The sequence below is a fragment of the Hymenobacter citatus genome (assembly GCF_014333615.1).
GTDB classification, from domain to species: Bacteria; Bacteroidota; Bacteroidia; order Cytophagales; family Hymenobacteraceae; genus Hymenobacter; species Hymenobacter citatus.
In genome coordinates this window covers 57,023-114,121 of record NZ_JACSCY010000007.1, presented here as the reverse complement: position 1 = coordinate 114,121, position 57,099 = coordinate 57,023, and the positions used below count along the sequence as shown (strand labels likewise).

Annotated in this window: 50 protein-coding genes and 1 pseudogene (2 of these 51 only partly in view); 23 read left to right on the top strand and 28 right to left on the bottom strand. The window is 59.1% G+C overall.

Annotated features, from left to right (window positions below):
* A protein-coding gene (locus H8B15_RS11065; protein ID WP_187319751.1) for an SDR family oxidoreductase crosses the window boundary here: on the top strand, positions 1-172 show its end. 689 nt of this gene lie to the left of the window's left edge; only the last 172 of its 861 coding nucleotides appear in the window; the start codon falls outside the window, past its left edge; its stop codon occupies positions 170-172.
* Between the two features lie 59 nt (positions 173-231).
* Here the strand turns inward: H8B15_RS11065 and H8B15_RS11060 are convergent, their stop codons facing one another.
* Genes H8B15_RS11060 through H8B15_RS11050 form a run of 3 tightly spaced genes read right to left on the bottom strand, consistent with a single transcriptional unit; the run spans position 232 to position 3,988 of the window.
* The gene (locus tag H8B15_RS11060) at positions 232-2,457 is read right to left on the bottom strand and encodes a xanthine dehydrogenase family protein molybdopterin-binding subunit (protein WP_187319750.1); all 2,226 of its coding nucleotides are present in this window, start codon (positions 2,455-2,457) and stop codon (positions 232-234) included.
* Complete coding sequence (locus H8B15_RS11055; protein WP_187319749.1) at positions 2,458-3,450, bottom strand: FAD binding domain-containing protein; 993 nt, start codon at positions 3,448-3,450, stop codon at positions 2,458-2,460.
* Positions 3,451-3,457: 7 nt separating this feature from the next.
* On the bottom strand, positions 3,458-3,988 hold the full coding sequence (locus H8B15_RS11050; RefSeq protein ID WP_187319748.1) for a (2Fe-2S)-binding protein: 531 nt from the start codon (positions 3,986-3,988) through the stop codon (positions 3,458-3,460).
* A 520-nt stretch (positions 3,989-4,508) separates the two neighbouring features.
* On the opposite strand from H8B15_RS11050, the gene H8B15_RS11045 reads away from it, so the two are divergent.
* Together H8B15_RS11045 and H8B15_RS11040 are read left to right on the top strand one after the other, a co-directional pair.
* The gene (locus H8B15_RS11045) at positions 4,509-6,239 is read left to right on the top strand and encodes a GH39 family glycosyl hydrolase (protein ID WP_187319747.1); all 1,731 of its coding nucleotides are present in this window, start codon (positions 4,509-4,511) and stop codon (positions 6,237-6,239) included.
* 93 nt (positions 6,240-6,332) lie between these two features.
* On the top strand, positions 6,333-8,309 hold the full coding sequence (locus H8B15_RS11040; protein ID WP_187319746.1) for an AAA domain-containing protein: 1,977 nt from the start codon (positions 6,333-6,335) through the stop codon (positions 8,307-8,309).
* 63 nt (positions 8,310-8,372) lie between these two features.
* On the opposite strand, the gene H8B15_RS11035 is transcribed toward H8B15_RS11040, so the two are convergent.
* The 3 genes from H8B15_RS11035 to H8B15_RS11025 form a co-directional block, all read right to left on the bottom strand.
* Entirely contained in the window at positions 8,373-9,902 is a 1,530-nt protein-coding gene (locus tag H8B15_RS11035) for an ArnT family glycosyltransferase (RefSeq protein WP_187319745.1), read from the bottom strand.
* A 380-nt stretch (positions 9,903-10,282) separates the two neighbouring features.
* A complete protein-coding gene (locus tag H8B15_RS11030; RefSeq protein ID WP_187319744.1) occupies positions 10,283-11,893 on the bottom strand; it encodes a catalase in 1,611 nt (536 codons plus the stop codon).
* Between the two features lie 200 nt (positions 11,894-12,093).
* Positions 12,094-13,254, bottom strand: coding sequence for an SMP-30/gluconolactonase/LRE family protein (locus tag H8B15_RS11025; RefSeq protein WP_187319743.1), 1,161 nt, complete (start codon positions 13,252-13,254; stop codon positions 12,094-12,096).
* A 239-nt stretch (positions 13,255-13,493) separates the two neighbouring features.
* Between H8B15_RS11025 and H8B15_RS11020 the strand changes: the two genes are divergently transcribed.
* Positions 13,494-14,009: an FKBP-type peptidyl-prolyl cis-trans isomerase gene (locus H8B15_RS11020; RefSeq protein ID WP_187319742.1), complete on the top strand. Its 516-nt coding sequence runs from the start codon at positions 13,494-13,496 to the stop codon at positions 14,007-14,009.
* Between the two features lie 190 nt (positions 14,010-14,199).
* Positions 14,200-14,613, top strand: a complete 414-nt coding sequence (locus H8B15_RS11015) for a hypothetical protein (protein WP_187319741.1) — start codon at positions 14,200-14,202, stop codon at positions 14,611-14,613.
* Positions 14,614-14,711: 98 nt separating this feature from the next.
* Here H8B15_RS11015 and H8B15_RS11010 read toward each other — a convergent pair whose 3' ends face one another.
* Complete coding sequence (locus tag H8B15_RS11010) at positions 14,712-15,296, bottom strand: acyl carrier protein phosphodiesterase (RefSeq protein ID WP_187319740.1); 585 nt, start codon at positions 15,294-15,296, stop codon at positions 14,712-14,714.
* 144 nt (positions 15,297-15,440) lie between these two features.
* Between H8B15_RS11010 and H8B15_RS11005 the strand changes: the two genes are divergently transcribed.
* From H8B15_RS11005 to leuS, 3 genes are all read left to right on the top strand, one after another.
* Positions 15,441-15,956 carry a pyridoxamine 5'-phosphate oxidase family protein gene (locus H8B15_RS11005; RefSeq protein ID WP_187319739.1) on the top strand — a complete coding sequence of 172 codons (516 nt, stop codon included), beginning with the start codon at positions 15,441-15,443 and terminating at the stop codon, positions 15,954-15,956.
* A gap of 262 nt (positions 15,957-16,218) precedes the next feature.
* The gene (locus H8B15_RS11000; protein ID WP_246455398.1) at positions 16,219-16,908 is read left to right on the top strand and encodes a spheroidene monooxygenase; all 690 of its coding nucleotides are present in this window, start codon (positions 16,219-16,221) and stop codon (positions 16,906-16,908) included.
* Positions 16,909-17,176: 268 nt separating this feature from the next.
* Positions 17,177-19,957, top strand: coding sequence for a leucine--tRNA ligase (leuS, locus tag H8B15_RS10995; protein WP_187319738.1), 2,781 nt, complete (start codon positions 17,177-17,179; stop codon positions 19,955-19,957).
* A 104-nt stretch (positions 19,958-20,061) separates the two neighbouring features.
* On the opposite strand, the gene H8B15_RS10990 is transcribed toward leuS, so the two are convergent.
* Positions 20,062-20,394 carry a type II toxin-antitoxin system RelE/ParE family toxin gene (locus tag H8B15_RS10990; RefSeq protein ID WP_187319737.1) on the bottom strand — a complete coding sequence of 111 codons (333 nt, stop codon included), beginning with the start codon at positions 20,392-20,394 and terminating at the stop codon, positions 20,062-20,064.
* Positions 20,366-20,617, bottom strand: coding sequence for a hypothetical protein (locus H8B15_RS10985; RefSeq protein ID WP_187319736.1), 252 nt, complete (start codon positions 20,615-20,617; stop codon positions 20,366-20,368). The genes H8B15_RS10990 and H8B15_RS10985 overlap by 29 nt, the downstream gene beginning before the upstream one ends.
* Before the next feature lie 183 nt (positions 20,618-20,800).
* On the opposite strand from H8B15_RS10985, the gene H8B15_RS10980 reads away from it, so the two are divergent.
* Both H8B15_RS10980 and H8B15_RS10975 read left to right on the top strand, forming a co-directional pair.
* Positions 20,801-22,852: a HelD family protein gene (locus H8B15_RS10980; protein WP_187319735.1), complete on the top strand. Its 2,052-nt coding sequence runs from the start codon at positions 20,801-20,803 to the stop codon at positions 22,850-22,852.
* A gap of 256 nt (positions 22,853-23,108) precedes the next feature.
* Positions 23,109-24,011, top strand: coding sequence for an NAD-dependent epimerase/dehydratase family protein (locus tag H8B15_RS10975; RefSeq protein ID WP_187319734.1), 903 nt, complete (start codon positions 23,109-23,111; stop codon positions 24,009-24,011).
* Between the two features lie 165 nt (positions 24,012-24,176).
* Here H8B15_RS10975 and H8B15_RS10970 read toward each other — a convergent pair whose 3' ends face one another.
* Both H8B15_RS10970 and H8B15_RS10965 read right to left on the bottom strand, forming a co-directional pair.
* On the bottom strand, positions 24,177-24,926 hold the full coding sequence (locus H8B15_RS10970) for a LytR/AlgR family response regulator transcription factor (protein ID WP_187319733.1): 750 nt from the start codon (positions 24,924-24,926) through the stop codon (positions 24,177-24,179).
* Complete coding sequence (locus tag H8B15_RS10965; RefSeq protein ID WP_187319732.1) at positions 24,923-25,942, bottom strand: sensor histidine kinase; 1,020 nt, start codon at positions 25,940-25,942, stop codon at positions 24,923-24,925. The genes H8B15_RS10970 and H8B15_RS10965 overlap by 4 nt, the downstream gene beginning before the upstream one ends.
* Before the next feature lie 251 nt (positions 25,943-26,193).
* On the opposite strand from H8B15_RS10965, the gene H8B15_RS10960 reads away from it, so the two are divergent.
* From H8B15_RS10960 to H8B15_RS10950, 3 genes are all read left to right on the top strand, one after another.
* Positions 26,194-27,156 carry a radical SAM protein gene (locus H8B15_RS10960; protein WP_187319731.1) on the top strand — a complete coding sequence of 321 codons (963 nt, stop codon included), beginning with the start codon at positions 26,194-26,196 and terminating at the stop codon, positions 27,154-27,156.
* A 5-nt stretch (positions 27,157-27,161) separates the two neighbouring features.
* Positions 27,162-27,908: a glycosyltransferase gene (locus H8B15_RS10955; RefSeq protein ID WP_187319730.1), complete on the top strand. Its 747-nt coding sequence runs from the start codon at positions 27,162-27,164 to the stop codon at positions 27,906-27,908.
* Between the two features lie 74 nt (positions 27,909-27,982).
* Positions 27,983-32,389, top strand: a complete 4,407-nt coding sequence (locus tag H8B15_RS10950; RefSeq protein WP_187319729.1) for a DUF2339 domain-containing protein — start codon at positions 27,983-27,985, stop codon at positions 32,387-32,389.
* 169 nt (positions 32,390-32,558) lie between these two features.
* Here the strand turns inward: H8B15_RS10950 and H8B15_RS10945 are convergent, their stop codons facing one another.
* Entirely contained in the window at positions 32,559-34,172 is a 1,614-nt protein-coding gene (locus tag H8B15_RS10945) for a vWA domain-containing protein (RefSeq protein WP_187319728.1), read from the bottom strand.
* Positions 34,173-34,639: 467 nt separating this feature from the next.
* On the opposite strand from H8B15_RS10945, the gene H8B15_RS10940 reads away from it, so the two are divergent.
* From H8B15_RS10940 to H8B15_RS10930, 3 genes are all read left to right on the top strand, one after another.
* Positions 34,640-36,277 (top strand): L-tyrosine/L-tryptophan isonitrile synthase family protein, encoded by a 1,638-nt coding sequence (locus H8B15_RS10940; protein ID WP_187319727.1) that lies wholly within the window; start codon positions 34,640-34,642, stop codon positions 36,275-36,277.
* Positions 36,278-36,362: 85 nt separating this feature from the next.
* Complete coding sequence (locus H8B15_RS10935; RefSeq protein WP_187319726.1) at positions 36,363-38,141, top strand: TauD/TfdA family dioxygenase; 1,779 nt, start codon at positions 36,363-36,365, stop codon at positions 38,139-38,141.
* A gap of 33 nt (positions 38,142-38,174) precedes the next feature.
* Positions 38,175-39,356, top strand: coding sequence for an NAD(P)/FAD-dependent oxidoreductase (locus tag H8B15_RS10930; protein WP_187319725.1), 1,182 nt, complete (start codon positions 38,175-38,177; stop codon positions 39,354-39,356).
* 43 nt (positions 39,357-39,399) lie between these two features.
* Here the strand turns inward: H8B15_RS10930 and H8B15_RS10925 are convergent, their stop codons facing one another.
* The 4 genes from H8B15_RS10925 to H8B15_RS10910 are packed head-to-tail and all read right to left on the bottom strand — an operon-like array spanning position 39,400 to position 41,995.
* Positions 39,400-40,368 (bottom strand): SRPBCC family protein, encoded by a 969-nt coding sequence (locus H8B15_RS10925; protein WP_187319724.1) that lies wholly within the window; start codon positions 40,366-40,368, stop codon positions 39,400-39,402.
* A complete protein-coding gene (locus H8B15_RS10920; protein ID WP_187319723.1) occupies positions 40,365-41,099 on the bottom strand; it encodes a metallophosphoesterase in 735 nt (244 codons plus the stop codon). Before H8B15_RS10920 ends, H8B15_RS10925 begins: the two co-directional genes overlap by 4 nt.
* Complete coding sequence (locus tag H8B15_RS10915) at positions 41,077-41,607, bottom strand: hypothetical protein (protein ID WP_187319722.1); 531 nt, start codon at positions 41,605-41,607, stop codon at positions 41,077-41,079. The genes H8B15_RS10920 and H8B15_RS10915 overlap by 23 nt, the downstream gene beginning before the upstream one ends.
* 4 nt (positions 41,608-41,611) lie before the next feature.
* Positions 41,612-41,995, bottom strand: a complete 384-nt coding sequence (locus H8B15_RS10910) for a hypothetical protein (RefSeq protein ID WP_246455396.1) — start codon at positions 41,993-41,995, stop codon at positions 41,612-41,614.
* Positions 41,996-42,679: 684 nt separating this feature from the next.
* On the opposite strand from H8B15_RS10910, the pseudogene H8B15_RS21390 reads away from it, so the two are divergent.
* Positions 42,680-42,847: pseudogene (locus tag H8B15_RS21390) on the top strand (IS701 family transposase); the annotation flags it as partial.
* A gap of 38 nt (positions 42,848-42,885) precedes the next feature.
* On the opposite strand, the gene H8B15_RS10905 reads toward H8B15_RS21390, so the two are convergent.
* Both H8B15_RS10905 and H8B15_RS10900 read right to left on the bottom strand, forming a co-directional pair.
* Positions 42,886-43,251: an MmcQ/YjbR family DNA-binding protein gene (locus tag H8B15_RS10905; RefSeq protein WP_187319721.1), complete on the bottom strand. Its 366-nt coding sequence runs from the start codon at positions 43,249-43,251 to the stop codon at positions 42,886-42,888.
* Between the two features lie 122 nt (positions 43,252-43,373).
* Positions 43,374-43,550: a DUF6728 family protein gene (locus H8B15_RS10900; protein WP_187319720.1), complete on the bottom strand. Its 177-nt coding sequence runs from the start codon at positions 43,548-43,550 to the stop codon at positions 43,374-43,376.
* Between the two features lie 90 nt (positions 43,551-43,640).
* On the opposite strand from H8B15_RS10900, the gene H8B15_RS10895 reads away from it, so the two are divergent.
* Complete coding sequence (locus tag H8B15_RS10895; RefSeq protein ID WP_187319719.1) at positions 43,641-44,105, top strand: Cif family virulence factor; 465 nt, start codon at positions 43,641-43,643, stop codon at positions 44,103-44,105.
* 94 nt (positions 44,106-44,199) lie between these two features.
* On the opposite strand, the gene H8B15_RS10890 is transcribed toward H8B15_RS10895, so the two are convergent.
* Positions 44,200-44,862, bottom strand: coding sequence for a Rossmann-fold NAD(P)-binding domain-containing protein (locus H8B15_RS10890; RefSeq protein ID WP_187319718.1), 663 nt, complete (start codon positions 44,860-44,862; stop codon positions 44,200-44,202).
* Positions 44,863-45,447: 585 nt separating this feature from the next.
* Between H8B15_RS10890 and H8B15_RS10885 the strand changes: the two genes are divergently transcribed.
* Positions 45,448-45,624 carry a hypothetical protein gene (locus H8B15_RS10885; protein WP_187319717.1) on the top strand — a complete coding sequence of 59 codons (177 nt, stop codon included), beginning with the start codon at positions 45,448-45,450 and terminating at the stop codon, positions 45,622-45,624.
* A gap of 3 nt (positions 45,625-45,627) precedes the next feature.
* Positions 45,628-45,975 carry a protein kinase family protein gene (locus H8B15_RS10880; protein WP_187319716.1) on the top strand — a complete coding sequence of 116 codons (348 nt, stop codon included), beginning with the start codon at positions 45,628-45,630 and terminating at the stop codon, positions 45,973-45,975.
* A 12-nt stretch (positions 45,976-45,987) separates the two neighbouring features.
* On the opposite strand, the gene H8B15_RS10875 is transcribed toward H8B15_RS10880, so the two are convergent.
* Both H8B15_RS10875 and ispG read right to left on the bottom strand, forming a co-directional pair.
* Positions 45,988-46,437, bottom strand: coding sequence for an SMI1/KNR4 family protein (locus tag H8B15_RS10875; protein ID WP_187319715.1), 450 nt, complete (start codon positions 46,435-46,437; stop codon positions 45,988-45,990).
* An 11-nt stretch (positions 46,438-46,448) separates the two neighbouring features.
* Complete coding sequence (gene ispG / locus H8B15_RS10870; protein WP_187319714.1) at positions 46,449-48,497, bottom strand: (E)-4-hydroxy-3-methylbut-2-enyl-diphosphate synthase; 2,049 nt, start codon at positions 48,495-48,497, stop codon at positions 46,449-46,451.
* A gap of 379 nt (positions 48,498-48,876) precedes the next feature.
* On the opposite strand from ispG, the gene H8B15_RS10865 reads away from it, so the two are divergent.
* A complete protein-coding gene (locus tag H8B15_RS10865) occupies positions 48,877-49,362 on the top strand; it encodes a TlpA family protein disulfide reductase (RefSeq protein WP_187319713.1) in 486 nt (161 codons plus the stop codon).
* A 149-nt stretch (positions 49,363-49,511) separates the two neighbouring features.
* Here H8B15_RS10865 and H8B15_RS10860 read toward each other — a convergent pair whose 3' ends face one another.
* The 3 genes from H8B15_RS10860 to H8B15_RS10850 form a co-directional block, all read right to left on the bottom strand.
* Positions 49,512-50,168 (bottom strand): NAD-dependent epimerase/dehydratase family protein, encoded by a 657-nt coding sequence (locus H8B15_RS10860; protein WP_187319712.1) that lies wholly within the window; start codon positions 50,166-50,168, stop codon positions 49,512-49,514.
* Between the two features lie 146 nt (positions 50,169-50,314).
* On the bottom strand, positions 50,315-50,566 hold the full coding sequence (locus tag H8B15_RS10855; protein WP_187319711.1) for a hypothetical protein: 252 nt from the start codon (positions 50,564-50,566) through the stop codon (positions 50,315-50,317).
* Positions 50,567-50,629: 63 nt separating this feature from the next.
* The gene (locus tag H8B15_RS10850) at positions 50,630-50,857 is read right to left on the bottom strand and encodes a hypothetical protein (RefSeq protein WP_187319710.1); all 228 of its coding nucleotides are present in this window, start codon (positions 50,855-50,857) and stop codon (positions 50,630-50,632) included.
* Positions 50,858-50,974: 117 nt separating this feature from the next.
* Between H8B15_RS10850 and H8B15_RS10845 the strand changes: the two genes are divergently transcribed.
* Positions 50,975-52,156 carry a lactonase family protein gene (locus H8B15_RS10845; RefSeq protein WP_187319709.1) on the top strand — a complete coding sequence of 394 codons (1,182 nt, stop codon included), beginning with the start codon at positions 50,975-50,977 and terminating at the stop codon, positions 52,154-52,156.
* A 159-nt stretch (positions 52,157-52,315) separates the two neighbouring features.
* Here H8B15_RS10845 and H8B15_RS10840 read toward each other — a convergent pair whose 3' ends face one another.
* From H8B15_RS10840 to H8B15_RS10825, 4 genes are all read right to left on the bottom strand, one after another.
* Positions 52,316-54,460 carry a glycoside hydrolase family 97 protein gene (locus H8B15_RS10840; protein WP_187319708.1) on the bottom strand — a complete coding sequence of 715 codons (2,145 nt, stop codon included), beginning with the start codon at positions 54,458-54,460 and terminating at the stop codon, positions 52,316-52,318.
* Between the two features lie 37 nt (positions 54,461-54,497).
* Entirely contained in the window at positions 54,498-55,472 is a 975-nt protein-coding gene (locus H8B15_RS10835; RefSeq protein ID WP_187319707.1) for an NAD(P)H-quinone oxidoreductase, read from the bottom strand.
* A 128-nt stretch (positions 55,473-55,600) separates the two neighbouring features.
* Positions 55,601-56,497, bottom strand: coding sequence for a PAS domain-containing protein (locus tag H8B15_RS10830; protein WP_187319706.1), 897 nt, complete (start codon positions 56,495-56,497; stop codon positions 55,601-55,603).
* A gap of 43 nt (positions 56,498-56,540) precedes the next feature.
* Positions 56,541-56,900, bottom strand: coding sequence for a hypothetical protein (locus H8B15_RS10825; protein WP_187319705.1), 360 nt, complete (start codon positions 56,898-56,900; stop codon positions 56,541-56,543).
* Positions 56,901-57,002: 102 nt separating this feature from the next.
* Between H8B15_RS10825 and H8B15_RS10820 the strand changes: the two genes are divergently transcribed.
* Positions 57,003-57,099, top strand: partial view of a hypothetical protein gene (locus H8B15_RS10820; RefSeq protein ID WP_187319704.1) — the beginning only. Its footprint extends 437 nt past the window's final position; the window shows 97 of its 534 coding nt (coding positions 1-97); its start codon is at positions 57,003-57,005; the stop codon falls past the right edge of the window.

The window sequence follows — 57,099 nt, the reverse complement described above, 5'->3', positions numbered from 1 at the left end:
AGCGAACATGAAGGCCCGCAACGTGCCCGAAAGCGTTACGCGATTTGTCCTCGGCTTCATGACAGATATCAAGCACGGTCAGGAATCAGTAGTCAGTGATGAGTTGCAACAGGTGCTCGGCCGCAAGCCAGCTTCTCTGCAAGAAGGACTAAAAACGTTGTTTGCTCTGTAAAAAGAAAGCCCCAGAACCATATGGTCCTGGGGCTTTCTTCAACAATAAAATCAACTGAATTACAGCAGCTTGTCCAGTGTAATAGGCAGCTCGCGCACGCGCTTGCCGGTGGCATGGTATACGGCGTTGCCAATGGCAGCGGCTACCCCCACAATCCCGATTTCGCCCAGTCCTTTGGCGCCCAACGGGTTCACAATGTCGTCGTGCTCTTCTACAAAAATCACGTCGATGTCGTGGATGTCGGCGTTGACGGCTACGTGGTACTCAGCCAGGTTGTGGTTCATGAAGCGGCCGAAGTGGTGGTCGAGCACGCTTTCTTCTTCCAGGGCCATGCTAATGCCCCATACCACACCACCCAAGATCTGGCTGCGGGCTGTTTTGGGGCTGATAACGCGGCCGCCGGCAATAGCGCTTACCACGCGGCGCACGCAGATTTGGCCAAGGTCCTCATCCACTTCTACTTCCACAAACACCGCCGAGTGCGTGTTGCGGGCGTACTGCATCTGCTTGAGCATGTTGGGCATGGTGGTGGTTTCTTCTTCGATGAAGTTTACCTCGCCAGCACGCATGGCCTCTACGATGGAAACACCCGAGGAATAGTCGCCTTTCAGCTGCACCTTGCCTTCCACAAACTCTACCTCGTCAAAGCTGGCGCCCGACAGCGGCGAGTCTTTCACGTCTTTGGCCATCTTGAAAACCTTCTTGGCCACGGCTTCGCAGGCCTCTTTCACAGCCGAGCCTACAGAAGCTACCGTCCAGGAGCCGCCTTCCAGCGGTGCTACGGGTAGGGTCGTATCGCCTAGCTTGAAGGTTACGGCATCGAGGGGTAGGCCCAGGGTTTCGGCGGCAATCATGGTCATGGCCGTGTAGGTGCCCGTGCCGATATCGGCCGTAGAGCTACCTACCACCAGCTTCCCATCTACCGACAAATTGGCCTTGGCAGCCGATTTCTGCTGCTGCGCATCCCACATACCGGTGGCTACGCCCCAGCCAATGAGCTTGGTACCCTCGCGCATGGAGCGGGGTTGTGCGGGCCGCTTAGCCCAGCCAAATCTGGCGGCACCCTGGGCATAACAAGCGCGTAGCTCCTTGCTGGAGAATGGCTTGCCTTCAAACTCGTTTTTCTCAGCGTAGTTCTTCAAACGCAGTTCCAGCGGGTCGATGCCTACCTTGTATGATAGCTCGTCGATAGCCGTTTCGAAGGCGGCGATACCAGTTACAGAACCCGGCGCGCGCATATCCAGCGGCGTGTAGGTGTCGAGATTGCGCAGATAGTAGCCCAGCTCCACGTTGTCGCAGTGGTAGAGCATGCCGGCCCAGTTCACCACTACCTCCGTGTACTCCTCGAAGCGCGAGGTTTCGCCCAGGGCTTCGTGCTTGATGGCTTGTAGCAACCCATCTTTGGTAGCACCCAACGACACGGTTTGCAGCGTGGCCGGGCGGTGCCCAAAGGAAAACATCTGCTCGCGGGTAAGCACCACGCGCACCGAGCGGTTCAGCTCGCGTGCCGCCATCACAGCCAGATAGAGCTGGTATTGCGGGCGCAGGCCCGAACCGAAACCGCCCCCCATGTAGGGGTTAATCACGCGGGCTTCTTCCTTACTCAGGCCGAAGATGTTGGTCACATAGGTTTGGCTGTTCGCCACGCCCTGCGTCTTATCATAGATTTTCAGCTTGCCATCTTCTTCTACAATCACCGTGGAGGCAAACATCTCCATGGGGTTGTGGTGCTCGGGCATGTGGTAGTATTCGGCCTCAAACTGCACCTCAGCGTTTTTGTACGCTTTGGCAGCGTTGCCGCGGCTTTTGGGCGGCGTAAAGCCGGTTTTGCCGGTAGGCGCTTTGTGGCCTTTGGGCTTCTTGCGCAGGTTGGTTTCCGGCGTTTCGGCCTTGTATTCCACTTTCACCAGCGAGGCGGCGTAGCGGGCCACCTCAAACGAGTCGGCTACCACCAAGCCAATCGGCTGCATGCTGAACTGAATTTCGGCGCTGTAGAGCGGCTTAAACTTTTCGCCCACCGGCGAGTCGTCGTCCTTGAACTTGCGGTCGAAGTAGGCCGGGCGTGGCGCGTTTTCGTGGGTGAACACCTGCAACACGCCGGGTAGGCTGAGCGCGTCGGAGGCGTCAATTTTGGTGATTTTGCCCTTTGCGATGTCGCTGGAAATCACGTAGCCGTAGGTCAGGCCGGGGGTGTTGAACTCGGCGGCGTACTTCGCCTCGCCGGTTACTTTGGCGCGGCCGTCTACGCGGCGGGTAGAGCGGCCAATATGGGTAGTAGCTGCCATTTAGTGTTGTCCGTTAACGGCCATCGTCAGCGCCCGTACGATGGCGCGCTTAGCCAGTTCAATTTTGAATGTATTGGAGCCGAATCCTTTCGCGCCTTCTAGCAGCGAAGCGGCTACCCGCTCGAAGTTTTCCTTCGTGGCTTTCTGGCCTTTCAGCAGGTCCTCGGCCTCGGGCTTGCGCCAGGGCTTGTGGGCCACGCCGCCCAGGGCCACGCGAGCTTCTTTAATGGTGTCGCCATCAAGATCCAGCGCTGCCGCTACTGACACCAGCGCGAAGGCGTAAGAGGCCCGGTCGCGCAGTTTGAGGTAGGTGAAGTTTTTGGCAAATCGCTCACCATCGGCCGGTAGGTCGATGCTGGTCACAATTTCGCCGGGCTTCAGGTTGTTGTCGCGCTCGGGCTCATTGCCAGGCAGACGGTGGAAGTCGGCAAACTCAACGGTGCGTTCTCCCTCAGTGCCCGTCACGTTCACGGTGGCCTTCAGGGCTGCCAAGGCTACGCACATGTCGCTGGGGTGGGTAGCAATGCAGCTCTCGGAGGTGCCCAAGATGCCGCACACGCGGTTGTAGCCGTTGATGGCCGAGCAGCCCGAGCCGGGCTCGCGCTTGTTACAAGGCGTGGCCGTATCGTAGAAATAGTAGCAGCGGGTGCGCTGAAACAGGTTACCACCGTCGGTAGCCATGTTGCGCAGCTGCGCCGAAGCGCCGGCCAGAATAGCCTTGCTCAGCAACGGGTAGCGCTCTTCCACGCGCTCATCGTAGGCGGTGGTAGCGTTGGTAGCGAGGGCGCCCAGGCGCAGGCCCTTGTCGGTGTCCTCAATCTCTTTTAGTGGCAAACGTGTGAGGTCCACGAGACGAGTCGGGCGCTCCACGTTGTATTTCATCAGGTCCAGAATGTTGGTACCTCCAGCAACGAACTGAGCCGTCTGGTTATTCGAGACTTCGCGGGAAGCCGTTTCAACGGCGTCGGCGCGGGTGTAGGAAAAGCTGTTCATCGCAGGATTACTGGTTGGGTTGGCACTTGTGCAGGGCTTGCTCTACAGCGGCCACAATGCCCACGTAGGCACCGCAACGGCAGATGTTGCCGCTCATCAGCTCGCGGATATCATCAGCAGTTTTGGCCTTGCCTTCGTTGATGAGGCCCACGGCCGAGCAGATCTGGCCCGGCGTACAGTAGCCGCACTGAAAACCGTCGTGCTCAATGAAAGCTTCCTGCACCGGGTGCAGCTCGTCGCCCTTGGCTAGGCCTTCAATGGTTGTAATTTCATTGCCATCCTGCATCACGGCTAGCGAGAGGCAGGAGTTGATACGCGTGCCGTTTACGAGTACCGTGCAGGCGCCACACTGGCCGTGGTCGCAGCCTTTCTTGGTGCCCGTGAGGTCGAGGTACTCGCGCAGCAGGTCCAGGAGCGAGGTCCAGGGGGCTACTTGCAGACGTTTCTGCGTGCCGTTGATGGTCAGGGTGATGGTTTCCAGCGGCGGTAGCGCCACTGCCACATCCCCGAGGGGTTGTTGGGTTACGTTTGTGCTCATCGAGCAATAGGTTTTAGGTGAGTGGACGAATACGAGGGCCCGGTGCGGGACCGCGCAGGCAAGCGGTGCGTACGGTGGGCTTCCTACCCTACCTGCTACCTATACGCGCCTCCTGACGAGCGTAGCAAGGCGTGCCGTACTACCCAAAACCGCGCGCCAGCCAGGCCCTTGGTTTTCGGCTTTATTCCTACGCCAGTCTTTTTGGCTTAGTTAACTAGATTCATTCTAGGAAGAGCAGCGTATCTCACTACTAAGGCGTTATATACTTTGTCACACAACGCTCCTATCCTCTTTATTATATTTATTAATTATCTGTATATAAAATAGTTATGCAACACACAAGCTCAGCTTTAGGGGCGAGGGGCACCTGGTTTTCGCCTACCCATGGCACAGCGGTGGGTAAAAGACGAGCCAAGATTATTTTCGGCATTATCGCAAACACGCTGTCTGCTTAGTCCTGTACTGCCCGCAACTTTCTATCTTCCCGTTGTCTGCTACTTTCTCCTACCCCTGCCCAGCTATGCCCTTCTCTACCCTTTCTCCTGCTCCATGGTACAATCGTCTTGCCGAAACCGGGCTACTGACCGGTCTACTTCTGCGGGCAGCTGCTCCTGCCGTGGCCCAGCAGCCTGCGGTGCCTGTTACCATCACCGTAGACGTGGCCAAGTCCCTGGCACCTATGCAGCCTATGTGGGCCTACTTTGGCTACGACGAGCCCAACTACACCACCATGAAGGACGGGCAGAAGCTACTCACCGAGCTGGCTGCCCTCAGCCCTACCCCCGTGTACGTGCGCACCCACAACCTGCTAACGACCGGCGACGGCACGGCGGCCCTAAAGTGGGGCTCGACCAACGCCTACACCGAGGATAAAAAAGGCCGGCCGGTGTACGACTGGAAGATTGTAGACGGGATTTTTGATTCGTATATCAGTCGCGGCATGAAGCCCATTGCCCAGATTGGCTTCATGCCTGAAGCACTCTCGACGCACCCGGTTCCCTACCGGCACCACTGGAAGCCCGGCGACAACTACAACGACATCTACACGGGTTGGGCCTACCCTCCCAAGGACTACGCGAAGTGGGGGGAGCTGGTGTATCAGTGGGTGAAGCACTGCGTGGCACGCTACGGCGAGACGGAAGTGCAGTCGTGGCCCTGGGAGCTGTGGAATGAGCCCAACATCGGCTACTGGAAAGGCACGCCCGAGGAGTACCAAAAGCTGTTCGACTACACCGAGCAGGCCGTACACCGCGCCTGCCCTGCAGCCCAGCTGGGTGGTCCCGAAACCACCGATCCGCGCGACCCCAAAGCCGCTGCTTTCCTGCGCAACTTCCTCACGCACTGCGTGAGCGGCACCAACTATGCCACCGGCAAAACCGGCACCCGCCTCGATTTCATCACCTTCCACGCCAAGGGCCGCCCCCAGGTGGTAGACGGCCACGTGCGCATGAATATGGGCGTGCAGCTGCGCAACGCTGTGGAGGGCTTCAAGGTGGTGGCCGAATTTCCTACCCTAAAAAACCTGCCCATTATCATTGGCGAGAACGACCCTGAGGGCTGCGCGGCCTGCTCCGTGGAGCTGAGCCCCCAGAACGCCTACCGCAACGGCACCATGTACTCCAGCTACACGGCCGCTTCCTACGCCCATCTCTACGCGCTGGCTGCCCAGTACCAGGTAAACCTGCGCGGGGCCGTGAGCTGGTCGTTCGAGTTTGAGAATCAGCCCTGGTTTGCGGGCTTCCGCGACCTGGCCACCAACGGCGTGGACAAGCCCGTGCTGAACGTGTTCCGGATGCTGGGGCTGATGGGCACCGGGCACCGCGTGCAGGTAACCAGCCCTACTGCCCTACCCCTCGCCGAAACCGCCAACCCCGACCGTAGCCCCCAGCCCGACATTAGCGCCCTGGCCGCCACCGACGCCCGCTCGGCCAGCGTACTGGTTTGGAACTACCACAACGACGACCTACCCGCCCCGCCCGCCGAGGTGGAGGTAGTGCTGCGTGGTCTCACTGTCCCGCAGGCCCTGCTCCAGCACTACCGCATCGACCAGGACCACAGCAACGCCTACGCCGCCTGGCAGCGCATGGGCTCTCCACAAAACGTGTCGGCGGAGCAGCGTGCTACCCTGGAGCAAGCAGGTCAGCTAGCTCTACTGACCTCGCCGAGTTGGGTGAGCAGCAAGAACGGAGAAACCGTGTTGCACTTCACCCTACCCCGCCAAGGCGTTTCGCTGCTGCGGCTGAGCTGGTAAGCACCCGCCCAGCAATCCAACATTGTGGCTACTTTTCGCCACTATTTCCCCGATTTCGTTGTTAGCAACGAAATACTTAATTCTCTACCCCGTTTGGCTGAACAACCTACTTATACCGATCCGTACGTTATTGAAAAAGAACTGCGCCACACCCAGGCTTTGCTGAAGCTGGAGCAGCAGGAAGACCTGGAGCAGTTCAAGATCAAGAGCGCCAAAACCACCATTGCCGAGCGCCAACAGCGCGGCCTGACGTGGTACCCCGTCAAAATCACGCAGGAAGACATTGGCTTCGGCGGCAAGCTGGTGCTGGAGTTGGAGCGCCCGGCGGGTCAGCAAGGCCTGCATTTATTTCAGGTAGGCAAGAACGCCGCGCTATTCGGCAACATTCCCAACCGCTCGGGCTCCGACCGTCCTACCCTCAATGGGGTTATTACCAGCGTAAAGCGTAACAAAATCACGCTTGCCACCACCAAGGAAGACCTACCCGACTGGGTGGACGACGGCAAGCTGGGCGTAGACCTGACCTTCGACGAGGTAAGCTACCGCGAGATGGAGTACGCCCTGGGCAAGGTGATGGGCGCCTACGAATCGCGACTCGCTGAGTTACGCGACGTGCTGCTGGGTGCCCGCCCCGCCCGTTTCCGTCCCGATAGCGAGGTGCAGCCCTACTACCCTTCGCCCCTCAACGACTCCCAGCTCGCGGCCGTGCGCCACGTGCTGGCGGCCCAGGATGTGGCTATCATTCACGGTCCGCCCGGTACTGGCAAAACCACCACACTAGTGCAGGCCATTCTGGAAACCATCCGGCGCGAGCGGCGCGTGCTAGTGTGCGCACCCAGCAACACGGCCGTGGACCTCTTAACCGAAAAGCTGGCTGAGCGCGGCGTGAACGTGATTCGGATGGGTAACCCCTCGCGGGTGTCGGACTTGCTGTTGCAGCACACCTTGGATGCGCAGATTATGGCCCACAAAAGCTACGCCGAGCTGCGCTCGATGCGGCAGACAGCGGAGCAGTATCGCGCCGAGGCCAGCAAGTTTAAGCGGCATTTTGGCTGGGAGGAGCGCGAGCAGCGCCGCCACCTCAAGCAGCAGGCCCACGATTTATTGCAGGAGTCGGACCAGCTGGAGCGCTACATCACGGAGGATTTGCTGGAGCAGGTGCAGGTAATTACCTGCACGCTGGTGGGCGCCAGCAACCGCGCCATCCGCCACCTCACCTACGAAACGGTGTTTATTGATGAGGCCGCGCAGGCCCTGGAGCCGGGCTGCTGGATTCCGATTGGCAAGGCCAACCGCGTGGTGCTGGCCGGCGACCATCAACAGCTACCGCCTACCGTGAAAAGCGAAAAGGCCACCGCCCTGCGCGAAACGCTGTTCGAAAAGTGCATCAAGCGCCAGCCCGATACGGCCCGCATGCTGCAAGTGCAGTACCGCATGCACGAGTTGATTATGGAATTCAGCTCGGAGCAGTTTTACGACGGCAAGCTGATTGCCCACGACACCGTGGCCCACGCCGACCTTTCGGCTTACGACCTGCGCTTTGCGCCCGACGTGGCCGTGGAGTTTCTGGATACAGCTGGCTTTGGCTTTCTGGAGCTAGGTATAGCCGAGAGCCGCTCGGTGGCTAACCCCGAAGAGGCTAACTTGTTGCTGAAACGCCTGGCCGAGTTGCTAGCTGTGTACGCGCCCGAGGAGCACCAGGAGGACCTGCTGACGGTAGGCGTAATTGCCCCCTACCGCGCCCAGATCAATTACCTCAAAGACGCGGTGGAAGACCTGCCCGAGCTGGCCGAGATGCTCACGCACCGCCTGCTCAGCATCGGCACCGTCGATTCGTTTCAGGGCCAGGAGCGCGACATCATCTGCATCACCATGACGCGCAGCAACAGCCAGGGCGACATCGGTTTCCTCTCCGACATCCGCCGCATGAACGTGGGCATGACCCGCGCCCGCAAGAAACTGCTCATCGTGGGCGACTCCAGCACGCTGGGGTCGCATCCGTTCTACAAGGCCTTTCTGGACTACACAGAACTGATTGGAGCGTATCGCACGGCGTGGGAAATGCAGTAAGTAGCAGCAGAAAGCGCCCCTTTTCTCATAGAAAAGGGGCGCTTTCTCTTTATAGATTATAGATTAGCGCTGTTTTTTCAGCAGTACTGTAGTGCAAGAGGTTGAGTCTAATAACGATTGGGTTTCAAATCTCACGTTGATAGCCGCTTTATCCTGGTCGCCACATACCACAACAACATCTCCTACTTTCATCTCTTCCAACTGCGAACCAAGCACTGAGGTCATTGTGTGACCATACCGCCTTTGGGCCGCCATCTTATAAAACAAGATGGCAGCGTGGTAATTGGAGGAAGTATATACTTTGTAATTCGTAATCTGTGGTAGACGCTCGGCCATGTGTCTGATTTGAAGCCCATGCGCATGAAACGCATCCTTCTGTTTGTATTCTTGTCGCATTTTGATCTTAGCACGCGTCAGGCTTACCGGGGCAGCAAAAACAGCCAGCATAAATAAAGCACCCACAAATACAGCACCTACAGTTCCTTCTTTCTGCTGCTGTACCGCCATCAAATTCTCAGCCAAGCGCCCTATGCTCAGCCCAACTAGCATGGCGGCTACGGGGTACACAGGCATATCATACCACAGTAGTTTTGTGCTGGAACTGCTGATAATCACCAAGTGCACTAGCACTAGTAAAGCCACGTAGAGAGCAAAGCGCTTATGCTTACTTTTGCCCTCCTGGCGCCAGATGTGGAGAAAAATAAGTGGAAATACGAGTACCCAGGGCCAGAACTTCTCATCGTACATGTTGCTCAGGTGCCAGTACCAAGGGCGCAGATGCCCCTCTAAGGTGGTTAGCATCCGTCCTCCCAATTCATTTTCCGATACCGCTTTCAGATAGCCTGGATTGTAGTGCTCGCGCGCCAGATAGTAGCTTGTGACTACCATAATAGCCACTATTGCGCCCCCATACACCTCCGGCCGACGGAGCAGCCACAGGAAACGCTTCTGCGTGACGGCATACAAAGCGAAGGCGGGTAGCCAGAACAGGCCGGCTACGCCTTTCGTCAGTACGGCTAGCGTCAGGGCAATGCTGGTCCAGATGAAAGAAGACCGTTTGCCTTCTTCTATGTAGCGGAAAAAGTTTAGCGCTGCAACGGTTACCCAAAGCGTCAGCAGCGTATCGTAATCGCCTGTGCGGGCTCCATGTATATCGTTGTAGCCAATGGTGGTCATCAGCAACAGGACCGCACATATTCCTGCCCAAATACTGTTCAATTGCCGCCAACAGAAGGTATAGATAACCCCAACGGTGCCCACCGCGGCTAGCATAGTAGGCAGCCGAAACGCGGTTTCGGAATAGCCCAAGAAGCGAAGCGACAGCACCTCCAGCCAGATAAGCAGGGGCGGCTTTGTGTTCCACATATCAGGCTGCCCCGAGAAATACGTCACCAGCCAATGGCCATTGTGCTCCATTTCGGCCGCATTTACGGCTAGGCGCCCCTCATCCCATACATAAATAGGCAAAGACCCTACCCTATCGATGAGCAACAGATAGACCAGGGGTAGCAAGGCTACCCCAACCACATAGGGCAACCAAGTAGGTTGGCGTGTCTTGATGGTGGATGGAGTAGGGATAGTTGGCAAAGGCATTATATAACTACTTGATGTACAAACTATTCAATAGATTATGTAGCACCTGTGCTACCTATTCATATCAGCCAAATAGGCATTGCAAACGCATAAACGATTACGAAGCTACTACTCACTAGCATTTGTTACCTGCATTAGGTCCAGAAAAAGCGGTAACGGCTACATATGCCAGCCGACGAAAAAGGAAAGCGTACTTGGTCTAATTGGCTGGATTGAATGCGCCGATAGTATTTCTAGTTAGTATGAGAGAAATCAACTTCTTAACTTAAAAAAGAGCCCCTACCTCAGTCCTGAAGTAGGGGCTCTTTTTAGATCTAGTTTCCCTCTCCCGAAGGATTCCGCGCATCAAGCGGCGAGGGCAGGGCTAGGGGGTGGGGTGTTTATTCCGCGCCGTGGGGCATCTTATCCACTGGCTTTGGCGGGGCATATTTAGCATGAAGCGGCTTCATTTGGCCGTTCAGTTCGTGGCCTTCCACTTGCACACCCAGGCCGGCCGATACACCTTTGCCGAGTTTCTCATCCACCTTGAACCACAGCTTCAGCTGGCGCTCGATGATTTCCTTGCGCTTGGGGCCCTCGATGCCGTCCATGTGGGCCACGATGTTCTTGATGGTGTCGTCCTGGGCTTTTTCCGTCATCAGGCGGAACAGGTCGCCGGGCTGGGTGTAGTGGTCGTCGTCGCCGGGGGCGTTGCGGTCGTAGCGGCGCACCTCGGTGGCTTCTACGGGGTAGGCAAACTCCTGCACGCTCTTGTCCTCAGTGGGGCCGTTGAAGGAGTTGGGGAAGTAGTTGGGGCCCGAGCCACCGTTGTTGCCCAGAGCCATGGCGCCGTCGCGGTGGTAGTTGTTGTGGCTGGCCGCTTTGGGCGCGTTGGCGGGCAGAAATTCGTAGTTCACACCGACGCGGTAGCGGTGCGCGTCGGCGTAGCTCAACAGGCGGGTTTGCAGCATCTTATCCGGCGAGAAGCCAATGCCATCTACCACGTTGGAAGGCGAGTAGGCGGCTTGCTCTACAAAGGCGTGGTAGTTTTCGGGCATGCGGTTCAGCTCGAAAATCCCTACCTCCTGCAACGGGAAATCGGCGTGGGGCCACACTTTGGTCACGTCAAACGAGTTCCACTTATAGGTAGCGGCCTGCTCGTCGGGCATGGTCTGGATAAACATCTTCCACTTCGGAAAGTCGCCGCGCGTGATGGCGTCGTTCAGGTCGTTGGCCGAGAAATCGGGGTCGAGGCCCGCCATTTCGATGGCTTCAGCATCCGTAAAGTTCTTGATGCCCTGCTGGGTCAGGAAGTGGAATTTCACCCACGTGCGCACGTTATCGGCATTAAACATGGAGAACGTGTGCGACGAGTAGCCGTGCATGTGGCGGATGCCATAGGGCGTGCCCCGGTCGCTCATCAAAATGAGAACCTGGTGCAGGCTTTCGGGCATCAGGCTCCAGAAATCCCACATCATGGTTTTGCTGCGCATATTGGTGCGCGGGTCGCGTTTCTGCGAGTGGATGAAGTCGGGAAACTTCAGGCCGTCCTTCACGAAGAACACCGGTGTGTTGTTGCCTACCAGGTCCCAGTTGCCGCCTTCGGTGTAAAACTTCAGCGCAAAGCCCCGTGGGTCGCGGTTGGTATCGGCCGAGCCCCGCTCGCCGGCCACCGTGCTGAAGCGCGTGAGCATCTCGCAGGTGTTACCCACTTTGCTGAACAGCTTGGCGCGGGTGTACTTCGTGATGTCGTGCGTGACGGTGAAGGTCCCGAAGGCCCCTACCCCCTTGGCGTGCACCACGCGCTCGGGAATCCGCTCGCGGTTGAAGTGGGCCAGGCGCTCGAACGCAATGTAGTCTTCCTGCAATACCGGCCCGCGCCGGCCCGCCGTGATGGAATTTTCAATGTCGCTGACGGGGCGGCCGGCGTCGGTGGTGATGTGCTGGCCGTTGCTCAAATCGGCGGGATGGGGCGAGTTGGGCGTGTCGAACTTTGGTGGGCTTTTGGCCATGGTGTGGAAAAGAAGTAGGTAAACGAAGAATCAATTGACAGGCTTTCACCCGACTCACACCTGCAGCCAGTAGGCTTCTGGTTGAGCTTGCTTACCCATCAACGGCATTGCCGACAGTTCGTTTCTTCTAATTTCCTTAAAAAAGAAAACGTCCCCTACCCGAGCGGGCAGAGGACGCAGCCTTATCGACTCCTACTATGCTAGGGCAGATCGATATACGACTCCGTGTGCGGGGCGTCGGACTTGGTATTCACGAAGTGCTTCACGGGGTTGTCGTAGTTGGAAATATACAGGCGGTTGCCTTTGAGCAGCACTTCGGCGGGTTGGTCTATTTTGCCGCCGGCACCGTCGGTGTCGGGGTTTTGGGCCAGCGTGGTCACCTTATTCGTCTTCAAATCAACGACGAAAATGGCGTTTTGGCGGGCGCCGGTGATGTAGGCTTTATCCGTCTTGCGGTCAATAATAAAGCCGTCGATGCAGGTGATTTTGTCGCCCGTGAGAGGTAGGGCTTCCTGCTTGGCCAGTGTACCATCGGGCTTCGTAGTCATCTTGTAGAACGTGCCGTCGCCGAAAGAGCCGGTGTAGATATTGCCCTGGCTGTCGTAGTCGATGCCGTCGGCGCCGTTGTCTACGCCGGTTTCGTTCACGGTGGTTGTGAACATGGCCAGCACGTGCGGGTCCTTGGTTTTGGGTTTGAGGTGAATCAATCCTTTTTTCAACTCGTTGAGGGTGAACATCATCACGGCACTACCCTTGTCGTTATCGGGCATGTCCCACTGGCTATCGGTCACGTAGAGCGTGTTGCCTTTCCAAACCACCCCATTCGCCAGCCGGAAGCTGTCGACGGCCGTTTCGATGGTGCCGGGCCGGCCGTTTTTCATGTTGATGCGCATCAACCGCGACACGTACTTTTTGCTGTTTTCGTACTGATTTTCTGCGTAGTACACGTTGCCATCGGGGCCGTACGCCAGGTCCATCGGCGCGGCTTTTTTGGTGGTTGGCTCCACAGGCAGGTTGGTGGCGAATGGCTTATAGGCATTGCCGGTAATTTCGAGAATAGTAGCCGGGTAGCTGTTGTTGGCCAGGTTGGGCACCGACAGCAGCAGCGTGCGCCCATCGGGGCTCAGGGCCAGGCCGTCGGGCGTGTTGTGCTCGTTGGGTAGCGTAAACAGCAACTGCGGGTTGCCCACCGTAGGAATGGTGCCGGCGGGCACGCCCATTGTATCGGCGGTAGAGGTAGCGGCCGTGGCGGTAGAGTCGGCAGCCGTAGTGGCGGTGGTTTCGGTAGAGGTGGTGCTGGGCTGGCAGGCGGCCAACCAGGCGCCGCCCAGAAGCAGCGCCGAAAGCGTAGTCGGTTTCATACGGGAGGAGGGGAAGAAGTTAAGATTATGGGAGCGGACGCGCTGGCAACGCCAGAAAACCGGGTTGGCCGAAGCCGCCGCAAATGTGTTGCTTAACGCAAGGCGCAAGAGGCTGTTAGGGCAATGCCAAAATCTTACGCTTCTGTTGGCGACTCCGGGTATTTGGGAGGAATCACCGACGTTTTCGGGGTATTTCCGTAACTAGCATGAGTAACCCTTCTCTCCCAACCCCACTTGCTATGACCCAGATCAGCCCCCAAAAAGTTGTTTCTATTACTTATAATCTCAGCGTAACCGACGAAAACGGCGAAAAGCGCCTGGTAGAATCGGCCGAGGCCGACGCGCCCATGGTGTTTCTGTTCGGTATGAGCGGCCTACCCGAAGAATTCGAAAATCAGCTCAGCGGCAAGCAGGCCGGCGACTCGTTCAGCTTCTCGCTCACCCCCGAGCAGGCCTACGGCGACTACGACCAGCAGGCCGTGGTCGAAATCCCGAAACAGGTATTCGAAATCGACGGGCAGATTGACGCCGACATGTTGCAAGAAGGCAACTACCTCCCCATGGCCGACAACGAAGGCAACCACATGCAAGGCAAAGTGGTGAACATCGGCGACGAGGTAGTGCAAATGGACTTCAACCACCCCCTCGCCGGCATGGTGATGCACTTCGACGGCAACGTAGCCGACGTACGCGACGCTACCCCCGAAGAAATGGACCACGGCCACGTGCACGGCGACGGTGGACACGACCACTAAGGTTTTTTTGCTGTTTATTGAAAATGAGAACGGGGCCGTATGGCCCCGTTTTTTCGTAAAATTTAAAAAATAGGTAATGAATATGTTATTCTAAATATAGAAAATGCAGTTATCAAAATTCTTTTGGTTTATTACAGTTTTTATACTGTATAGTAACTTCTCATTTAGTCAATGCTTAACGCCAAACGACATGACAATTTTATTGCAAAGCAATAAGATAAGTGAGAGACAATTTATGCAGAAAAAAGGCTTTAAGTTGATTAAGGAAGCACAAGACAGAGGCTATAAGTGGCGTACTCCGAATGACAGGGCCTTATCTATTGACCGTAGTGCTAATGGCAATGTAAGCAGTGTCAATTACAGTTTAACAGAAAATTGCTTCTATTCATTTAAAAAACAGATTATCTCTAAGGGGCTAAAATCAGAAGGTCAACGCATAAAAACCAATTCACTAACCTACTACTATTCTAATGCGAAATATGGTGCAATTTTGCAACGAATGACTGTTCCAACCGCCGGCAATGAAATGTATTATTATATATTCTTTATGAGAAAAGAAGAATATATAAGAGAAAAAATACGCAAGCAGAATATTTCTTATTAATCTTCAATAGCGCCGCTTCGGTGACGAGAATCGTTTGCATCCTTCGCATACATTGCGCAAACAAATTAAACGGCCGCGTCGCAGACGCGCGCCGGCTTTTACATTTCCACACCCGCCACGTACGCCCGCACCTGCAGCCAGAACTCCCGAAAATCCGCCTCGTACGCCGCGTAGTTGCGCTGCAACTCGGCCACGGCGGTTTCCATGCCGGAGCCGGGGGACGCGCGGCGACTGAGGCCCCGGAGTGACTGCCCTACCCCTTCGAAATCGGCGTAGCGCAGGAGCCAGTTGTCGCGCACAAGGTAGGGTAGGAACTGCTGCACGCGAGCGGGCATTTCGGTTTGGCGCTGCGTGAGGAGGGTGAAAACGCGCTGGGTGAAGTCTAGCAGCGGTTCGGCGGAAAACTCGGAGAAATTTCGGGCTAGGAAATGGTCGAAGAATACGTCGGAGATGACGCCAGCGTATTTGCCGTAGCCGGCCGCGCGCAGACGGGCGGTAGTACGGCGCACCACGGGGTGCTGGTCGGTGTAGGTGTCGATGAGGCGGTGCAGGCGAATGCCGCGCTGCACGCCGGGGGGGTAGGCTTCGAGCTGGCGGCCGGGCACTGAGTCGGCAATGAAGTTGCCGAGGAGCAGGTCATTGTCGGCGGGGTCGGAGAGGTAGAGGTGGGCCAGGAAGTTCATAAGAGCAGAACAAGGTACGGCCAAAAGTGGCAGCCGCGGCGCCGGGCACAACCCACACCGAAGCCGGGCCGTATCTGAAGGGGCGCCCCGACCAACTGGCCACGGTGGCGCACCATTCTTTCAAGACACCTAAACTCCCCTACCATGTCGCACGAAACGCACGTTCTGCACGACGTTCAGAAGCTACTCGATAAGATTAAAGACGTAAATATTGCCATGCTCACGACCACTTCCGAGGAAGATCAGTCGTTGCGCAGCCGCCCCATGGGCACCCTCAAGTCGGACCCCGACGGCTCGTTGTACTTCTTCACCGATAAAGACGACGCCAAGGTATACGAGGTCAAAAAAGACAGTCACGTAAACCTGAGCTACGCCTCTCCCGAAAGTGACGTTTACGTGTCTATCTCGGGCCGCGCCAACGCTTACCGCGACCAAGCCAAAATTGATGAGTTGTGGTCGGAGCATTTGAAAGCCTGGTTCCCAGAGGGTAAAGACGATCCAAACATCATGATCCTGAAAGTGACCATCGATAAAGGTGAATACTGGGATACGCCCAGTGGCCTACTCTCCCGCGCCTACGCCTACGTACGAGCTGTAGTAGCCGGCAAGAAAAACGACTCCGACGACGTGAATGAGCACGCCAAGGTAGACGTGAAATAGTCTAGCGCTGCTGACTTTTGCTGAAAGGCCGGAAGCAATTCCGGCCTTTTTTTGTTGGTTTACTTGACCACGGATTCGCTCGGATTTGACGAATTACACGGATTTTGTAGCTCCGTTCCGTTCTATTGAAATTGGCAAACTCGGCATGACCGCCTATGGTTGCACTTTTTGACTTTTCAAACAGCATAATTGCGTATTAATCATTCACAAAATCCGCGTTATTCGTTTAATCCGAGCGAATCCGTGGTTCAGACTTATTTCCTTGTCCCTCACTACTTTCTCCGTCATCACCCTGCAACCTGGCACTGCTCGCTGGGGCCTAGCCCAGATGGGTACCGCGCAGGCGTCCTTGAAGCGAGCAGCAGGTCTGCGCTTTTATAAGTTGGCCGGCACGGGCGCCGATGGTGGCTTTGGAGTCTGGCCCAACCTACAACGCTACGTGTTGATGGCTGCGTGGGACTCGGCCGAAGCTGCTGAGGTTTTCTTCGCTACCCACCCGCAATGGCAAGCCTATCAGGAGCGCAGCACCGAAACCTGGACCGCCCGCCTGCAACCATTAAAAGCGCATGGCCTGTGGGATGGGGTGCAACCCTTTGACGTAGCCGCCACCGAAGCGCCCGACCCGGATGGCCCTGTGGCGGTGCTCACGCGGGCTTCTATCCGCCTGCGTAAAACGCCGCGCTTCTGGCGCTATGTGGCTCCTACCAGTGCGGCCGTGGCCCACGCGCCCGGCGTGGTGGCGTCTATCGGGTTGGGCGAACTGCCCATTGTGCGGCAGGCCACGTTCAGCGTGTGGGAGTCGGCCAGGGCCATGCAGCAGTACGCCTACCGCGACGCGACGCATAAGGAGGTGATCCGGCGGACGCGGCAGGAGCAGTGGTACGGCGAGGAACTGTTTGCGCGGTTTCGGGTGCTGGGCAGCGAGGGCACCTGGGACGGCCGCCCGGTGTAGGGGCGCGTTGCACGCGCCTGTCGTTGACACTACAGAACTTAATTGAGAGAGACCGTCATGCTGAGCTTGTCGAAGCATCTCGCGTGCTGACGACAGATAGTATCCTGCATCAGCACGCGAGATGCTTCGGCAGGCTCAGCATGACGGTCTTTATTAGTAGAGTGGGACACAACGGCGCGACTGTGTCAACGACGGGCGCGTGCGACGCGCCCCTACAGCCAAATTCTGTAATTTCGCCCCTCAGTACTCAGCAGCAACCCAACCTACCATGCCCGGCTATCATCCCCAGGACATTGAACAAAAGTGGCAGAATTTCTGGCACAACCACCATACGTTTCAGGCTGACAATCAGTCAAAAAAGCCGCACTACTACGTGCTGGACATGTTTCCCTACCCCTCGGGGGCGGGGCTGCACGTGGGGCACCCGCTGGGCTACATTGCCTCCGATATCGTGTCGCGCTACAAGCGGTTGCAGGGCTTCAACGTGCTGCATCCCATGGGCTTCGACTCGTTTGGCCTACCCGCCGAGCAGTACGCCATCCAGACGGGCCAGCACCCGGCCCTGACCACGGAGAAGAACATCGACACCTACATCCGGCAGCTCAACTCCCTGGGTTTCAGCTACGACTGGAGCCGCGAGGTGCGCACCTCCGACCCCAGCTACTACAAGTGGACGCAGTGGATTTTCATTCAGCTGTTCAATAGCTGGTACAACCTGGCCGCCGACCGCGCCGAATCCATTGACACGCTGATTGCGCAGTTCGAGCAAAACGGCACTACCGGCATTCAGGCGGCCGGCGACGACGAAGAGCGTCCGAGCTTTACGGCTGAGCAGTGGCAGGCCAAGTCCGAAGCCGAGCGCATGGCGGCCCTTCTACCCTACCGCTTGGCGTATCAGTCGGATACCTATGTAAACTGGTGCGCGCAACTGGGAACGGTGCTCAGCAACGACGAGGTGAAGGATGGCCTCTCGGAGCGCGGCGGCTACCCCGTGGAGCGCCGCCTGATGCCGCAGTGGAACCTGCGCATCACCGCCTACGCCGACCGCCTGCTCCAGGGCCTCGACACCATCGACTGGCCCGAGCCCATCAAGGAGATGCAGCGCAACTGGATAGGCCGCTCCATTGGGGCCGAGGTAGCGTTTCCGCTGGCCACCGCGCAAGACCAGACCATTAAGGTCTACACGACCCGCGTGGATACGATTTATGGCGTGACGTTCTTGGTGCTAGCGCCTGAGCACGAGCTGGTTGCCCAACTCACTACCCCCGAGCAACAGCAGGCCGTGCAGGACTACATCGACGCGGCCAAGCGCCGCTCGGAGCGCGACCGGATGGCCGATGTGAAGACGGTTTCGGGCGTGTTTACGGGTAGCTACTGCCTCAATCCCATCAACGGCGAGCCGGTGCCCATCTGGCTGGCCGACTACGTGCTGGCCGGCTACGGCACCGGCGCCGTGATGGCCGTGCCCAGCGGCGACCAGCGCGACTACCTGTTCGCCAAGCACTTCAACCTGCCCATCGTGCCCGTGCTCGACACGCAGCAGATTGACCAGGAAGCCGATAACACCAAGGAAGGCCACTACATCAATTCCGAATTGATCAACGGCCTCACGTATAAGGATGCTACCACCAAGCTCATCGCCGCCCTCGAAGAAAAAGGCCTGGGCAAAGGCAAGGTGAACTACCGCATCCGCGACGCTATTTTTGGTCGCCAGCGCTACTGGGGCGAGCCGATTCCGATTTACTATAAGGACGGCACCGCCTACCCCCTGCCCGAGTCGGAGCTGCCCTTGGTGCTCCCCGAAATCGACGAGTACAAGCCCACCGAAACCGGCGAGCCGCCTCTGGGCCGTGCCAAAGACTGGAAATACGAGGGCAAGTACGAGTACGAGCTTAGCACGATGCCCGGCTGGGCCGGCTCCTCGTGGTACTACCTCCGCTACATGGACCCCACCAACGACGGCCGTTTTGTGGGCAAGGAAGCCGAGGCCTACTGGCACAACGTGGACCTCTACATGGGCGGCGCCGAACACGCCACCGGCCACCTGCTCTACTCCCGTTTCTGGTACCTGTTTCTGAAGGATTTAGGGCTGGTTTCGGCCGGCGAGCCGTTCCAGAAGCTGATTAATCAGGGGATGATTCTGGGGCGGTCGAATTTTGTGTATCGCATCAACGGTACCAATACGTTCGTTACACTTGGCAAACGTAAAGAGCATGAGACGACAGCCCTTCACGTTGACGTAAGCATCGTTGATAACGATGTGCTCGACATGGAAGCCTTTAAAAAATGGCGTCCTGATTATGCAAACGCTGAATTTATTCCCGAAGACGATGGCCGGTATGTATGCGGCTGGGAGGTAGAGAAAATGTCGAAAGGCAAATTCAATGTTGTGAATCCTGATGCGTTGATCAGTCAATTTGGTGCTGACGCTCTGCGCCTCTACGAAATGTTCCTGGGGCCGCTGGAACAATTCAAGCCATGGAATACCAGCGGCATGAGCGGCGTTTCGGGCTTCCTGAAGAAGCTGTGGCGCCTGTTCCATCCCGAGGACGGTGCCCTGGCCGTGACGGATGAGGCGCCTACCCCCCAGGAGCTGAAGGCCTTGCACAAAGCCATTCGCAAGGCCGAGGAGGATATTGAGAAGTTCTCGTTCAACACGTCGGTGAGCACGTTTATGATTTGCGTGAACGAGCTGACCACTCTGCGCTGCCACAAGCGCGCCGTGCTGGAGCCGCTGCTGCTCATTGTGTCGCCCTACGCGCCGCACCTCGCGGAGGAGCTGTGGCAGGAGCTAGGCCACGAGGCCGGCACCGTGAGCTACGCCCGTTTCCCCGAGTTCAAGGAAGAATACCTAGTAGAAGACTCGGTGAACTATCCGGTAGCCGTGAACGGCAAGGTGCGCGAGCAGCTGCAATTCCCGGCCACGGCCACGGCCAAGGAGATTGAAGCCGCCGTGCTCGGCTCCGACTTCCTCGCCCGCTTCGGCGAGGGTAAACCTGCCAAAAAGGTGATTGTGGTGCCCGGCCGCATGGTGAACGTGGTGGTGTAATTCCTAAGCCTTCCAGGCATCCCAGGGTTGAAACCCTGGGCTACGGAGCAACAAAAAGCAGCCCATCTGAGTACTCAAATGGGCTGCTTTTTGTGTTATATAAGCTACTTCAAACCGGCCGCTTCCAGTAAATCCGTCAGCTCAGTTGTTGAGATGGAGGCTTGGTCTGACTTGTCGTAAATCGAGAGTAAGAAGATTTGGTTATCGACCACTTTCACGCAGGTAATTACTCGTGCACTGCCGCTTTTACCGGTTTGCTTCGCTTTAATCCGCATGCGAACTTTATAGCAGTCTTTCCCCAGCGGTTCACCAACCTGCGGATTGCTCTTAAGATCTTGCTCAAGTGTTGACAAATCTTCAATCAATGACCAATAGCGCTTGAGTAACGGGCGTAGTTGCCGCTTAAAGCTACTCGTCAGCTTGATGTCGAAGCTCATGAATCAACTCATTGAGGGATTGAAGCTTAACTTTTCCTTGCTGATGCAATTCCACTTCGTGCAAGGCCTCGCGCATATCCTCCACCCACTCCTGCTGCTCGGGTGTCAGTTTTTTGGGCTTGGCAGGCTTGATGGGTTCGGCTTCCACGAAGGACAGGTTACGCAATAGCTTCATCAGGAAGCTGTACTGCTCGTCGGGCACTTTCACTACTATTTCGCGCATACTCTAAGGTACGTTGTTTTCGGATACGTTGGTTCCGGGGCCCTGGCCGGTAGCGGGTGTTTCGGGGTAGGCGACACCCTGAGTCGGAAGGACAACAGTGGGAAGCCCGAAATATCGCCAAGCGCTTCGACGGGCCGGAATTTACAGCCACCTTTGCGGCCGTTTTAGCAAGAACCATCTGAGATGAACGCAACCGAGCAGGAAGAGCGCGAATACCTGGAAGAAATCAAAGAGAAGCTGACGCTGGCCATCCGGCGGGTAGACGACGCCGTGCGGCAGTTTTCCAGTGAGCTGCGGCAGAAAAAGCAGTACATTCATGAGCACCAGTCGGGCATGGACGACGCAGATATGGTGGCCGCCGGCCAGTCCATCAACCGCATGGCGTTTACGGGCGAGGCGGCCGTGTCACGTAAGCGCAAACTCTTCAAGCTCATCCAATCGCCGTATTTTGGCCGTCTGGATTTTGCGCCGCAGGGGCAGGAAGCAGAGCCCATTTACATCGGCGTGCATTCTTTCTTTGATGAGCAGCACCGCGAAAACCTGATCTACGACTGGCGCGCGCCCATCTCTTCGCTGTTCTACGATTACGAGCTGGGCGACGCCGCCTACCCTACCCCCAAGGGCGAGGTGCAGGGCACCATCGAGCGGAAGCGGCAGTACAAAATCCGCGACGGCCGCCTGGAATTCCTGCTCGACAGCGGCGTGAACATCCACGACGACGTGCTGCAACAGGAGCTGGCCAAGTCTTCCGACGACAAGATGAAGACCATCGTGGCCACCATTCAGCGCGACCAGAACGCGGTGATTCGCAACGAAACGGCGCCGGTGATGATTATTCAGGGCGTGGCGGGCTCGGGCAAAACCTCCATTGCGCTGCACCGGCTGGCCTTTTTGCTCTACCGCTACCGCGAAACCATTGCGGCCAAGGACATCCTCATCATCTCGCCCAACAAGGTCTTTGCCGACTACATCTCCAACGTGCTGCCCGAGCTGGGCGAGGAGCACATTCCCGAGTTGGGCATGGAGGAGCTGGCCGCCGATCTGCTCGACAGCCGGTATACGTTTCAGACCTTTTTTGAGCAGGTAGCGACGCTGCTGGAGCGGCCCGACCCTGCTTTTATCGAGCGCATCCAGTTCAAATCGTCGTTTGAGTTTTTGAGCAAGCTGAACCAGTATTTGCTGCACGTAGAGAACAACTACTTCGCGGCGAAAGAGTTGCGCGTGGGTAGCACGGTGGTGCCAGCCGCGGTTATTCAGCAAAAATTCAAGGCCTACCACCGGGTACCGCTGCTGCAACGCTTTGCGCAAGTGGCGCAGGACATCCGCACCTACGTGCGCGACGCCACCGGCCGCAAGCTGACGGGTAGAGAAAAATCCATCATTGGCGAAGCCCTACCCCGCTTGTTTAGGTTCAACAATGTGCTGGATTTCTACCGAGATTTCTATCAGTGGCTGGGCCACCCCGAGCTGCTGAAGCTCGACCACCACCGCCTGCACCTGGAATACGCCGACGTATTTGCGCTCATCTACCTACGCCTGCGACTAGAAGGCATTCCGGCAGCCTACGAGCACGTGAAGCATTTGCTCATTGATGAAATGCAGGACTACACGCCCATGCAGTATGCGGTGCTGTCGCGCTTGTTCCGGTGTCGCAAGACCATTCTGGGCGACGTGAGCCAGACGGTGAATCCTTACAGCGCCTCCTCGGCCGAAGCCATTGAGCGCGTGTTTCCGCAGGCCGAGGTGGTAAAGCTCTACCGTAGCTACCGCTCTACCCTGGAAATCACCGCTTTTGCCCAGCGCATCACGCCCAATCCGCACATTGTACCGCTGGAGCGGCACGGACCCGAGCCCGTGGTGGCGCGCTACGGTGACAAGAGCGAAGAGCTGGCCGCTATTCATCAGAAAATCAACGGCTTTCGTAACTCAAGCCATCAGTCGCTGGGCATTATCTGCAAAACGCAGCGGCAGGCAGCGGAACTGCATCAAGCCCTGCAAATGGATGCTGTACAACTGCTTACGGCCGAATCTACTACCTTCCGGGAAGGCATCGTCCTCACCTCGGCCCACTTGGCAAAAGGGCTGGAATTTGATGCGGTTCTGGTGCCCTTCACCTCGGCCCGCAACTACCGCACGGAGGTGGATAAAAGCATGCTGTACGTGGCGTGCACCCGCGCCATGCACCAGCTTACGCTGACGTATGTTGGGGAGCTGACGGCTTTTTTATCGGCTTGAGGTGTGTGGTGGCTTCATCGTTGACCGTCATGCTGAGCGGAGCCGAAGCATCTCGCGTGCTGATGCTAGATACTATCTGTCGTCAGCACGCGAGATGCTTCGACTTCGCTCAGCATGACGTTCTAACTGCTTCCCAACCAACCTCAGCAACGACGAGACACAAAATATTGTGTCTCTACCCCGTCGTCTTTCCCGTATACGCCCGTGGTCGGACGGCCGGCGCGTGCCGGTTAGGTGCCGATTCTACATACAGTATATGAGCAAGAAACAACAACCGACGGGCCCGCGCATTCTGGTAACGGGTGGCGCCGGCAAACTGGGCAAGGCCTGCGTAGCCGATTTACTGGCCCACAACTACGATGTGTTTGTAGTCGATACAGTACCCTCCAAGGAGGCGCCGGGCATCATTGCCGACCTCGCCGATTTTGGCCAAACGCTGGACGCGCTGTCGTCGGTGGGGCATGAAATTCATGCCGGTGTGGCCCCGCAGGCCTTCGATGCCATTGTGCACCTGGCGGCCTACCCAACCCCCCGCCAATACCCCGATGCCCACTTGTTTCAGAACAACATCATGGGTACCTACAACGTGTTTGAGGCGGCGCGGCGGCTGGGTATTCACCAGGTAATCTGGGCGTCCAGCGAAACCACGCTCGGCGAGCCGTTCGACGAAGCCGCGCCCTACGCCCCCGTAGACGAGGACTACCCCCTGCGTGCCAAGAGCGCCTACGCCCTGGCCAAGGTACTGATGGAAGACATGGCCCGCCAGTTTTGCTACCAGACACCCGACATGAAACTCGTGGGCCTGCGCTTCTCCAATGTGATGGAACCCAGCGACTACGCCAAGTTTCCGGCCTACAACGACGACCCCGAGGAGCGCAAGTGGAACATGTGGTCCTACATCGACGCCCGCGACGGCGCCCAGGCCATTCGCAAGGCCATTGAGTGGCAGGCCACTGGCATGCACGCCTTCATCATCGCCAACGCCGACACGGTGATGAGCACGCCCTCAACCGAGCTGATGGCTTCTACCTTCCCGAACGTACCAGTAAAGAAAGAGCTGGGCGAATACGAAACTCTGCTCTCCATCGAAAAGGCGCGCCGCGTGCTGGGCTACGAACCGGAGTTCAGCTGGCGCGAGGCGAAGTCGCAGCAGCAGTAAGCGCAGCGGACTATCTGCAGAAGCCCCACGTCCTACCCCACTTGCCACTACGCTGTGGCAGGGGTAGACCGTGGGGCTTTTGCAGATAAAACCAAGCAACTATTTGAATAACATAATATTATCGTTAGTATCAAATCATCTTATTGCCTTTAATTGACTGACACGTTAATGGTCGAGCCACTGCTTGAAAGCTGGTGCGCGGCCGGCGCTGACAACCAGGACTTCCCCCACCACCGGGGGCGCTACCTGCAACACCAGGCGGCCCTTGAAGTAGGGCCGAATTTCCTGCACCGCCCCGATGCTCAGAATGATTTGGCGATTGATGCGAAAGAAGTGCTGAGCGTCTAGCTGACCTTCCAGTTGGTCGAGCGTATCGGCAATGATAAACCGCTTGCCGGCGTGCGTGACTAAGAACACCACGCCTTCTTCGGCCAGAAAATAAGCTACCTGATCCACCGGCACGGCTTGCAAAATCTGCCCTGTTTTCACCAGAAAGCGCGTGCGGGGCGTGGTGCGCACCAGGCGCTGCACGTTCTCGACGGCGGCGGGCAGCGTGGCGGGGTGCAGGGTTTCGTACTTCTGCAGGGCACGTTCCACTGCCGGGGTTTGCAAGGGCTTGAGCAGGTAGTCCACGCTGTTCACCTCGAAGGCCTGAATGGCGTACGCATCGTAGGCGGTAGTAAAGATGACGGGCGCGCGCACCGCCACCTGCCGGAAAATGTCGAAGCTGTTGCCATCCGAGAGGTGAATGTCGCAGAAAAGTAAATCGGGGGCCGGCTGCGCGCGCAGCCACTCCACGGCGTCTTCCACCGAGCCTAGGGATGTCAGAACTTGCGTGGTGGGCCGTAGGCGGGTGAGCAGGGCGGCCAGCGCCTGGGCGGCCAGGGGCTCGTCTTCGATAATCAGGACGTTCATACGGTAGGGGCAGGCAACAGGGGTAGGCGGACCACGAAGCGCTCCGGCGTGGGCACAATCTCCACGGGGCGGTCGGTGAGGTGGTGGTAGCGGCGTTGGATATTGGGCAAGCCCGTGTGGGTGGAGGGCAACGCGTCGGTGCGGGGATGCCGGTTGTTTTCGACTATCAGCAGGCCGTTTTCGGCAGACACTTTGATGCGCAGGGGCTTGCGGGGGGTAGCGCCGTTGTGCTTGATGGCGTTTTCCAGCAGCATCTGCACGGCCGTGGGGGGCACTAGGGCCTGCTCCCACGCCGGGTCAATGGCCAACTCTACGTGCAAGGCCGCGCCGAAACGGGTTTCCATTAGGTGGGCGTAGGCGCGCACCAGCGCTAGTTCGCTGCGTAGCGGCACCAGCGGCTGTGCTCCGGTAGCGAGCAGGGCGCGGTACACGTCCGATAGTTGGCCGAGGAACTGCACGGCCCGGTCCGGGTCGAGGTGAATCAGCGAGCCGAGCACGTTGAGGCTGTTGAACAGGAAATGGGGGTCCACCTGCTTTTGCAGGGCTTCCAACTGCGCCTGGAAGGTTTCCTTTTGCAGCTGCGCCACCCGCACCACTTCCTGCTCCAGGTGTTTGCGCATGTGCTCGCGTTCCACGAAGTAGTAGAAAAACAAGGACAGCACCGCGCTCAGCACCAGCGACAGGCGCAGGGCCCTGGGGGATAGTTCGGCGGTGGGCACCAGGTAGTGCTGCGGGAAGAGGTAGAACACCCGCCAAAACACCAGGCTCACCAGCACCACGCACAGGCCCTCCAACAAGGCCTTGACCGGGGCAGGCGGGCGGGTGAGGCGGTCGGCACCAAACAGGCGGGCGATGGGCGCGTGCACCAGGAAGGTAGGCAGCAGAAAGGCAAACAACAGCAGCAACTCCCGGTAGCCGGCCAGCGCGCCTACCCACACTACGCCGTACTGAATGAAAATCAGCACGTGGAAGACCACCACGGCCGCAAGGGCCGCCAACACACTTTTTCGAATCATGGGGCTGGGTTGGGCACCTCTACCCTGCACTAGGGGTAGGGATGACGAAAGGCAGAAAGCGAAGGCCGTGGCCTCCGTCCAAATTTACCGGATTCGCCCCGCCAATTCATTCGGCTTATCTCCCGATTCAACGACTCCACATCCGCCTTCGGCAGAAAACGCTTCTGTAGCAGCAAAAAGTAGGGGAATATGCACTCAATCTAATGGCCGCCACGGGCGGTCTTTTTCCTCACCTTCTCCCCTACCCCCTTATGCGTTTGCCTTCTTTCGAGCACCCGATTCGCCTTTCCCGGCCCCAGGTTCTGTGGAAACTCACCAAAGCTGCCCTGGACCGGGACCGGCCCGTTTTGGTGCAAATCGTCGTAACCCGCCGTTGCAACCTGGCCTGCGGCTACTGCTACGAGTACGACAAAGTCTCTAAGCCCGTGCCGCTGGCCGAGCTGAAAGCGCGGGTGGACGCGCTACGCAAGCTGAAAACCGTGTTTGTGACGCTTAACGGGGGCGAGCCGCTGTTGCACCCGCACATTGCCGAGCTGGTGCGCTACATCGCCGAGGCCGGCATGGTGCCCATGATCAATACCAACGGTCACGTGCTGAAGGCCCCGCTTATCAAGAGTTTGAATGAGGCTGGATTGTTTGGCATGCAGCTCAGCTGCGACAGCCTGGAAGACAACGACGTGACCGAGAAAAGCATGCGCCGGCTGCGGCCCAAGCTGGAGCTGCTGCGCGAGCACGCCCGGTTTATGGTGCGCGTCAACGGGGTGCTGGGCTCCGGCAACCCGGCCGAGATGGAGGAAGTGGCCAAGGTAGTAGTCGACTTTGGGTTCGATTTTCAGTGCTCGTTGATGCGCGACAGCCAGGGGCAGGCCCTCCCCCTGAGCGCGGAAGCCCAGCAGGCCTACCGGCGCATTCGGGCCCTGAAAGGCCGCTTGCCGCACGTGCTTCACGACAACTTTCAATTGCCGCTGGCCCGCGGCGAGAGCAAGCCCTGGAAATGCCGGGCCGGCGCCCGCCACTTTGAGGTAGACGGGGCGGGCCTGGTGCACCTGTGCCAGCCCAGAACCGGCTTCCCAGCCAAAGCCCTGGCCGACTATTCGGTGGAGGATATCCGGCGCCAGTTCGACTGCGGCAAAGCGTGCGCGGCCCGCTGCCCCATTGCCTATGCCCACCTGGGCAGCCGGCTGGACGGTTTCCGGCGTCAGCAAAACGCTTAGGACTGATGGAAGTCAGCCTGATCATTCCGGCCTATAACGAGGCCCAGCGCATCGGCCCTACCCTGCAACGCGCGCATGCCTTTCTGGCCGCCCGCCCGGCCCGCTTTGAAATTTTGGTGGTCGACGATGGCTCGACGGACGAGACGGTGGCGCTGGTGTCGGCGCTGGCCGATGCGTTGCCGGGCCTGCGCGTGCTGTGCTCCCCGGCCAACCGGGGCAAGGGCCACGCGGTGCGCCAGGGCATGCTGGCGGCCACGGGGCGCATCCGGGTGTTTGCCGACGCCGACGGCTCTACCCCCATCGACGCGCTGGACGCGCTGCTAGCGGCGCTGGCGGCGGGGGCCGACGTGGCCATTGGTTCCCGGTACCTGCCCGGCTCCCAAGTCACGCGGCCCCAGCCGTGGCAGCGCCGGGTCTGGAGCCGGCTCGTCAACCGGGTGGTGCAGCGCGTGCTGCTGCCCGGCGTGGTCGATACGCACTGCGGTTTCAAGGCGTTTACGGCCGCGGCGGCCACGCGCACCTTCGCGGCCTGCACCGTGGATGGCTGGTCGTTTGATCTGGAAGTGCTGGCTCAGGCCCGCGCCTATGGCTTTCATATCCAAGAAGTGCCCGTGCGCTGGGAAAACGACGCGCGCAGCAAAGCCCGCCTCCGGCAGCTCCCGCGGGAGTTTCGGCACGTGTACCGCATCCGGCGGCAGCTCCGGCAACTGGAACTGGAAAAGCAGCCGCTGGCCGTGCTTAGCGCTGGGTAGAAACGCTGCTTCGGTGCTTATCTCCTGCTTGGAAGGACACGTTTTGCTATTCAATCATCTAGTAATCATTCATTATGGGTACCAGTTTACTGATACTATTGCTCGTAGTAGGCGGGCTGCTGTACCGTCGCCTTGCCAATCGGTTGGCATCCCTGGAACAGCGCATGGACACGCGCGAGAGCGACTACGCCGACTTGCGGACGACGGTGGGGCGGTTGCGGCCGGAATTCAACCAACTACGGGACAGCCTATTGCCTACGGTCACCATGACCCCAATACCAGCCCCGGTGGTACCTAAACCACCCATCAACCACCCTACTCCCACACCGGCCCCGCTACCCGCCGTACCGGTAGCGCCTGTACCTTCACCCGCTGCGGAGCCGGTTCCTCCGTCTCCACCGGTTTCCTCGGCTCCCCTAACACCCCCTACTCTCCCGCCGGCTGCTGCACCAGCGCCACCGACGATACCTACTGTCCCGCAAGCTGCTGCATCAACGCCGTCGGCTGTACCTCTTACTCCGTTGCCTTCCCCCGCACCAGTTGCTGCGCCAGTACCACCGGCGGCGCCTGCTCCGCTACCTTCTTCTCCTCCAGTCGCTACGCCAGCACCGCCGGCGGCTGCGGCCGCTCCTACTACTCTGCGTCCTACTCCCAATCCACGTCCTACCCCTCCGCCCGCCATGCCGCCCAAACAGGTGGCCGCTGAACCTGCGCCCCCTACCTGGTGGGACCGGGCCGAGCAGATAGTATTAGAAAACTGGACCGGTATTCTGGGCGCCGTGGTACTCGTAACGGGCATTGGTTTTCTGGGGGTGTACGCGGCCCTGCGCGTGAGTGCGCCCGTGCGCTTTGGGATGATTACGGCCTTTGCGGCGGTCCTGCTGGGGCTGCACTATTATTTGAAGCCGAAGGCGTTTGCGGCGCGCTTGCACCTGTGGCTGCAAAGCAGCGCGGCGGCCGTGTTTCTGTTTGCCTGCGTGGGCGCGGTGAGCGTGCCGGGGTTGCAGTGGGCGAGTCCGCCGCTGAGCTACGGGCTGCTCCTGGCGGGCGTGGCTGCCAACCTGTGGCTGGCCTGGGACGCCCGCCGCGAATCGGTGGCCACGCTGCACGGCGTGCTGAGTCTGGTGGCGCTGGCCGTGCTGCCGCACACGGTGCTCACGCTGGCGGCCGGGGCGGGCGTCACCGCGTTCAGCATCGGCATCACCTACCGCCAGCGCTGGAAATATCAGCTGTTGCTGAGCATTCTCAGCTTTTTCGTTTTTCACCAGTATTGGTACTATTCCCTCACGGCTGCCGGCCCGCCGCTCACCACTACCGGGCGGCTGACGGCCATGGGCCTCGTGTTGGTGGTGGGCATGGCCGCGGCCGTGGTGCAGTACCGCAAGGTATACGCCCGGTTGCAGTTCGACGTGCTTCTGTTTGCCGCCCATGTGCTCAACTGGACCTGCCTGGGTATCAATCTCTACCAGTACAGCACGGGCTCGGTGTGGAAAACGGTACCGCTGGGCCTGGGGGCGCTGCTCACGTTCTGGGTAGCGCGGCGGGCGCGCCGGTTAGGCATCCAGTGGCTTTTCCGCACGGATAGTGTCATTTCGTTGCTGCTGGCCTTGTTCACGGCTTTTTCCCTGCAAGGATGGCACGCCTCCGGCTCGTTGATTGCCTTGTTTATGCTGCTGGAAACGCTGCTGGTTGCCTTCATCATGGCGCGGGAGCAGGAAACGGTGGTATTCCAGGTGGCGTCGGTGGGGGCGTTGCTGGCCGCCGGGGGCTTGCTGCTGCTGAATCTCGTGCAGCTACCGGCTTACGCGCCCTTCGAGCTGCATCGCAATGCCTTCCTGCTGCTGCTGGCCGGGCTGCTGGGCGCGGGGTACTACCGCCTGGTACGGCAAGCGCCGTTGCTGCAAGCCCAGGAGATGAGCATGCACCAGGTGTTGCAGACCTTTGGGGGCGCGGTGGGCGCCTTGTACGCGGGTGCGGCCGCCCTGCTGTTGCAGGCGTTGTTTGGCGTGCCGAACCCGCCCACGGGCAGCCTACTGGCGGGCACGCTGGCCGCCGCCGGTGCAGTGTTTGGGGTGGCCTGGTGGCTGCGCGGCTCCGAAAGCCGGTTCCGCACGCTGCACCTGCTCGCCGGGCAATTGCTGGCGGGCGTGGCCATTCTGGGCCTGCACAAGCTGGGGCTGATCTGGCCGGCTACGGCCGCCCTGCTGTTTATTGAAACGCTGCTGCTGGCGGGTCTGCTGGGGTACCTGCGGGAGATGGTGGCCAGCCAGCTGCTGCTGGGGGCCGCGCTGCTCAGCGGGGGCTGGCTGCTGCTCACCAGCACCTACGCCTTGGCCTCCTGGCCGGGCCACGAGTTGCACCGCCGCCTGGCCCTGCTGTTCGTGGCCGGCCTGAGCAGCGCCGCGCTGCTCACCTTACCCGAGCGCGTCGCTCGCCTCACCGAGCTCCTGTTTTCAGCGACTACCCGTCAGTTGCACGCGGCCTTGAAGCTCCTCACGCTGGCGTTTACCCTGGCGGCTACGGCGCTGCTGGCCCAGGCCTTGTTTGGCGTGCCCCACCCACCCGTGGCGGCGCTTCTGAGCGGTGGCGCCGCCGCCGGCTTGCTGTTTGGGCTGACTGCCTGGTGGCGGGGTAGCCCCGGCTGGTTCCGACCGGCGCACTTGCTGCAAGGGCAACTGCTGCTGGCCGTGGCGGTTTTGGGCCTGCACGAAGCCGGGGTAGCCTGGCCCGCGGCCTACGTCCTGCTCTACGGGGAAATCCTGTTGATGACGCTGCTGCTGGCGTGGCGCGCCGAATGGCTTGTCTATCAAGTGATGGTGTACTGCGCGTTGGGTATGGCCGTAGCTCTCCCGCTGCTGGTGTACCTCACGGGCTCCGTATCGGACTTCCTGCGCGCCGGCCTGCTGGTAGGCGCGGCCCTCGCAACGCTGGGTACGCAGGCCCTGCTCACCTGGCGCAACGCACCAGTACACGATGTCCTCCCGCTGCCTGTTACGCCACCCTACCGCCTGCAACTGCTAGGCGCGTGGGTAGGGCCGTTGCTGCTGGCGGCGGGTGGCCTGGTCTACGAGCACACCTGGGTAGGCTGGGTAGCGGCCCTCATCGGTAGCAGCTTGTTGCTCGTGCGTCGCTACAGCCAGGTACCCGGTTTGTGGGGCGGGCTGCTGCTTGCCACCGTTGGCTACCAGCTGTTGCAGTGGAGCGAAATTCTACCACTAGATGCCGTATTTCGACCGGGCGCGGTGCTGCTGTACTGGGCACCGCTGCTGGCTGTGTCCGCCGTGGGGCTGGGCTGCTCGTGGTGGGCGGCGCGGCAGCAGCATGTACGTTGGCCCTGGCTGTACCTGCTGGGCGGGCAAGTGGCGCTCGGTGCTTGGGCGGCGTTGGCCCCGCGCACAAAGGCCCTACCCATCCTCGCGTGGGCGGTGGCGGCCGTCGCGGCCGGCATGACCGCGCAGCTGGTGCGCTGCCGGCTGGTTACGCCGGCGGCCCTGCACCGCGCCGGCTCGCCCGACCGTTTCTTGCTGCATCTCACGTATGCGTTGCTAGCGGTGGCGCTGCTGGGCCATGTCAGCCTGCTCATGGCCCACTCCCCCGCGCTGCTGCTGGGGTGGCCTGCCCGCCGCCTCACGGCCGGGGCGCTGCTGCTGGCCCTGGGAGCCTGGGCTTGGCAACGCTCCCCTGCCAGGGCGCCGCTCTACCACTCCTGGCGCTACCTGCACCCGCTCTTGCCCGAGTTCACCTTGCTGTTCGGCAGTTTCGTGCTGGGGTACGAGGTGCGCACCGAATGGCTGGCCCCGGTCTGGATCTTGGTGGCCCTGATGCTGCTGCTGGCTGGTCGCCGCCTACCCTTGCGACTACGTAGGGTGCGGGTATACAGCCTGCTGTATTTCGGGGCCGCGGTAGGGTGGAGCAGCTACGCCGCGCTGCGATATCTAGAGCCGTGGCACCTGCTCACGCTGCCGAGCCTGGTCACGGGGGCGGCGGCACTGGGGCTGTTTACCTATACCGCTGCCGCCGTGCACCACTTGCCGCGCCGCGTGGCCGCTACCTGGCCGCGCCTGCTGGCTCCGCTGGCGCAGCTGGGCCGTTTGCCCACTACCCTGCTCATCCCCCTGTTGCTCTACCCCTCGTTTGTCGTCCTCACGCTGGTGCTCGTGCAAAGCTTCGACCGCTCCGTTCTTACGGTGTTGATGATGGTGGAGGTGCTAGCGGCCTTTGTGGCTAGCCTGTTGCTGCGACGGCAGGATCTGCGCTACGTTTCGCTGGTGGGCACAGTGCTTTGCTGTGGTCGTCTGCTGCTGTTCGACCTCAGCCAGCACGGCACCATCACCCGCGCGGTGGTCTTTATCTTGATGGGCGTGCTGCTGCTGGGCATGAATGCCCTGTACGCCCGCTTCAAAAGCCGATTCACGCTGAGCGTTGACTCAGCTGATGAGGGAAGCTTGCTGGAAGAAGGCGAGGCCGATCCGTTAGCTTAAAGAAGGCGGCTGCGGAAGCTGCGGATTCCTTGTTTCTCGTTTCTGGTTGCTGGTTTCTTGTTTGACTGTCAGCGAATAACAAGAAACCAGCAACCAGAAACCAGCAACCAGAAACTACAACGGCGGCGTAACAGCAGATTACAAGGCTCTATGTTGCTTTCCGTGAGCCTTATCGAGACGCAGTTTCCTGGTCCAGCTCCATGGCTTGCTGCACGAGGGTCTGGAATTCGGTGCGTGCGCCGTCGGGGTCTGGCGATGCGCTGGATTGGGCCAGCGCGGCCGTGCTGGCCCACGTGGCCGTACCCGCGTAGGGCGATTTGCGCAGCAGCAGGCCAAACTGCGCCACGGCCGCGGCCCAGCGCAGGTTGTCGGAGGCGCGGGCGATGGGTTCATCGAACCGGACACTGCGCACCGGCAGCGTCAGCAGCTGGCTTGCACTGCCGGCGGGCTCCTGGTACCGCAGCTTGACAGTGAGTAGCTCTTGGCTGTTGGTGGCGGCGGGGGTAGGCTGACTGGCCTGGTATTTCAGCGGATCGACGGAGGCAGGGCTGGCGGCGGGGGCCGCCACCGGCACCACTTCGTAGAGGGCCGTGACCTGCTGGCCTGCGCCCAGCTCGCCGGCGTCCTTGCGGTCATCGTTGAAGTCTTCGGCGGCCAGCAGGCGGTTTTCGTAGCCGAGCAGGCGGTACTCGCGCACCAGGGCGGGGTTGAACTCAACCTGCACCTTCACATCCTTGGCCAGCGTGAAAAGCGTGCCGCCGAACTGCTGCACCAGCACCCGCCGGGCCTCCTGTAGCTGGTCGATGTAGGCGTAGTTACCGTTGCCTTTATCCGCCAGCAACTCCATGGTGTGGTCCTGTAGGTTGCCTGCTCCGAAGCCCAGCACCGAGAGAAAGACGCCCGATTCCCGCTCCTGCACAATGAGCCGTTCCAGGTCGGCCGCGCTCTGCTCGCCCACGTTGAAGTCGCCATCCGTGGCCAGGATAATGCGCGTGTTGGTGCCGGGGCGCTGGTGCTGCTGCGCCAGCTGGTAGGCCAGGCGCAGGCCTTCGCCGCCCGCCGTGGAGCCGCCCGCTTCCAACCCATCGAGGGCGCGCAGAATGGCTTCAGGCTCGGCCCCCGAAGTAGGCGGCAGCACCACGCCGGCGGCCCCGGCGTACACCACCACGGCCACGTAATCCTGGGGCCGCAGCGACTCGCGCACCAACTGCCGCAAGGATTCCTTGAGCAGCGGAAGCTTCTGCGGCTCGTTCATGGAGCCCGACACGTCGAGCAGGAATACCAGGTTGGCCGGCGGCAGGTGTTCAACCGGCACCTGCTTGCCCTGCACGCCCACCAGCACCAATTGGTGCGCTGGGTTCCAGGGACAAGTTGCTACTTCGGCCTGTAGCGAGGCCGGGCCGGTACGCGGCTGCGGATACGAGTAGGAGAAGTAATTGACGAGCTCTTCCAGTCGCACGGCGTCGGGCGGGGGCAGCTGCCGGTTTTGGGTGAGGAAGCGCCGCACGTTGGCGTAGGAGGCGCGGTCCACGTCAATGGCGAAGGTGCTGAGCGGGTTGCGGGCGGCCGCCAGAAACGGGTTTTCGTGGATAATGGCGTACCCCTCGCGGGAGGCGTCCGGGGTAGCGGGGGTAGGCGCCGCCATAGCATCGTCCGGCACCAGCGGCATGGCTTCTACCTCTGATTGCACCACCGTTTCGGTGGAATATTGTTGGTGGCAGGCGGGCAATAGCCACGCGGCCACCAGCAGCCCCCACAGGGGCAGCAAGCGGTGTATCTTCATAAGACAGAAAAAAATAGGGGTAGTGAAAAGCCCTCCGGGTGACGGGCACCGGCTACTCCCCCCCGCGGCAATGCCCGAGTGGGTAGGGAGCTTGCTACCACCGTGTTTTCTTCGCGACGAAAACCAGATGACAGCGCAACACATACAGCCGGATACCAAGGGTATCGGCCCAGGAGAGGCAACGGCTACGGGAAGCAACGCCCGTACTCTATATACCGGTAGGCTGGTAGAGGTAACCCACCACAGTGCGTCGGTCTTGCCACGCTGCTAGGTAGGATTTACCCTAACGCGCTTGGGCTCCTACCCTCAGCTCACTTGAAACGAGCTTGGTGAAGCGAAACTAAATCACCGCAGAAGGATGATCCAGCATTATTATTGGACTTCTCCGCGCAAGGCTTCTCCCGCCGCAGTGCTACCTTTCGCCCGCCAGGCTCAACGGCCGCGCGTCCCTTCTTCACTCGCTTTCGATGGCTACCCCCTCCGCCTCTGTTTTTTCTGCCCCCACCACCCGCTGGCACCTGCTCGACACCGGCCTGCGCCTTTTCGAGACGCAGGGTTACCCAACTGTTTCCGTGGCCGATATTGCAGCGGCGGCCGGGCAGCCCTTATCCGAGGTCTACCGGCATTTCGGTTCTAAAGACGACTTTGTGCTGGGCCTCTACCAGCGGGTGCACGATGCACTGGAAGCCGGCGTGCCCGACCTGCCGGCCGGTCCGCTGGCCCGGCGCTTTCAGGCGCTGCTGCACACCAAGCTGGCGCTGCTGGCCCCGCACTACCAACTGCTCCGTTCGCAGCTGGCCACCTTGCTCGACGCCGACGCACCCACCGGCGTGCTAAGCCCCGCCACGGAAAACATCCGGCTGCGCGGGCTGGCCCTCTGCGAAATCGTGGTGCGCGGGGCCGCCGACGCGCCCGCCGACGACGCCCTGATCATGCAGCTGGCGCAGACGCTGTACGCCGTCCACTGGGGCGTGCTGGGCTTGCGCCTGCTCGACCGCTCCGCTCAGGGGCAAGCCACCGACCAGCTGCTGGAACTCTTGAGCACCGGCCTGGCCCTGACGACGCCCCACCTTTCCACCCTACTCGGGCCCTTCTTGCTCGGGCAGATAAGCCCGGTACTGGCGCAGTTTACGCACGTGGCCCCGGCGGTGGATTTTGAGGTGGCCCGTCGCGTGGCCAAGCTGGTACTGCGACACCGCAAGACGCTGCGAACCGGCCCGGACGACCCCGCCACAGTTGACGAGCAGAGCATTGCCCTGCAACTGCCCAAATTGCAGTACTACATCAGCCAGAACCTGCCTATTCACCTGATTTTGCCCGCGTTTCCCGCCAAGTCGCCGAACCCGCACAAAGTGCTGGGCAAGCTGCCCGATTTGGGCGAGGAAATAGCGTTGACGTTTTTGCAGAGTCTCTGCGACGACATCCGGCAGGTGTACGCGCCGGGCGCCCGCCTCAGCATCTGCGCCGACGGGCGCGTGTTTGCCGACCTGGTGCAAGTGAGCGACGCGGACGTATCGGCCTACAACGAGGCGCTGAAACAGCAGCTGCAGCACCTGGGCACCCCGGATCTGGACGTACTCAACCTGGAAGACCTGCTGGCTACCAACTCGTTTGATGAGGCCCGCGCCTGGATTGTTGCCCGCTACGGCGAGCCCCTGGACGAGCTCAAAGCCCGCGTGCGCGACACGGACCATCACCGCGCCCTGTTCAATGGCATTCACCGCTTTGTGTCGGAAGATGGCCTGGCGCTGGCCCCCGAAAAAAGCAAGAGCCGGGTGAAAGAGGAAAGCAAGGAAGTGGCCTACGAAGTCATCCGCCGCAGCAACGCCTGGACGCGGCTGCTGGCCCAGGAGTTTCCGCACGCCGTGCGCCTGAGCATCCACCCCCAGCACCCGCATTCCGACAAAATCGGCCTGCGCATCACGCGCGCCGCCGACGACTGGCTTACCCCCTGGCACGGCGTGGTGCTGCTGCGCGACAACGACTACGTGCTGATGAAGCGCTACCAAGCCGAAGAATCCGGTGCGCAACTGGTGGCAAAAGACGGGCACCCCAGTCACTTTGTAGCCAGCCCAAATTCTTCACAAACTCGTCCGAATTACTAACCTATTCGCACGCGGCAGCCTTGCACCTTTGCTGCGGGTGCTGGGTGCTGGGTGCTGGGGTGCTACTTTTATTTTCCTGTATCCTATGGCTTCTACTTCTACGCCAGCCTACTCCCTCGAACCCCAAGCGCCCTTCGGCTTGCTCGTGCGGGCTACCGAACCGGGCCACACCATTGCCAGTATTTCCGCCGACCAGATCACGGAATGGGTGCAGGCGCACCGGATTCTCATTTTTCGCGGGTTCGAGCTGTTCGACAAAACGCAGTTTGCCCTCTACGCCCAGCAACTGGGCGAGCCGCTCCAGTGGCCATTCGGGGCCATCAACGAGCTGAAGGTGAAGCCCGACGCCAAAAACTACCTCTACACGCCCAGCGCCGTGCCGCTGCACTGGGATGGCGCCTTTGTGGGCCGCATTCCCTACCTGATTTTCTTTCAGTGCGTGAAAGCGCCGCGGGCCGAGGACCGGGGCGGCACCACCTTCGCCGATACCGGCCGGGCGCTGGCCCGCGCTACCGCCGCCCAACGGGCCCGCTGGGAAAAAGCCACGCTGCGCTACCGCACCGAGAAAATTGTGCACTACGGCGGCACCCTCACCCAGCGCTTGGTGCAGCCCCACCCCGTTACCGGCGAAACCACCCTGCGCTTTGCCGAGCCGGTGCACGACCTGAACCCCGTGAGCGTGGAGGTGCTGGACGCCACGCCAACCCAGCAAGCCGACCTTATAGCCGAATTGCAAGCCGCCCTCTACGCCCCGGAGGTGTTCTACATTCACACCTGGGCCGATAACGACATCGTACTGGCCGACAACCACGTTCTGCTGCACGGGCGCGACGCCTTTCTCAACCCCAACGAGCGGCACATCCAGCGCATCAACCTGCTGGCGCGGCCGGCGCACCGGGGCTTGGCGCAATTCCTTAAAAACAGCAAAACGCTGCGGCGCACCGAATTTCTGATTGCCGAAATTCCGATTTTCCTGGTGCCAATCCTGCTTAGTGCCGACGATTTCAGCTTCCTGAAAAAGCCGGAGCTGTACGTGGGGCTGGCCGGTATCTACTTGCTGTTCAACTTCGGCGACTTGGTCAACGCCTACGCCGACCGCCGCGTGGATGCCGTCTATAAGAGCCACCTGTCCAATGCCGTGTTCGAGCTGGGGGAAGGGGGCGTGCGCTGGCAGATGCGGGCTTCGGTGGCGAGTACGGTGCTGGTCAGCGTGTGGCTGACGCAGCACACCGGGCGCTGGCAGTTCGTGCCGCTCACCGTGATTGGCTGGGCGCTGGGCTTCCAGTATTCGTGGCGGCCCCTGCACTTCAAGTCGCGCGGAGTGTGGCAACTGGCCGCGCAGTGGGCCGTTATCTTTTTCGGGCCGATGGCCTACACCAGCAGCTTGGTAACGCACTTTCCCAAGCCGGCCGTGCTCACGCTGGCGGCCGCCTACGGCCTGCTCCAGGTAGGGGTGCTCATGCTCAACAACGCCGAAGACTACCCCGAAGACCGCGCCGCCGGCCTGCATACGGCCATTGTGGCCCTGGGCTTGCACCGCAGCATGCGCGCAGCGCAGGCCCTGACCGGTGGCGCGGGTTTGCTGGCGCTAGGCAGCTTCGCCTATCTGTTCAAGACCGAAAAACTGCCCAACGCCGCCTACCTGGGCCTGCTGCCATTGGCCGGCGCCGTGGCCTACGTGGCCCAAGGCTACGAGACGATCAACCAGAAAATAGCCGACAAAGAGGAAACGGCCGCCGCCGCCGTGCTGAAGGAAAACGGCATGCTGGTGCCCCAATGGCTGAAAGCCACCGCCTACACCAGTCTGGTAGCGGCCGGCGTGCTTTTCGCCGCCCGCGTGTTGCGCAAGCCAGCACGAGCCTAATCAACCTTTCAACTTCACCTAGCGGGCTACCCCATGTCCATCCTCCCTACCAGCCCAACCAGTTCGGCTTCTGAAACAGCCCTTGCCCTTTACGACTGCGCCATCATTGGAGGAGGCGTGGCGGGCCTCACGCTGGCGTTGCAACTGGCGCAGGCAGGGCGGACCGTGGTGCTATTTGAGAAGGAAACGTACCCGTTTCACCGCGTGTGCGGCGAGTATATTTCGATGGAAAACTACGATTTTCTGTGCCGGCTGGGGGTGCCGCTGGCCGAAATGAACCTGCCCAAAATGACGCGCTTCACGGTGTCGTCGCCGACGGGCGAGGCGCTGCACCACCCCCTCGACATTGGCGGCCTGGGCATCACCCGCTACGTGCTGGACCAGCTGCTGGCCCGGCTGGCCGCGCAGCACGGGGCCACCATCCGGGAAGGCACCAAGGTAACGGACGTGGTATTTGCCGACGAGCAGTTTGCCCTCACCGTGGCGGGTGGGGCTACCTATCGGGCACGCACGGCCTGCGGGGCCTGGGGCAAGCATGCCAACCTCGACAGCAAGCTGAGCCGCCCCTTTTTAGAGTCCAGCCGGCGGGGCCGCCAGTTTGTCGCCGTCAAATACCACCTGCAGGAAGCCAATTTCCCCCAGGATTTGGTGGAGATGCACAATTTCCGGGATGGCTATTGTGGCCTCTCTCCAGTGCCCGGCGGGCTCACCAATTGCAGCTACATCAGCGACGTACGCAACCTGCGCGCCCACGGCAACAGCGTAGCCGAGATGGAGCGCCAGGTGCTGATGCAAAACCCGCTGCTGCGCCCCTACCTCCAGGAAGCCCAGCGCGCCGGCACGCCGCCCATCGTTATTTCCCAAATTACCTTTCGGGAGCGCTCCACCGTGGACGCGCACGTGCTCATGCTCGGCGATGCCGCGGGCACCATTGCCCCGCTCGCCGGCAATGGCATGAGCATGGGCATGAATGCCAGCTTTTTGCTGCACGGCCTGCTGATGGAGTACCTAGACGGCCGGATTTCGCGGGCCGAACTGGAACGCCAGTATACCCACGCGTGGCGGCACTTGCTGAGCCTGCGCATCACGGCGGGCCGCCTCATTCACCAGTTTTTTGGCCGTCCGTCCCTCACCACGCTTGCTATTCGCGTGCTACAGCGCATCCCGGGGCTCACTACCCAGGTGCTCCAACTCACCCACGGCAAAAGCTACTGAAAGGCAGATGTTGCCGCTGGCTTCAGTATACCACACACGGGCATCATGCGCGGGGCGACGCCGTCTTTTTTATCAATTCCAGCTCGCTCTGGAGGATATCGGCCATCAGGTAGTGCGCCCACACGCCGGCATACCAGTTGAAAGGCGTGTTGATGTAAAACCGGCTCGACAGCGTTAGCCGCGTGCTACCATTTGGCAGGGGTTTCACTTCGTAGATGTCCTCCAAAATATCGAGGTGTTTTCCGCCAATCAGAATATGCTCATCCATGACTGCGGCCGGGATGGAGTCGGGATTGGCGTTGATGCGCAAGGCTAGTAAGCGCTCCGGTTGATACTGGCTTACCGTCTCCTCAAAGTACAAGCCCTTTTCGTAGTAGGCCATGCGTTTTCCGCCAACCACCAACGTATCCAGCGTGGTCGCCACGTGGTTGGGAAAGCCTAGCAGGGTAGCCAACGACGTGTGGCGCTTGTGTGGGCTCACGCGCTGACTGGTTGTCAGCGCCTGCCAGACGGCTGCCGTGGGCGCGGGTATCGTCACCTCGCGCTGAATAACTAACTCCTGCGGCGCGGAGGCTTTCTCTCCTTCGACAAGCCCCAGGGCAAGCGGCATCACAAATAGCAGGGACATATTTAACGTATTGGGCCTCTGCCAATTGTTACCAGCATCGGTAGTTCTGGACTTGCGCAGCTTAAACGCCAGTACACCACCCAGCCCCGCGAACGTCGCGAAAATGGGGAAAACCATGATCCAGCAAATCGTGCCCTCTATCTGGAAAATAATCGTGACGACGAGCAGCACCAGGCTGGTTAGCCAGGGCTTGAAGAAGGCGGCCGTACCCGACGTGGTTTTCTCTGCCGGCGTTAGCAGGATGGTCAAAAACCCAATGAGCATGGGCACCAGAAACAGGAACGTGACGCTCATGACTTGCAGCAGGTCGTTCCCGGATACGAATAACAGCCGCAGTACCAAGCCGTACACGGCGGCGAAACCAATGGATAATAGAAATTTCATAGGGCGGTTAACGAAGGTGAGGTGTGCAGCGCTTGGACGGTCACGAAAACGACGTCTCTTTTGCAGTTGTAGCGCACGGGCAGCGTGTCGCCCAGGCCCTTGCTGATCAGGTACAGGCAGGTGCCAACCGTGGCCTTGAGCCGGTTCCACCGGTAGAAGAATCGACCCGGAAAAAGGCCCTTGGCTGATTGCCAGAACACGAATTGGCAGCCGTGCAAATGGCCGGCAAACGCCAGGTCGTACTGGTGGCTTACCGCCGTTATATCGACCGGCTTGTGCAAGCAGAGGATCCGAAAGTCCACCGCTTCGGCCCGGTCGCTCGCAACGGTGCTGGTGATCTGAACCCGGTGGCCATCAAGACAGAGGGTAACGGGTTGCTCGGCCAGCCACACCAGGTGGTGCGCCTCAACGAGCCTGCGTAGCTTTTGCACGCCGAAAAACACGTCGTGGTTGCCTGGAATGACACAGACGTATTCCCGGTCCGCAACAGCTTCCAGCAGCTGGGTGAAGTACGCGAATCCTTTCGGGCCATCCGCGTAATCGCCGCCCAGCAGCAGCACCCGAGGATTCAGCCGCGCGATGGTATCCGTAAGCCGCCGGACGGTAGGGCCGCTAAACCGGGTCAGGTGCAAGTCGGAGAGGTAGAGCACCGTGAACTCGCATCCACTGGTGGTCCTGCACACTTCGTTCCGCACCTCAAAATCATGGTTATAGCCGATTTCTAACTTCATCTTGATACCAGAGGAGAACGGATAAACAGCCAATGTGCCATCTGCGCAACGGATTACGCCGGTTCAGCAACCCGGAAAGCATGTACCCGCCGATAGCCAGCACCCCGAGCAGCGCCCGCACGAGGCCTACTCGGTACGTGGCTTTGATGCTGGTTAGAAGGGGCTGCTTCGTCCGATCAAGCAGCAAGGGGAACAGGAACAGGAAATGCACTTCCACCACGTAGAAGAACAGCACCGCCAGCGGCGTCAGCAGCACGCTTACGTTGGCCAGCGCCACCCAAGAACCGACGAAGGCTAATAAGCTGATGCCGTATTTAAAGCAGCCATACCACCCGAAAGGCGTAGCCGCATCAAACCCCGCAGGGGCATCCGGTTCATTATCCCGCAGCCGGCTGAACATCCACTGTGCCCCCAACGCGAAGATGCGGGGGGAGAATACGCGGTGAACCTGCCGGGGCTGCTGATCAAACAGGGCGGCCCCTTGCCTGAGCAAGGACTTGACCGTCATCAGCTTAACAGAAAATAAAGTGAAACCAGGCCAGCCAGGCTACCCCGTTGCCAAACACGAGCATCCTGTGGTAGGTGTTTTCCAGCTTTCCGCAACGCTTGATGTGAAACACGAACTCATCGTAGCTGATGGCCACCACAGTATAAATCAGCACTACTAGAATAGGAATCAGCCACATCGTGGGCCGGGGATGCATCATGGCCAGCCACATGAGGGCAAACATGGGCACGCCCCCCAGCCCCAGCGCAGCGGCTTCCGCATCGCGCTCCTTCTTCGGAATCTTCAGGTTGAGGGGGTTGCGATGGTAGCGCCAATCCAGCACGCCGCCAACGGTGGCAATGCCACCCGCAACGCTAACAACCAGAAACTGCCACGGCAGATAGGGCAAGTGGTTGGCAATCCTCAAGTGGTCATTCCCTCGAAAGGCGAGCAATAAGACGCCAAACAAGAAGGGGGGCACGAAGAGCAAGACCAGCGAAATATAGTGTCGATACGATTTGGAGTAAGGCATATTTTAAACTACTTGATTATCGATTCATAAATCAGGCACGCGCATATTTTCGGGCATTTGTGATAGGGGCATCGTCTAGCCCGCTTCAACGAAAAATAAGCCACTACTCGGCAGCCAAAAACGACAATAAGAGGCGTGGGCTGTGACTGGAAAAGACAGCGTAAGAAGGTAGCATAGGGAAGAAATGAAATGATGTGAAACAGAAAAATGACTTGCTGGCACAAGTTTATACAGAGTACTTTGCATTTCAAAGTATTTCTGCACACATTTTATAGGTGAGAGTTGCGGTAGGCTATTCTATGCGTTTCTCTACTATTAAAGGAAGTGGTAGGCGGAATGATCTTTCCCGTGCTCTGCTCACGGCCGCGCACCAACGCAGGGTACCCCCGCGTTGCGTGCTTTTCGACAGCTAGCACGCCTCATTAACGAACCTGAAGCACATGCGGGCACTGTGCTGGCGCACCTAAAAAGTAGCCATACCAGTACGCCTGAGCGACAGGCTGCTACAAGCGGTGAGTGCTGTAGCAGTGAGAAAGCGTAGGTCCGGCCTGCTACACTACAGCACAGCGCAACCACATCACCTGTGCCCTACGCGCCTTTCTGCATCTGGAACGACAACGCTAGTAGACCGCACGCAACCGGTATGAGGCCAAGAAACAGTTGCTACGCGAGGCTATTCGCACTTACTTGCGTAGCTCAGGCTATACGCTTACTGATCCAATTGCGTAATTCCTGTCTTAGTCTTATTATAAAACCAAGATCTGCGTTTAAGCGTCCGCTTCTTCTTGCAGAATAGCCGCCCGCTGCGCCTTAGGCAGCGAAGCCAGCACCAGATCGTAGGAATGGTCTATCCACTGGTGCAGTTGCGCATAGCTGGCGCCGGTACCAATCAGCACGGTGTTCCAGTGCTTCTTGTTCATGTGGTAGCCGGGCAGCACATAGTCGTGTTGCTCGCGCAGCTCCACGGCGCGGGCCGGGTCGCACTTCAGGTTGACGCTGGCAAACGTCTCGATAGGCGTGAGGGCGAAGACCTTGCCGCCTACCTTAAACACCAGCGTTTCGGGACCGAAGGGTAACTCCTCCGTTACGCCCGGTTTTAGGAGACAATAGTCGCGGAATTCTTCAATGTTCACGACAGAAAGAATAATGGCAAAGCGCTGGCACGCGCCTGGCAACTGGCCGAAACGCGTAGGCGCAAGTGAAAACGCAAAAGAACTACCAACAAAAAGGGCGCATACAATGCGCCCCTACCCTATTAGCGGATAAACCAGCGGTAAAGCAACACAATCAAACCAACCAGAAACATAGCCATGCTCACTTTATTGATGAAGTGCATGGTGCGCAGGTTGAAGTTGGTCTTCCGGTTGGGGTCATTTTTCCGAAAAAAGTAACCGAATACCGGACCGAAATCAAACAAGCCTTTCGTACGCATAGAAGTATGGATATTGGGTACGGCAAGATAACACCAGCCCGCCCGGAATGATTTAGTTTACTCGAACTTTTACACTGCTTTTCACTCTCCATGAACATTCTGCTACCCGCCGTTTCACTCCTGCTAGTAGCCAGCGGCCCGGCCGTAGCACAACGCCCCGATGCCGAAGCGGCTGCCGTACAGCGCACCATTCAAACGTTTTTCGCGGGTATGCGGGCCGGCGACAGCGCCCTGGTACGCAGCACCATTGCCCCCGGGGCCGTATTTCACACTATCAGCAACCGCGGCGGCACCACACAGGTGCAGCCCGAAAGCCCCGCGGACTTCCTGAAGGCGGTGGGCACCCCGCACCAACAGGTATGGGATGAGCGCATCACGTTTGACAAAGTTCTCGTGGATGCCAACCTAGCCAGTGTGTGGACGCCCTACGAGTTCTACTTGGGTAGCACCTTCAGCCACTGCGGCTACAACTCGTTTCAGCTGGTGAAGCTGGCGGCCGGCGGCTGGAAAATCGCCCACATCATCGACACGCGACGCAAAGAAAAGTGTAAGTAGGCGGCTGTTTTCTTGCAGTCTTCCTTGGTGGTAGCGTAGGGTTTCACAGCGCCGATAATTAAACCCGGCGCGCTGCTACGAGCAACGCAGCAGCCTACTCCCGCGCCAGCTTCACGATATCCGATACCTCCAGCACGTGTTTCGCAGAGCCGTGCTGGGCCACGTGCATCATGGCCTGTGCTACCTCCCGCAGCGTGGAGACGAACCGGGGAAACAGCCGCCGCAGCACCGGGTAGAGCCACCCGATGAACCGGTAGTAGCCTTTCAAGCGCTGCTGCCCCGGCGTGGCGCGCATAAACCCAGGCCGAAACATATAGGCATCCTGGAAGCCTAGGTGGAGCAGGTCGTTTTCGGTTTTGCCCTTCACGCGGGCCCACATCAGCCGGCCTTTTTCCGTACTGTCGGTACCAGCGCCGGAGACGTAGCAGAACGTCATATCAGGGTTGCGGGGCAGCAGCGTCTGGGCGAAGTGCAGGGTAAGGTCGTAGGTGAGGCGGCGGTACTGCGGCTCCTTCAGCCCCACCGACGACACACCCAAGCAGAAAAAGCAGGCGTTGTAGCCCGCCAGCTGTTCCTGAATGGGCATGAGGTCCAGGAAGTTCTCGTGCACAATCTCCCGCAGCTTGGGGTGCTGCACGCCGCTGGCCCGGCGGCTCACGGATAGCACTTGCTCCACCTCCGGGTGATTCAGGCACTCAATCAGGACGCCCTCGCCTACCATGCCGGTAGCGCCCGTTAGGATGACGCGTAGTTTCATGGCTGGGTAGACGGTTGAGGGGTGCGGATGTTTTAACAAACCATTATTCAACAGTTTGGATAGTGAGCTTCTTGCAATTTATCCTCAATATCCCTAAATGATCGATACTTAATAGCAAGTGTAAATTTCCCGTTACTGATTTAGGAAAGTCGCAGTACCTAAATTCATCCACCCGATAACTAAGTTCTGTCCTTTTTGACTTATGCAGAATAAGGGCTATCTGCTGCTGAAACTGCTCAATATCCTTTGTGTTACTAATTCCTGAAATAATCAATTGCCTTTGAATTAACCCTGGTTCAATTACTAAATTCTCCCAAACACTAATTACTAGACGACTACGGCTAGAATCGAAATTAAAATATTCTACGACATTGTCATGCAAGCAGCTAATAGAAGACAGGCTCATAGGATTTGGGTTAAAACTTAGAGCAGAAATACAACATGCTGTGTCTCGTCGTTGAACGACTATAGCAAATCGGATTAAACAACATTCGCAACGACGAGACACGAAATATTGCGTCTCTACTGCGTACAACACGAAAGCCTTTACGCTTCACGTACTTTTAGCCTGTTTATCGCCTTTCTATGGAACCCAAACACTACCCCCGCCAACTCTCCCGTGGCGCCAATAACGCCGTTATTGCCCTTTCCGAAACAGAGGTAGGCAAGCTGTTCGGCGGCGATACACGCTCTGATATCGGCTCCGAAGCGAAGAAAATGCGCTTTGCCAACGAGGTAAACAGCCTCGTCGTACGGTTCTAACGCTTGGAATACAACCCTACCCTAGATACCGATATGCTGGTAATGGAGCGCATCTACCCGCTCGACTTTCGCGCCTACGAGGTAGAAATGCGCGAACTGTGGCTAGACGTATTTACCGACGAGCTGCACGCCCTGCACGCCGCCGGCTTCGTCCACCGCGACTTGCAGCGCCCCTCCAACCTGCCAGGCGAGCGGTTTGACAATATCCTACTCACCACTCATGGCCAGCGGCTGATTGACGTAGGTATTTCGGTGTTGCAGCGGCAAGTAGGAGAATCGTTTTTCAGCGCCTACGTGCAGCGGGAGCGGGAGGAATTGGAATTGTTTGGGCAGTTTTTTCTGGAGCGGTGACTATATAAGCCATTATTTATCTAAAACTCGCTTTTTCAGGAAATCAAGAAAGTCATTCGCGTATTTTTTTTCTGTCAACATGTTGAACACTGGATATTCCATTTGCTCATTAATTGTCGATAGGTCGAAATAAAAGCCTAAGTCAATATCACTATGAAGGAATATTAACCGGTCTGGCCGGGAATAGCCGTGATTCTTTTCGATTTCATTTTGCACAACAATGTCTCCTCCGGACATAGTGTCGGAATCCATTTCATAAATGCTAAAAACTTCGTCCCCATAAATATAACCACTCCCATAGTTCTTTAGCCACCACACATAAGAAGGGGGAAATTTTATTTGCAAACGATTTTGCGCCTTCTCAATCCATTCGTCTGAGGTGCCAGTACCATAGATATCAAACTCAAAGACGTCAGGATTTTGCTCAATTAGCGCTATTATTTCCTGATAGTTTCGTTCCATCTTGTGTTCGATTACACCCCTACCGGCTCCTCCACCAGCACCGGCTCAATCCAGCGTCCATCCTCGCGCATGAGTTCAATCAGCTCATCCACGGCCCGATCTTCCGGCACTGATTTCTTGATAACTTCCTGGCCGCGGTAGAGGGCGATTTTGCCTTTGCCTACCCCCACGTAGCCGTAGTCAGCGTCGGCCATTTCGCCGGGGCCGTTCACGATGCAGCCCATGATGCCGATTTTTACGCCCTTGAGGTGGTCGGTGCGCTTGCGGATCATGGCGGTGGTTTCCTGCAGGTCGAACAGGGTGCGGCCGCAGCTGGGGCAGCTGATGTACTCGGTTTTGCTCATGCGGGTGCGGGCCGCTTGCAAGATACCGAAGCTGAGTTGGTTGAGTTGATCGAGCGTGGTGAGCCACTCGGCTTTTGGGCGCTCGGGCAGCAGCTCGGTGCTAAGCAACACCCCGTCGCCGAGGCCGTCGAGGAGCAGGCCGCCTACGTCGGTAGCGGCGTAGAGCTGGGTTTGCTCGGGCGTGAGCTCTGGGAACTGGCGCTGGATGATGACCGGGTTGTTCACCTCCTTGTTCAGCAGCTCAAAGAACGCCCGCCGGATTTCCGGCATGGCGTGGGCGTTGTCGGTGCGCAGGATGAGCGCGGCGGTTTCGTCCTGGCGCAGCTGGTTCAGTAGGTCGGGCGTGAGGGCAGCCAGCTCGCAGCGCACGAAGTTCAGGGCCGAGTGCTTGAACTCCGCGGCGGCGTACTCCTGGGGCGTGAGCAGCGGGTAGTGCTCGTGTCGGCGGCCCGCATCCAACCAGGCCGTATAGTCTACGATTTCCTTGAGGCCGTTGGGCAGCATAAACGGCACCGGGCGCTGGCCGGAATAGAGGTAGTCAGCGCCCAGGTCGCTCATCTGAAACTTGTCCAAGAAGGCCGAATACAGGTGCCCAGCGGCGCGCAAGTCGGCGTATTCCACCGAGGGTAGCCGCGAGAAGTCCACCACTACGCGGGGCACGTTCTGGCTACCTAAATTCCCTACTTCACGCGTTTGGCGACGGTGGTACTGAAAAGGATTTATTGGTGAGCTGTTAGCTGGTAGCTGTTGGCTATTAGCTTCGGCCGACGAAAAGCTATCAGCTATCAGTTCAGAGCTAACAGCTATGATAGGCCGGGCCTCTTCGGCGCGGTGCGTGTAGCGGTCAATCAGGGCTTTGGCAACGGGAGCTTCGGCTTCGGGGGCTTCGGTGAGCGACACGCGCACGGTGTCGCCGAGGCCGTCTTCCAGCAGCGTACCGATGCCCACGGCACTTTTGATGCGGCCGTCTTCGGCCTCGCCCGCTTCCGTCACGCCCAGGTGCAGGGGGTAGGGCTGGAGGCCTTCCTCGTCGAGCTTCTGCACCAGTAGGCGGTAGGCCTGCACCATCACCTGCGTGTTGCTGGCCTTCATGCTCAGCACCACGTCGTAGTAATTCTCCTCCTCGCAGAGCCGCAAAAACTCTAGCGCCGACTCTACCATGCCCAGCGGTGTATCGCCATAACGACTTAGGATTCTGTCGGACAACGAGCCGTGGTTGGTACCGATGCGCATGGCGGTGCCGTACTGCTTGCAGATCTGCACCAGCGGCCGGAACCGCTCCCGGATGCGCTCTACCTCGGCCTGGTAGCTGGCGTCGGTGTACTCAATGATGTCGAATTTCTTCTTGTCGGCGTAGTTGCCGGGGTTCACGCGCACTTTCTCCACGATGCGGGCGGCCAGCTCAGCGGCATTGGGCGTGAAGTGGATGTCGGCAATGAGGGGCACGTTGCAGCCGCGCTTGCGTAGCTCCTTCTTAATTTCCAGCAGGTTCTGGGCTTCCTTCACGCTGGGCGCCGTGATGCGGACGTACTCGCAGCCGGCTTCCACCATGCGCAGGGTTTGCTCCACCGAGCCCAGCGTGTCCATGGTATCCACGGTGGTCATGCTCTGCACCCGGATGGGGTTGAGGCCGCCCACCGGCACGTCGCCAATCTTGACTTCGCGGCTAAGGCGGCGCTTATACTCGGTAAGGCTGGGAGAATACGTCTTGTTCATAAGAGGAAAACCGGCGCAGAAGGTCGAAAGTTGCGTAGGGGCGCCTTACAGGCGCCCATCGTTGCGGGCGTTGTTGGTCAAATTTACGACTGTTCGCGCATTACCGATGGCTAACGATACACAATACGCCCACGTTCGTTCAACAACGGGCGCCTGCAAGGCGCCCCTACGGAACCAGGACCTACTCACACGTCGCCTGCCGGTCCGACGCCGTAGGCGTCCGACCGGTATCGTTGCTGATGTTCGCGCCGTCTGCCACGTCAGCAGGCCGTTCGTTCAACTGCCGCACGCGACAACCGGTCGGACGCCTACGGCGTCGGACCGGCAGACGGCGCGCACGTACTGGGAACAAAAGCCGCGTCTTTTCATTTAGCATCTCATGAAACTCCCGCAACTCTTTCTCAGCAGTCTGCTGCTCCTGCCCGCAACATTCGCGGCGGCTCAAACGGTACAGCCCGTCAAATACGCCGACCTGGCCAAACGCCTCGCCCAGCCCAGCGACACCACCTACGTAGTGAACTTCTGGGCCACGTGGTGCGCCCCCTGCATCAAAGAGCTACCCAACTTCGAACAGCTGAACGCCACCTACGCCAACAAAAAGGTGAAGGTGCTGCTAGTGAGCATGGACACGCCTACCCTGCTCGACAAGAAGGTAGTGCCCTTCGTGCAGAAGCGCGGATTGAAATCGGAAGTGCTGTTGATGAACGAGCCAGACCCGAACGACTGGCTAACCAAGCTGGACAAAAAGTGGTCAGGCGCTATTCCGTATACGCTGATTGTCAACAACAAAAAGAACCAGCGCGCTACGTTTGAAAAGGAACTGACCCAAGCCGAGCTGACGGCTGCCGTGCAGAAGGCGCTTTGAGTTAAAAACCGTTTGTCATCCTGAACGCAGCGGAGCGGAGTGAAGGACCTTCTCACGCGAAAACGATAATCGTAAAAACGACTCGTTCTGCGAACATAAGGTCCTTCACTCCGCTCCGTTGCGTTCAGGATGACAATATTTGTGGACTCCTACTCCCCTATCTCCTCAAACACCTGCCCCAGCGTGCTGATGCGAATGCCGGGCGTGGTGTCGTGGGCGGCGGCGCGCATGGCTTGTGCTACTACCCGGCCGTGGTAGGGTCGGTACTGGTGCAAGCCTGGCAACTGACTGAGCAGCAACGACAGGACTACCCCTACCTTTTCGCCCAGCCGCGTTTCTTCACGCGGCCCGGCCAACACACCCGGCTGCAAAATCCGGATGCGCTGAAACGGTAGCTTTTCCACGTCGCGCTCCAACTCGCCCTTCATGCGGGAGTAAAACACGAAGGCATCGGGGTCGGCGCCGGCGGAGGAAACGAGCACGTAGGCGGGCACGCCATTGCGAGCCGCGGCCGCCGCGGCTTCGTATTGGTAAGTGTAATCCACTTTATACTGCGCCTCCTGGCTACCGGCCTGCTTGAGGGTAGTACCCAAGGACGAGAACAGCACGTCGCCGCGCAACTGGTCGTGCCACTCGGCGGGGCGGTCGAAATCGACGATGTGCTCTTCCAGCTTAGCAGGATTGGAGTAGCCCGTGGGCCGGCGTGTGAAGACGTGAATCTTGTCGTACTGGTCGTCGGAGAGCAGCTGGCGCAGCAGGTAGTCGCCCACCAGGCCGGTAGCGCCAATTACTAAGGCAGTTTTCATACGGGGTGCTATTGCGTGACGTAAGGATTGCCTTAGCGTACGCTGATAGCTGCCGAACTGTTCTTACGGCCTAGCCAAGCGCACGAAAAAAGGCTTCCGCGTGCGCAGAAGCCTTTTTTCAACTCAGTAAGGAAGTTGCAACGCGCCTAGCGCATTTCAGCGGCTTCGCCTTTGCCTTTAATAGTGCCTTTTTTGGCGTTGGCTTTCACCTTGCCATCCTCGGTTTTCATCTTGGCCTTTTTATCGTTGGCCTTCACTTTGGCGTCGGCGTCTTTATCCTTTGCCTTCATTTTGTCTTCTTTGACCTTTACCTTATCACCCTGCATGGGGGCAGTTTGGGCAACGGCAGCGCCGAACGACAGGGAAAACAGGCTAGCGGCAAACAGCAGCTTTTTCATGGGGAGAGAGTTAGGTTGAATACGACAGCAACGTAGCAGATGCTTCCTGAAGAACAGATGAGCTTAGCGCATTTGCTGCGGCATCGTCTTCATCATGTCGCCCTTCACGCGGGCTTTGTCTTTCTTCCGGTTGATTTTCGCCTTGCCGTCGTCGGTTTTAATCTTGGCGTGCTTCTTATTCATTTTCACTTTGGTGGTATCGCTTTGCATGGGCGCGGTCTGAGCCAGCGCCAACTCACCGGCGCCCAATAGCAACGCACACACGGCGGTAAAAAACAGGGACTTTTTCATGGGTATCAGCTTTGCAGATGAAACGGCCCGAGACCCCTCTGGCCGGCAAACTCGACTTGTACGGCGGTAGCTGACGCGATGTTGTTACCTTAGACTTTCGTTTAGCGCCTCTCCCGCATGAGTCTTCCTCCCTTCTCGGCCTCGCGCCGCCATTTCCTACGTACTGCCGGCCTGGGCCTGGTGGGCCTACCCTTGCTTTCCTGCGCTGCCTCACTACCTGGCGCTGCTGCCGATGAGCAGCTGTTGTATGTGGGCACCAACGCTGGTGCTGAGGCTGAGAGCCTTTTTTTGTATCGCCTCAATGCCATTACTGGCGCCCTCACGCGGGTGCGCGGCTACCGGGCCGGTGCCAACCCTACCTACCTCACGCTGGATAAGAAGCGCCGCTACCTCTACGCCGTGAACGAAACCACCGAGTACGAGGGCCAAGCCAGCGGGGGCGTCAGCGCCTTTGCCCTACCCCGCCGCCCCACCGAGGGCGACCTGACGCTGCTCAGCCGCCAACCCTCGCGGGGCGGGTCGCCCTGCTACATCAGCCTCGACGCGCCCGAGAAGCTGGTGCTAGTGGCCAATTACGTGGGCGGCAACGTGGCCGCGCTACCCGTACTGCCCAACGGCGGCGTAGGACCGGCTACCCTCTTCGACCAGCACCAGGGCAAGGGGCCGCACCCCAACCAGACCACGCCCCACGCCCATTGCTTCCTACCCGACCCGGCCGGCCGCTTTGCCTTTTCCGTTGACCTGGGCACGGATACCGTGTATGGATATGCACTGGCCGATGCCCGCCAGGGGCAGCTACGGCCCACAGTGGCGTTCCGCACCAAGCCGGGTACCGGCCCGCGCCACCTGATCTTCACACCCGACGGCCGCCGCGCCTACCTCATCAGCGAGCTAAACTCCACCATGACGGTACTGGCCTACGATGCCGCCCAGGGCACCTTCCAGGAAATCGAGGTAGTGTCCACGCTACCGGCCGATTTCACCGGCGAGAGTTACTGCGCCGACGTGCACCTCTCGCCCGACGGCCGGTTTTTGTACGGCTCCAACCGCGGCCACAACAGCATCGTGGTCTTTGCCGTGGACCAGAGCACGGGCCGCCTCAAGCCGATACAATACGAGCCCGTGCTCGGCAACTGGCCCCGCCAGTTCACCCTCACCCCCGATGGGCGCATGCTGCTGGTAGCCAACCAGCGCAGCAACAACATCGTCTCCTTCCGCATCGATAAATCCACGGGCCGCCTCACCCCCACCGGGCAATCGGCGGAGGTGCCTACCCCTATGTGCTTGGTGATGCGGTAGGACTGAGGGACTGGGGAATACAAGGAAAAGGTGTCATCCTGAGCAGAGCGAAGGACCTTATCACGTTAGCACGACAATCGTAACAACGACTTGTTCTAGCGTGATAAGGTCCTTCGCTGCGCTCAGGATGACACCTTTTTTTTCTTTGCAGTCCTACTCCTACTTCCCAGCCATCACGCTAATAGCATAACCGCCGCCGGGGGCACAGTACTGCTTCAGCTTGGTTTTGCTGGTAACAGTCATTTTGCGGATTTGGTAGGCCTGCGGGTTCTTCTCGTAGTGCGCGTTCTTGGCGTCGGCGTAAATAGTGGCGGTGTATTTTTTGCCGGGGTCTAGGAAGGCGAAATTGATGCTGGACGTGCGGCCGTTTTCATCGCACGAGCTGCCCACAAACCAGTTGTTGGTGCCCTTGGCCTTGCGGGCGATGGTCACGTAGTCGCCGGGTTCGGCTTCCAGTACCTTCGTGTCGTCCCAATCCACGGCCACGTCTTCAATAAACTGGAAGGCGTCGAGGAACTTGTTATAGGTTTCAGGCAGGTCGGCGGCCATTTGCAGGGGCGAATACATGGTCACGTACAAGGCCAGTTGCCGGACCAATGTGCTGTGCACGAAGGAGTTGTTCTGTGGATTGTAGGCACTCACCTTGGTCTGGAAGATGCCCGGCGTGTAGTCCATCGGGCCACCAATAAGGCGGGTGAAAGGCAGAATGGTAGTATGGTCGGCGTTGTTGCCGCCAAAAGCCTCGTACTCGGTGCCGCGGGCCGCTTCATTGCCGATGAGGTTGGGGTAGGTGCGCGACAGGCCAGTCGGGCGCACGGCCTCGTGGCCGTTTACCATAATGTGGTGTTCGGCGGCCTTTTCCAGCACGTAGTTGTAGTGATTCACCGTCCACTGGCCGTAGTGGTACTCGCCGCGGGGCAGGATGTCGCCCACGTAGCCGGTTTTCACGGCGTCGTAGCCATATTTGTTCATGAACTGGAAGGCCGAGTCGAGGTGGCGCTCGTAGTTGCGCACCGAGCCGCTTGTCTCGTGGTGCATGATGATCTTCACGTTCTTGCTCTTGGCGTAGCGGTGCAGCTCCTCCACGTCAAAGTCGGGGTAAGGCGTCACGAAGTCGAACACGTAATCCTTGCTCTTGCCAAACCAGTCTTCCCAGCCCGTGTTCCAGCCTTCTACCAGCACGGCGTCGAGGTGGTGCTGGGCGGCAAAGTCGATGTACTCCTTCACGTGGGCGGTGTTGGCGGCGTGAGTACCGTTGGGCTTCACCTTGCTATAGTCGATGGAATCGAGCTTGATGTTGTCCATGTTGGTGTAGGCCCAGGTGCTCTTGCCCGTAATCATCTCCCACCACACGCCCACATACTTGGTGGGCTTGATCCAGGACGTGTCCTTGAACCGGGTAGGCTCGTTGAGGTTCAGCACCAGTTTGGATTCCAGAATATCACCGGCCTTATCGCTCACTAGCACCGTGCGCCAGGGCGAGAGGCAGGGCGTTTGCAGGTAGCCCTTGTTGCCCTGCGCGTCGGGCGTGAGGTGCGAAGTCAGCACCATGTTCTTGTCGTCCAGCTCCAGCGACATGCACGAATAGTCGACCAGCGCGGCCTCGTGCAGGTTGATGTACAAACCATCCTGGCTCTTGAGCATGAGCGGCGTTTGCACGCCCGTAGGCGAAAATGGAGTTTGGGAAGCGTTGGGCGTGGTAGCCGCTTTCATCAGCCCGCGCACCTCCGACAGCTTCGAGGTAACGGTGCTGTACTCCTGCGTATCGTAGTCGCCGGGCAGCCAGAAGGCCTTGTGGTCGCCGGCCAGGGCAAACTGCGTCTTTTCCTCCTTCACCACAAAATAGCCCAGGTTGGGCTGGCGCGGAAACTCGTACCGAAAGCCTAGGCCATCATCAAACACCCGGAAGCGCACCAGCACGGTGCGCTGGGTAGCGGCCTGGGTGAGCGTCACGGCCAGCTCGTTGTAATGGTTGCGGATGGTTTTCACCTCACCCCACACCGGCTGCCAGCTCTGGTCGATGGTAGCGGTTTTTGTATCGGTCACGGCAAAGCCCTCGGTGAGGGAGGGCGCATCTTTCAGCTCCAACCCTAGTGTGCTCGGCTTGATGACAGCACGTCCTTTGTAGGTGAGGCGATAGGTAGGCACGCCCCCATTTTGCAGGGAGAAATCGAGGGTGAGCTGGCCGTTGGGCGATTTTACGGTTTCGGCCAGGGCAGCGGGACCCAGCAGAAAGAGCGCGAGCCAGACAATAGCCTGCCCTACCCGGCGAGCCGGGTGTAGTGCGTGTGTAACTTGTTGCATGTGGGAATTTATTGGATTTAGCCCGGCAAGTTACCACTCAATCTACTGTCAACACAATTTTGCCGATATGCTCGCTGGATTCCATTAGCTCGTGCGCCTGTTGCGCCTGAGCCAACGGGAAAGTCCGGTAAATAACTGGCCGAAACTGCTCCGTCGTTAGCAGGGGCCACACGTAGCGCTCTACGGCGGCGGCCAAGTGGGCTTTGAACTCCGCCGAGCGGGGCCGCAACGTACTTCCCGTGATAGTAAGGCGGCGTTGCATCACCTCCAACGCGTTGAACTCGCCGCGTGCGCCCTGCATGGCGTTGATGAACACCAGCCGCCCATCGGGCCGGAGCAAACGCAGGTTTTTAGCCGTGTAGTCGCCGCCAATCATATCCAGCACCACATCTACCCCACCCGCCTCGCGTAGCACCTGCTCAAAATCCTCCTCTTTATAATTGATAGACCACTCTGCGCCTAATGCCCGCACGGCATCGCACTTATCAGTGCTACCTGCCGTGGCGGCTACCTTACTTCCCAGCGCGTGAGCCAGTTGCACCGCCGTGATGCCAATGCCGCTGCTACCCCCGTGCACCAGTAGGGTTTCACCGGGTTGCAGCGCGCCGCGCTCAAACACGTTGTGCCACACCGTAAACACGGTTTCGGGTAAGGAAGCGGCTTCGGCGGGTCTCCAACCGGTAGGCAGGGGTAGGCAGTGGTTGGCATCCACAGCGGCATACTCGGCATAGCCTCCGGCCGGCAGCAGGGCACATACGGCGTCGCCGGGCTGCCAGCGGGTTGCGTCGGCGCCGCACTCCGTTATGATACCTGCTATTTCCAGGCCCGGCACCATGCCTGCCACCTCGCCGGCCCCGGCGTATTTGCCCTGGCGCATTAATACATCGGGGCGGTTCACGCCGGCGGCCTGCACCCGCACCAGCACCTGATGCGCGGCGGGGGTAGGCGTGGGCGCGTTTTGAAGTTGTAGTTTTTCGGGGCCGCCCGCGGCGGTAATCACAATGGCTTGCATAGTACGAGAGGGTAGGAAAGACAAATTGTTTCGTCCCTTGTACCGCAGCTACGAACGCAACGTTGGTATAAAGCAAAAAAACGGCCTACTAAGCCGTTTTTCACTGTTTGTATCTTTCGCTAGAGCTCTTACGCCTCGCCTAGGCGCTGGCGTAGCTCCTGCACCTGATGTTCCAGCTCCAAGGTGCGGAAGGTGATTTTAGCTTCCAGATCGGAGTAGGAGCGCTCCAGCTGCTCCTGCAACTGCTTCTGGTCGGTTATATCGGTATTAGTGCCAAACCAGCGCAGCACTTTGCCGTTCTCATCGCGCAACGGCACCGCCCGCGACAAAAACCAGCGGTACTCGCCATCCTTGCTCCGAATGGGGTAGGTGTCTTGCCAGGGCTCTTCTGTTTCAAAAGCACGATTCAGGCGCTCGGTAATGCCCTCTACGTAGTTGGGGTGCATCGCTGCCTGCCAGCCCCAACCTTGCATTTGCTCCAGGGTAGTGCCGGTATACTCATACCACCGCTCGTTGTACCAGAAAATGTAGCCGCTGGGCTCCACCATCCAGGCCATCTGCGGAATGGCATTGGCCAGTGTCGTTAGCTCCTGTTCGCGCTGGCGCAGCTGCTCCTCTTTTTCTTTCTGTTCCTGAATATCGGTGCAGGTGCCAAACCAGCGCACAATAGTGCCACTGGCATCGCGCTGCGGCAAGGCCTGCCCCAGAAACCAGCGGTAGTCGCCTTGCTTCGATAAAAACCGGTACTCAATCTCGTAGAAATCACCCGTTTGCAACGAGTGGCTCCACCGGTCGCGGGCGCGCTGCCGGTCGTCGGGGTGCAGCAGGTTGTTCCACATTTCGGTACCCTTGCTGGCCTCCACATCGTAGCCCGTAAAATCAATCCAGTGCTGATTGAAGTAGATATGATACCCCTGCGGATCGGTAATCCAGACCAACTGCGGAATTACCTCGGCCAGAAAAAGAAACTGGGCGTTTTCCTGATCAGCCGAGTGCGAAATGGCGGCGTGGGCAGCATCATCCATACGAAAACAGGTATTGAAGAGAAGAAACAGGTTACTAAAGCAATTACGGGCGCGTGAGTTGTAGTTCCATTCCGGACAGGAAATACAGGTTCAGGCGGCTTTCCTGCCCGTCGGGCGAGCGGCGCATGCGCGTGATCAAGGCGCGGGTATCTTCCTGCGGCAGCGTCAGTTGCAGGTAGGGGCGCTGCAGCAAATCGTCGCGCTGCACAGCCCACGAGCCGGTTTTATCCTGCTGCGGGGCCTCTACCCTCAGCAGCCCTGGCCACAGCAGAAAGCGCGTAGCCAGAGCCAGTGCACTGTCGGGTGCCGTGCGATTCAGCACCCGGTCTGCTACCCGCCACTCGCCTGCCAGATATTCGTCAGGCAGTTGCTGTAAATCGATATCCAGGAGAAAAGCGGGCATAAATGGAAAAACGCACTACGTAAGAATCTACAAAAATAGCAGCTTCCCGGCAGCTTTGCTACGTACAAAGACAACTTCTTCCCTCCTGTTTTTTTGTTTCCTATGAATACCTCTGCTTTGTTGCCCCGCCTCCTGCAAGCTGCCAAATCTACGGGCTTGGCAGCCTGGCAAACGGGCCAGCTTTTCCGGCGGGCCGTAG

Bases quoted from the DNA above. Each gene is read 5' to 3' on its own strand.
- H8B15_RS11060 (WP_187319750.1), bottom strand. From the start codon at position 2,457: ATGGCAGCTACTACCCATATTGGCCGCTCTACCCGCCGCGTAGACGGC.
- H8B15_RS11055 (WP_187319749.1), bottom strand. From the start codon at position 3,450: ATGAACAGCTTTTCCTACACCCGCGCCGACGCCGTTGAAACGGCTTCC.
- H8B15_RS11050 (WP_187319748.1), bottom strand. From the start codon at position 3,988: ATGAGCACAAACGTAACCCAACAACCCCTCGGGGATGTGGCAGTGGCG.
- H8B15_RS11045 (WP_187319747.1), top strand. From the start codon at position 4,509: ATGCCCTTCTCTACCCTTTCTCCTGCTCCATGGTACAATCGTCTTGCC.
- H8B15_RS11035 (WP_187319745.1), bottom strand. From the start codon at position 9,902: ATGCCTTTGCCAACTATCCCTACTCCATCCACCATCAAGACACGCCAA.
- H8B15_RS11030 (WP_187319744.1), bottom strand. From the start codon at position 11,893: ATGGCCAAAAGCCCACCAAAGTTCGACACGCCCAACTCGCCCCATCCC.
- H8B15_RS11025 (WP_187319743.1), bottom strand. From the start codon at position 13,254: ATGAAACCGACTACGCTTTCGGCGCTGCTTCTGGGCGGCGCCTGGTTG.
- H8B15_RS11020 (WP_187319742.1), top strand. From the start codon at position 13,494: ATGACCCAGATCAGCCCCCAAAAAGTTGTTTCTATTACTTATAATCTC.
- H8B15_RS11015 (WP_187319741.1), top strand. From the start codon at position 14,200: ATGACAATTTTATTGCAAAGCAATAAGATAAGTGAGAGACAATTTATG.
- H8B15_RS11010 (WP_187319740.1), bottom strand. From the start codon at position 15,296: ATGAACTTCCTGGCCCACCTCTACCTCTCCGACCCCGCCGACAATGAC.
- H8B15_RS11005 (WP_187319739.1), top strand. From the start codon at position 15,441: ATGTCGCACGAAACGCACGTTCTGCACGACGTTCAGAAGCTACTCGAT.
- leuS (WP_187319738.1), top strand. From the start codon at position 17,177: ATGCCCGGCTATCATCCCCAGGACATTGAACAAAAGTGGCAGAATTTC.
- H8B15_RS10990 (WP_187319737.1), bottom strand. From the start codon at position 20,394: ATGAGCTTCGACATCAAGCTGACGAGTAGCTTTAAGCGGCAACTACGC.
- H8B15_RS10985 (WP_187319736.1), bottom strand. From the start codon at position 20,617: ATGCGCGAAATAGTAGTGAAAGTGCCCGACGAGCAGTACAGCTTCCTG.
- H8B15_RS10980 (WP_187319735.1), top strand. From the start codon at position 20,801: ATGAACGCAACCGAGCAGGAAGAGCGCGAATACCTGGAAGAAATCAAA.
- H8B15_RS10975 (WP_187319734.1), top strand. From the start codon at position 23,109: ATGAGCAAGAAACAACAACCGACGGGCCCGCGCATTCTGGTAACGGGT.
- H8B15_RS10970 (WP_187319733.1), bottom strand. From the start codon at position 24,926: ATGAACGTCCTGATTATCGAAGACGAGCCCCTGGCCGCCCAGGCGCTG.
- H8B15_RS10965 (WP_187319732.1), bottom strand. From the start codon at position 25,942: ATGATTCGAAAAAGTGTGTTGGCGGCCCTTGCGGCCGTGGTGGTCTTC.
- H8B15_RS10960 (WP_187319731.1), top strand. From the start codon at position 26,194: ATGCGTTTGCCTTCTTTCGAGCACCCGATTCGCCTTTCCCGGCCCCAG.
- H8B15_RS10955 (WP_187319730.1), top strand. From the start codon at position 27,162: ATGGAAGTCAGCCTGATCATTCCGGCCTATAACGAGGCCCAGCGCATC.
- H8B15_RS10950 (WP_187319729.1), top strand. From the start codon at position 27,983: ATGGGTACCAGTTTACTGATACTATTGCTCGTAGTAGGCGGGCTGCTG.
- H8B15_RS10945 (WP_187319728.1), bottom strand. From the start codon at position 34,172: ATGAAGATACACCGCTTGCTGCCCCTGTGGGGGCTGCTGGTGGCCGCG.
- H8B15_RS10940 (WP_187319727.1), top strand. From the start codon at position 34,640: ATGGCTACCCCCTCCGCCTCTGTTTTTTCTGCCCCCACCACCCGCTGG.
- H8B15_RS10935 (WP_187319726.1), top strand. From the start codon at position 36,363: ATGGCTTCTACTTCTACGCCAGCCTACTCCCTCGAACCCCAAGCGCCC.
- H8B15_RS10930 (WP_187319725.1), top strand. From the start codon at position 38,175: ATGTCCATCCTCCCTACCAGCCCAACCAGTTCGGCTTCTGAAACAGCC.
- H8B15_RS10925 (WP_187319724.1), bottom strand. From the start codon at position 40,368: ATGAAATTTCTATTATCCATTGGTTTCGCCGCCGTGTACGGCTTGGTA.
- H8B15_RS10920 (WP_187319723.1), bottom strand. From the start codon at position 41,099: ATGAAGTTAGAAATCGGCTATAACCATGATTTTGAGGTGCGGAACGAA.
- H8B15_RS10915 (WP_187319722.1), bottom strand. From the start codon at position 41,607: ATGACGGTCAAGTCCTTGCTCAGGCAAGGGGCCGCCCTGTTTGATCAG.
- H8B15_RS10900 (WP_187319720.1), bottom strand. From the start codon at position 43,550: ATGCGTACGAAAGGCTTGTTTGATTTCGGTCCGGTATTCGGTTACTTT.
- H8B15_RS10895 (WP_187319719.1), top strand. From the start codon at position 43,641: ATGAACATTCTGCTACCCGCCGTTTCACTCCTGCTAGTAGCCAGCGGC.
- H8B15_RS10890 (WP_187319718.1), bottom strand. From the start codon at position 44,862: ATGAAACTACGCGTCATCCTAACGGGCGCTACCGGCATGGTAGGCGAG.
- H8B15_RS10885 (WP_187319717.1), top strand. From the start codon at position 45,448: ATGGAACCCAAACACTACCCCCGCCAACTCTCCCGTGGCGCCAATAAC.
- H8B15_RS10875 (WP_187319715.1), bottom strand. From the start codon at position 46,437: ATGGAACGAAACTATCAGGAAATAATAGCGCTAATTGAGCAAAATCCT.
- ispG (WP_187319714.1), bottom strand. From the start codon at position 48,497: ATGAACAAGACGTATTCTCCCAGCCTTACCGAGTATAAGCGCCGCCTT.
- H8B15_RS10865 (WP_187319713.1), top strand. From the start codon at position 48,877: ATGAAACTCCCGCAACTCTTTCTCAGCAGTCTGCTGCTCCTGCCCGCA.
- H8B15_RS10860 (WP_187319712.1), bottom strand. From the start codon at position 50,168: ATGAAAACTGCCTTAGTAATTGGCGCTACCGGCCTGGTGGGCGACTAC.
- H8B15_RS10855 (WP_187319711.1), bottom strand. From the start codon at position 50,566: ATGAAAAAGCTGCTGTTTGCCGCTAGCCTGTTTTCCCTGTCGTTCGGC.
- H8B15_RS10850 (WP_187319710.1), bottom strand. From the start codon at position 50,857: ATGAAAAAGTCCCTGTTTTTTACCGCCGTGTGTGCGTTGCTATTGGGC.
- H8B15_RS10845 (WP_187319709.1), top strand. From the start codon at position 50,975: ATGAGTCTTCCTCCCTTCTCGGCCTCGCGCCGCCATTTCCTACGTACT.
- H8B15_RS10840 (WP_187319708.1), bottom strand. From the start codon at position 54,460: ATGCAACAAGTTACACACGCACTACACCCGGCTCGCCGGGTAGGGCAG.
- H8B15_RS10835 (WP_187319707.1), bottom strand. From the start codon at position 55,472: ATGCAAGCCATTGTGATTACCGCCGCGGGCGGCCCCGAAAAACTACAA.
- H8B15_RS10830 (WP_187319706.1), bottom strand. From the start codon at position 56,497: ATGGATGATGCTGCCCACGCCGCCATTTCGCACTCGGCTGATCAGGAA.
- H8B15_RS10825 (WP_187319705.1), bottom strand. From the start codon at position 56,900: ATGCCCGCTTTTCTCCTGGATATCGATTTACAGCAACTGCCTGACGAA.